Annotated in this window: 59 protein-coding genes and 4 pseudogenes (1 of these 63 running past the window's edge); 32 read left to right on the forward strand and 31 right to left on the reverse strand. The window is 47.0% G+C overall.

The window, feature by feature from the left end:
* From ATN88_RS18220 to ATN88_RS18245, 6 genes are all read left to right on the forward strand, one after another.
* A protein-coding gene (locus ATN88_RS18220; RefSeq protein WP_067419034.1) for a thiamine pyrophosphate-dependent enzyme crosses the window boundary here: on the forward strand, nt 1–1,228 show its 3' portion. 287 nt of this gene lie to the left of the window's left edge; the window shows 1,228 of its 1,515 coding nt (coding positions 288–1,515); its start codon lies beyond the left edge, outside the window; the stop codon is at nt 1,226–1,228.
* Nucleotides 1,225–1,728, forward strand: coding sequence for a 2-oxoacid:acceptor oxidoreductase family protein (locus ATN88_RS18225; protein WP_067419036.1), 504 nt, complete (start codon nt 1,225–1,227; stop codon nt 1,726–1,728). Before ATN88_RS18220 ends, ATN88_RS18225 begins: the two co-directional genes overlap by 4 nt.
* Nucleotides 1,729–1,799: 71 nt before the next feature.
* Entirely contained in the window at nt 1,800–2,567 is a 768-nt protein-coding gene (locus tag ATN88_RS25620) for an alpha/beta fold hydrolase (RefSeq protein WP_269748204.1), read from the forward strand.
* Nucleotides 2,546–3,718 carry an aminotransferase class III-fold pyridoxal phosphate-dependent enzyme gene (locus tag ATN88_RS18235; protein ID WP_067419042.1) on the forward strand — a complete coding sequence of 391 codons (1,173 nt, stop codon included), beginning with the start codon at nt 2,546–2,548 and terminating at the stop codon, nt 3,716–3,718. Before ATN88_RS25620 ends, ATN88_RS18235 begins: the two co-directional genes overlap by 22 nt.
* A gap of 91 nt (nt 3,719–3,809) precedes the next feature.
* Nucleotides 3,810–4,289, forward strand: coding sequence for a GNAT family N-acetyltransferase (locus ATN88_RS18240; protein ID WP_067419044.1), 480 nt, complete (start codon nt 3,810–3,812; stop codon nt 4,287–4,289).
* A gap of 276 nt (nt 4,290–4,565) precedes the next feature.
* Nucleotides 4,566–4,970, forward strand: a complete 405-nt coding sequence (locus ATN88_RS18245) for a GNAT family N-acetyltransferase (RefSeq protein WP_067419046.1) — start codon at nt 4,566–4,568, stop codon at nt 4,968–4,970.
* Nucleotides 4,971–5,180: 210 nt separating this feature from the next.
* On the opposite strand, the gene ATN88_RS18250 is transcribed toward ATN88_RS18245, so the two are convergent.
* The 6 genes from ATN88_RS18250 to ATN88_RS18275 form a co-directional block, all read right to left on the reverse strand.
* The gene (locus ATN88_RS18250) at nt 5,181–6,206 is read right to left on the reverse strand and encodes a LacI family DNA-binding transcriptional regulator (protein ID WP_067419047.1); all 1,026 of its coding nucleotides are present in this window, start codon (nt 6,204–6,206) and stop codon (nt 5,181–5,183) included.
* 45 nt (nt 6,207–6,251) lie between these two features.
* A complete protein-coding gene (locus ATN88_RS18255; protein ID WP_067419050.1) occupies nt 6,252–7,445 on the reverse strand; it encodes a Gfo/Idh/MocA family protein in 1,194 nt (397 codons plus the stop codon).
* Between the two features lie 23 nt (nt 7,446–7,468).
* Complete coding sequence (locus ATN88_RS18260; protein ID WP_067419052.1) at nt 7,469–8,131, reverse strand: hypothetical protein; 663 nt, start codon at nt 8,129–8,131, stop codon at nt 7,469–7,471.
* 5 nt (nt 8,132–8,136) lie between these two features.
* Nucleotides 8,137–9,264 (reverse strand): Gfo/Idh/MocA family protein, encoded by a 1,128-nt coding sequence (locus tag ATN88_RS18265; protein ID WP_083539526.1) that lies wholly within the window; start codon nt 9,262–9,264, stop codon nt 8,137–8,139.
* Nucleotides 9,265–9,523: 259 nt separating this feature from the next.
* On the reverse strand, nt 9,524–10,468 hold the full coding sequence (gene dctP, locus ATN88_RS18270) for a TRAP transporter substrate-binding protein DctP (RefSeq protein ID WP_232313384.1): 945 nt from the start codon (nt 10,466–10,468) through the stop codon (nt 9,524–9,526).
* Nucleotides 10,469–10,776: 308 nt separating this feature from the next.
* Nucleotides 10,777–11,664: a helix-turn-helix domain-containing protein gene (locus ATN88_RS18275; protein WP_067419059.1), complete on the reverse strand. Its 888-nt coding sequence runs from the start codon at nt 11,662–11,664 to the stop codon at nt 10,777–10,779.
* A gap of 120 nt (nt 11,665–11,784) precedes the next feature.
* Here ATN88_RS18275 and ATN88_RS18280 point away from each other — a divergent pair, with 120 nt between their 5' ends.
* From ATN88_RS18280 to ATN88_RS18315, 9 genes are all read left to right on the forward strand, one after another.
* Entirely contained in the window at nt 11,785–12,846 is a 1,062-nt protein-coding gene (locus ATN88_RS18280) for a 4-oxalomesaconate tautomerase (protein WP_067419062.1), read from the forward strand.
* Between the two features lie 26 nt (nt 12,847–12,872).
* On the forward strand, nt 12,873–13,745 hold the full coding sequence (locus ATN88_RS18285; protein ID WP_067419064.1) for an amidohydrolase family protein: 873 nt from the start codon (nt 12,873–12,875) through the stop codon (nt 13,743–13,745).
* 39 nt (nt 13,746–13,784) lie between these two features.
* Complete coding sequence (locus tag ATN88_RS18290) at nt 13,785–14,420, forward strand: 4-carboxy-4-hydroxy-2-oxoadipate aldolase/oxaloacetate decarboxylase (RefSeq protein ID WP_269748193.1); 636 nt, start codon at nt 13,785–13,787, stop codon at nt 14,418–14,420.
* Between the two features lie 70 nt (nt 14,421–14,490).
* Nucleotides 14,491–14,976, forward strand: coding sequence for an amidohydrolase family protein (locus ATN88_RS29105; protein ID WP_269748194.1), 486 nt, complete (start codon nt 14,491–14,493; stop codon nt 14,974–14,976).
* Nucleotides 14,977–15,008: 32 nt separating this feature from the next.
* A complete protein-coding gene (locus ATN88_RS29110; RefSeq protein WP_269748195.1) occupies nt 15,009–15,539 on the forward strand; it encodes an amidohydrolase family protein in 531 nt (176 codons plus the stop codon).
* Between the two features lie 13 nt (nt 15,540–15,552).
* A complete protein-coding gene (gene ligA / locus ATN88_RS18300) occupies nt 15,553–15,990 on the forward strand; it encodes a protocatechuate 4,5-dioxygenase subunit alpha (protein ID WP_067419065.1) in 438 nt (145 codons plus the stop codon).
* Nucleotides 15,983–16,867, forward strand: a complete 885-nt coding sequence (locus tag ATN88_RS18305; RefSeq protein ID WP_067419066.1) for a class III extradiol dioxygenase subunit beta — start codon at nt 15,983–15,985, stop codon at nt 16,865–16,867. The genes ligA and ATN88_RS18305 overlap by 8 nt, the downstream gene beginning before the upstream one ends.
* Before the next feature lie 10 nt (nt 16,868–16,877).
* Entirely contained in the window at nt 16,878–17,822 is a 945-nt protein-coding gene (locus ATN88_RS18310) for a Gfo/Idh/MocA family oxidoreductase (RefSeq protein WP_067419067.1), read from the forward strand.
* A gap of 40 nt (nt 17,823–17,862) precedes the next feature.
* Complete coding sequence (locus ATN88_RS18315; protein WP_067419068.1) at nt 17,863–18,873, forward strand: aldo/keto reductase; 1,011 nt, start codon at nt 17,863–17,865, stop codon at nt 18,871–18,873.
* Here the strand turns inward: ATN88_RS18315 and ATN88_RS18320 are convergent, their stop codons facing one another.
* Nucleotides 18,874–19,443: a hypothetical protein gene (locus ATN88_RS18320; RefSeq protein WP_067419071.1), complete on the reverse strand. Its 570-nt coding sequence runs from the start codon at nt 19,441–19,443 to the stop codon at nt 18,874–18,876.
* Nucleotides 19,444–19,582: 139 nt separating this feature from the next.
* On the opposite strand from ATN88_RS18320, the gene ATN88_RS18325 reads away from it, so the two are divergent.
* Entirely contained in the window at nt 19,583–19,921 is a 339-nt protein-coding gene (locus tag ATN88_RS18325; protein ID WP_067419077.1) for a hypothetical protein, read from the forward strand.
* Between the two features lie 73 nt (nt 19,922–19,994).
* On the opposite strand, the gene ATN88_RS18330 is transcribed toward ATN88_RS18325, so the two are convergent.
* Complete coding sequence (locus ATN88_RS18330; protein ID WP_067419078.1) at nt 19,995–20,390, reverse strand: hypothetical protein; 396 nt, start codon at nt 20,388–20,390, stop codon at nt 19,995–19,997.
* Nucleotides 20,391–20,613: 223 nt separating this feature from the next.
* Complete coding sequence (gene modF / locus ATN88_RS18335; RefSeq protein WP_067419080.1) at nt 20,614–22,065, reverse strand: molybdate ABC transporter ATP-binding protein ModF; 1,452 nt, start codon at nt 22,063–22,065, stop codon at nt 20,614–20,616.
* Nucleotides 22,066–22,318: 253 nt separating this feature from the next.
* Here modF and ATN88_RS18340 point away from each other — a divergent pair, with 253 nt between their 5' ends.
* Nucleotides 22,319–22,627, forward strand: coding sequence for an NIPSNAP family protein (locus tag ATN88_RS18340; protein WP_067419082.1), 309 nt, complete (start codon nt 22,319–22,321; stop codon nt 22,625–22,627).
* A 273-nt stretch (nt 22,628–22,900) separates the two neighbouring features.
* Nucleotides 22,901–23,203: a hypothetical protein gene (locus ATN88_RS18345; protein WP_067419083.1), complete on the forward strand. Its 303-nt coding sequence runs from the start codon at nt 22,901–22,903 to the stop codon at nt 23,201–23,203.
* Nucleotides 23,204–23,285: 82 nt separating this feature from the next.
* On the opposite strand, the gene ATN88_RS28995 is transcribed toward ATN88_RS18345, so the two are convergent.
* A complete protein-coding gene (locus tag ATN88_RS28995; protein WP_408607720.1) occupies nt 23,286–23,489 on the reverse strand; it encodes a VOC family protein in 204 nt (67 codons plus the stop codon).
* Nucleotides 23,490–23,840: 351 nt separating this feature from the next.
* Here ATN88_RS28995 and ATN88_RS18355 point away from each other — a divergent pair, with 351 nt between their 5' ends.
* From ATN88_RS18355 to ATN88_RS18375, 5 genes are all read left to right on the forward strand, one after another.
* Nucleotides 23,841–24,398, forward strand: coding sequence for a hypothetical protein (locus ATN88_RS18355; protein ID WP_067419084.1), 558 nt, complete (start codon nt 23,841–23,843; stop codon nt 24,396–24,398).
* Between the two features lie 163 nt (nt 24,399–24,561).
* Nucleotides 24,562–25,020 (forward strand): RidA family protein, encoded by a 459-nt coding sequence (locus tag ATN88_RS18360; RefSeq protein ID WP_067419085.1) that lies wholly within the window; start codon nt 24,562–24,564, stop codon nt 25,018–25,020.
* A gap of 143 nt (nt 25,021–25,163) precedes the next feature.
* Nucleotides 25,164–25,616, forward strand: a complete 453-nt coding sequence (locus ATN88_RS18365; RefSeq protein ID WP_067419086.1) for a Fur family transcriptional regulator — start codon at nt 25,164–25,166, stop codon at nt 25,614–25,616.
* Nucleotides 25,617–25,685: 69 nt separating this feature from the next.
* Nucleotides 25,686–26,246: an LbetaH domain-containing protein gene (locus tag ATN88_RS18370; protein WP_067419088.1), complete on the forward strand. Its 561-nt coding sequence runs from the start codon at nt 25,686–25,688 to the stop codon at nt 26,244–26,246.
* On the forward strand, nt 26,236–27,237 hold the full coding sequence (locus ATN88_RS18375; protein ID WP_067419091.1) for a CobW family GTP-binding protein: 1,002 nt from the start codon (nt 26,236–26,238) through the stop codon (nt 27,235–27,237). The genes ATN88_RS18370 and ATN88_RS18375 overlap by 11 nt, the downstream gene beginning before the upstream one ends.
* A gap of 34 nt (nt 27,238–27,271) precedes the next feature.
* Here ATN88_RS18375 and ATN88_RS18380 read toward each other — a convergent pair whose 3' ends face one another.
* The 5 genes and pseudogenes from ATN88_RS18380 to ATN88_RS18395 form a co-directional block, all read right to left on the reverse strand.
* Nucleotides 27,272–28,264: a 4-hydroxyphenylpyruvate dioxygenase family protein gene (locus ATN88_RS18380; RefSeq protein ID WP_408607721.1), complete on the reverse strand. Its 993-nt coding sequence runs from the start codon at nt 28,262–28,264 to the stop codon at nt 27,272–27,274.
* Between the two features lie 144 nt (nt 28,265–28,408).
* A pseudogene (locus ATN88_RS27650) lies at nt 28,409–29,124 on the reverse strand (sugar phosphate isomerase/epimerase family protein); the annotation flags it as partial.
* A 3-nt stretch (nt 29,125–29,127) separates the two neighbouring features.
* Nucleotides 29,128–29,579 (reverse strand): annotated as a pseudogene (gene aroQ / locus ATN88_RS18385) (type II 3-dehydroquinate dehydratase).
* An 11-nt stretch (nt 29,580–29,590) separates the two neighbouring features.
* Entirely contained in the window at nt 29,591–30,655 is a 1,065-nt protein-coding gene (locus tag ATN88_RS18390; RefSeq protein ID WP_067419093.1) for a Gfo/Idh/MocA family protein, read from the reverse strand.
* A gap of 36 nt (nt 30,656–30,691) precedes the next feature.
* Complete coding sequence (locus ATN88_RS18395) at nt 30,692–31,342, reverse strand: GntR family transcriptional regulator (RefSeq protein WP_083539527.1); 651 nt, start codon at nt 31,340–31,342, stop codon at nt 30,692–30,694.
* 381 nt (nt 31,343–31,723) lie between these two features.
* On the opposite strand from ATN88_RS18395, the gene ATN88_RS18400 reads away from it, so the two are divergent.
* The 4 genes from ATN88_RS18400 (at nt 31,724) to cyaB (ending at nt 34,941) form a co-directional block, all read left to right on the forward strand.
* Nucleotides 31,724–32,227: a TRAP transporter small permease gene (locus ATN88_RS18400; protein ID WP_067419097.1), complete on the forward strand. Its 504-nt coding sequence runs from the start codon at nt 31,724–31,726 to the stop codon at nt 32,225–32,227.
* The gene (locus ATN88_RS18405) at nt 32,224–33,516 is read left to right on the forward strand and encodes a TRAP transporter large permease (RefSeq protein WP_067419098.1); all 1,293 of its coding nucleotides are present in this window, start codon (nt 32,224–32,226) and stop codon (nt 33,514–33,516) included. The genes ATN88_RS18400 and ATN88_RS18405 overlap by 4 nt, the downstream gene beginning before the upstream one ends.
* A gap of 99 nt (nt 33,517–33,615) precedes the next feature.
* Nucleotides 33,616–34,326, forward strand: coding sequence for a glutathione S-transferase (locus ATN88_RS18410; RefSeq protein WP_067419099.1), 711 nt, complete (start codon nt 33,616–33,618; stop codon nt 34,324–34,326).
* 75 nt (nt 34,327–34,401) lie between these two features.
* On the forward strand, nt 34,402–34,941 hold the full coding sequence (cyaB, locus tag ATN88_RS18415; RefSeq protein WP_067419100.1) for a class IV adenylate cyclase: 540 nt from the start codon (nt 34,402–34,404) through the stop codon (nt 34,939–34,941).
* Nucleotides 34,942–34,991: 50 nt separating this feature from the next.
* On the opposite strand, the gene ATN88_RS27655 is transcribed toward cyaB, so the two are convergent.
* The 6 genes and pseudogenes from ATN88_RS27655 to ATN88_RS18440 form a co-directional block, all read right to left on the reverse strand.
* Nucleotides 34,992–35,297: a DUF5666 domain-containing protein gene (locus ATN88_RS27655; protein ID WP_232313386.1), complete on the reverse strand. Its 306-nt coding sequence runs from the start codon at nt 35,295–35,297 to the stop codon at nt 34,992–34,994.
* A complete protein-coding gene (locus ATN88_RS18420) occupies nt 35,294–36,130 on the reverse strand; it encodes a DUF5666 domain-containing protein (RefSeq protein WP_232313387.1) in 837 nt (278 codons plus the stop codon). The genes ATN88_RS27655 and ATN88_RS18420 overlap by 4 nt, the downstream gene beginning before the upstream one ends.
* A 225-nt stretch (nt 36,131–36,355) precedes the next feature.
* Nucleotides 36,356–39,201 (reverse strand): annotated as a pseudogene (locus ATN88_RS18425) (FAD-binding and (Fe-S)-binding domain-containing protein).
* Nucleotides 39,202–39,240: 39 nt separating this feature from the next.
* Nucleotides 39,241–39,927 carry a LutC/YkgG family protein gene (locus ATN88_RS18430; RefSeq protein WP_067419101.1) on the reverse strand — a complete coding sequence of 229 codons (687 nt, stop codon included), beginning with the start codon at nt 39,925–39,927 and terminating at the stop codon, nt 39,241–39,243.
* The gene (locus tag ATN88_RS18435; protein WP_067419106.1) at nt 39,924–41,351 is read right to left on the reverse strand and encodes a LutB/LldF family L-lactate oxidation iron-sulfur protein; all 1,428 of its coding nucleotides are present in this window, start codon (nt 41,349–41,351) and stop codon (nt 39,924–39,926) included. Before ATN88_RS18435 ends, ATN88_RS18430 begins: the two co-directional genes overlap by 4 nt.
* Nucleotides 41,348–42,120, reverse strand: a pseudogene (locus tag ATN88_RS18440) ((Fe-S)-binding protein). The gene ATN88_RS18435 and the pseudogene ATN88_RS18440 overlap by 4 nt, the downstream one beginning before the upstream one ends.
* Nucleotides 42,121–42,273: 153 nt before the next feature.
* Between ATN88_RS18440 and ATN88_RS18445 the strand changes: the two are divergent.
* Nucleotides 42,274–43,179, forward strand: a complete 906-nt coding sequence (locus ATN88_RS18445) for a LysR family transcriptional regulator (RefSeq protein WP_067419107.1) — start codon at nt 42,274–42,276, stop codon at nt 43,177–43,179.
* Nucleotides 43,180–43,255: 76 nt separating this feature from the next.
* On the opposite strand, the gene ATN88_RS18450 is transcribed toward ATN88_RS18445, so the two are convergent.
* The 6 genes from ATN88_RS18450 to ATN88_RS18475 form a co-directional block, all read right to left on the reverse strand.
* Nucleotides 43,256–44,080, reverse strand: coding sequence for an HDOD domain-containing protein (locus tag ATN88_RS18450; protein WP_067419108.1), 825 nt, complete (start codon nt 44,078–44,080; stop codon nt 43,256–43,258).
* Nucleotides 44,081–44,210: 130 nt separating this feature from the next.
* Nucleotides 44,211–44,930, reverse strand: a complete 720-nt coding sequence (locus tag ATN88_RS18455) for a DUF3581 family protein (protein ID WP_067419299.1) — start codon at nt 44,928–44,930, stop codon at nt 44,211–44,213.
* A gap of 151 nt (nt 44,931–45,081) precedes the next feature.
* On the reverse strand, nt 45,082–45,531 hold the full coding sequence (locus tag ATN88_RS18460) for an NUDIX domain-containing protein (protein WP_067419109.1): 450 nt from the start codon (nt 45,529–45,531) through the stop codon (nt 45,082–45,084).
* 77 nt (nt 45,532–45,608) lie between these two features.
* Entirely contained in the window at nt 45,609–47,255 is a 1,647-nt protein-coding gene (locus ATN88_RS18465; protein ID WP_067419110.1) for a sensor domain-containing diguanylate cyclase, read from the reverse strand.
* Nucleotides 47,239–47,673 (reverse strand): type 2 periplasmic-binding domain-containing protein, encoded by a 435-nt coding sequence (locus ATN88_RS18470; RefSeq protein ID WP_232313388.1) that lies wholly within the window; start codon nt 47,671–47,673, stop codon nt 47,239–47,241. The genes ATN88_RS18465 and ATN88_RS18470 overlap by 17 nt, the downstream gene beginning before the upstream one ends.
* A 1-nt stretch (nt 47,674) precedes the next feature.
* A complete protein-coding gene (locus ATN88_RS18475; RefSeq protein ID WP_232313389.1) occupies nt 47,675–48,850 on the reverse strand; it encodes a hypothetical protein in 1,176 nt (391 codons plus the stop codon).
* Nucleotides 48,851–49,095: 245 nt separating this feature from the next.
* Between ATN88_RS18475 and cobB the strand changes: the two genes are divergently transcribed.
* Complete coding sequence (gene cobB / locus ATN88_RS18480; protein WP_332308930.1) at nt 49,096–49,821, forward strand: Sir2 family NAD+-dependent deacetylase; 726 nt, start codon at nt 49,096–49,098, stop codon at nt 49,819–49,821.
* Between the two features lie 72 nt (nt 49,822–49,893).
* Here cobB and ATN88_RS18485 read toward each other — a convergent pair whose 3' ends face one another.
* The 4 genes from ATN88_RS18485 to potA form a co-directional block, all read right to left on the reverse strand.
* On the reverse strand, nt 49,894–50,937 hold the full coding sequence (locus ATN88_RS18485) for an extracellular solute-binding protein (protein ID WP_067419111.1): 1,044 nt from the start codon (nt 50,935–50,937) through the stop codon (nt 49,894–49,896).
* Between the two features lie 117 nt (nt 50,938–51,054).
* Nucleotides 51,055–51,825: a spermidine/putrescine ABC transporter permease PotC gene (gene potC, locus ATN88_RS18490; protein WP_067419112.1), complete on the reverse strand. Its 771-nt coding sequence runs from the start codon at nt 51,823–51,825 to the stop codon at nt 51,055–51,057.
* Entirely contained in the window at nt 51,822–52,679 is an 858-nt protein-coding gene (gene potB / locus ATN88_RS18495) for a spermidine/putrescine ABC transporter permease PotB (protein ID WP_198158419.1), read from the reverse strand. Before potB ends, potC begins: the two co-directional genes overlap by 4 nt.
* Entirely contained in the window at nt 52,663–53,760 is a 1,098-nt protein-coding gene (gene potA, locus ATN88_RS18500) for a spermidine/putrescine ABC transporter ATP-binding protein PotA (protein WP_408607722.1), read from the reverse strand. The genes potB and potA overlap by 17 nt, the downstream gene beginning before the upstream one ends.
* Nucleotides 53,761–54,247: 487 nt before the next feature.
* Between potA and ATN88_RS18505 the strand changes: the two genes are divergently transcribed.
* The 3 genes from ATN88_RS18505 to ATN88_RS18515 are packed head-to-tail and all read left to right on the forward strand — an operon-like array spanning nt 54,248 to nt 56,346.
* A complete protein-coding gene (locus tag ATN88_RS18505) occupies nt 54,248–54,928 on the forward strand; it encodes a DUF2189 domain-containing protein (RefSeq protein WP_232313390.1) in 681 nt (226 codons plus the stop codon).
* The gene (locus ATN88_RS18510; protein WP_067419117.1) at nt 54,929–55,705 is read left to right on the forward strand and encodes a glucosaminidase domain-containing protein; all 777 of its coding nucleotides are present in this window, start codon (nt 54,929–54,931) and stop codon (nt 55,703–55,705) included.
* Entirely contained in the window at nt 55,702–56,346 is a 645-nt protein-coding gene (locus ATN88_RS18515) for a DUF2987 domain-containing protein (RefSeq protein WP_067419119.1), read from the forward strand. Before ATN88_RS18510 ends, ATN88_RS18515 begins: the two co-directional genes overlap by 4 nt.
* Nucleotides 56,347–56,455: the final 109 nt, after the last annotated feature.

Consider the following 56,455-nt stretch of genomic DNA (forward strand, 5'->3'; position numbering starts at 1 on the left):
TATGGACACATACCTCCGGTTGAACATCTCAGAGTATCGCGAAGGCAGTAAGCGACTCGTTATCTCGAGTGGTCGGGCAACGGCGATGGTAGACGAGTGGATGATGCGTTCCAAAGGTGACGTCATTGACCATATTAGGCTGCTGACAATATTCCCATTTCCTGATGAGTATCTGGCTCAACACCTAACGAGGTATGAGTCCATCATCGTGATTGAAGAGGGCGATGATATTGTTGAAACCTCAGTTAAACGGCTACTGTTTAATTGCGGAGTAACGTCAGTAAGTGTCGTCAGTCGTCAAAGTCGTCTTCCGTCTAAGCATAACGCAAGACCACTCTACTTAAAGTCCACCGTGGGTGAACTGACGTCGACTTTGGTAGCAGAGCTGTTGGAAGGCTACGTGCAACCTGAACTCACCATTCAAGAGACGAGCAAGAATCAACAAAAAATTAAAGGGCACCTTTGTGCTGGCTGTCCACACTCATCTTCTTTATATGCTCTTAACATGGCGAAAAAACTGTCTTCAGAAGCTCTAACAGTGATTGGAGATGTAGGTTGCTACACGATGGGAATCGGCGATGCTGGCTATAACACCTTTGATACAGCTATGTGTATGGGAGCAAGTATTTCACTAGGAGTTGGCATACAGTCACAATATCAACGCTGTAAAGAGCCTAGACGGGTGATATCAGTGATAGGGGATTCAACGTTTTTCCACGCTGGGATCCCTGCATTAATCCAAGCAAAAAAACGTTCGGTGCCATTAGTTGTGATGGTCTTGGATAATCATGTAACTGCCATGACCGGTGGGCAACAAACTGTCAACTCCACTGACGTTTCAATTAGCCAAGCGATTGAGGGCCTAGGCATTGAAGTGAATGTAGTCCAACCGTATGACATGCATAAGCTTACTCATTCCATTCTGGATGCACTTTCACAACATCAGCTAACTGTGTTGCTGGTAAGCGCACCGTGTCAACTCTATGAAGGCATAACCCACAGCCCAACGTATGCCGTTGATACCAGTTTGTGTGTTGCGAATTCTTGTCGTTGTCAATTTCGCTGCCAGCACGACTTCCAATGTGTTGCGCTTTCCTTAGATACGCCTGACATGAAGTACCCTTATACCATCAAGGCCAATATTGATGAACAGATGTGTAACGGGTGTGGAGCCTGTGCGTCTTTGTGTGCACACGGGGCAATCAAAACAAAGAAGGAAATGCTTTGAATATACGGGTTATGGGCTTTGGTGGCCAAGGTGTCGTTACTCTAGGAAGAGCATTATGTAATGTTGCCCTTTTTACTGGCTATTTTCCTAGCATGGTACTGTCAAAGGGGTCGACCCAAACCGGTGGGCCAGTAAGGTGCGATATCCGTCTTTTCGACGCTCCTCATCGCTTTGACGGGGTGGTGAGTGACGCTGCCTCTTTTGATAGCCTGACAATCAGTAAACAAGGCCACCTAGAATGGAAACTGGCCGACATGGTTCGCTCAAACATGGTCACACCTGAGGAAATCAGAGCGCTCTCAATTCCTCCCAAAGGGGCAAACTTTTTCCTACTGGGATGCTATTTAGCAGTGTGCGATAACTTAACCATCGATCATATGTCACCAGCGGTTTCGCAAACTATGCCACCGGAGAGAGCGGGGCCAAACATTGAGTTATGTAATGCTGGATATGCGTTTGCTCAGCAGCGCCATCGCCCATCATCAAAGGGGGAATTGTGAGCGATAGTCACTCTCATTTTGCATTGAATAAGCGACGTATCGATTTCGGTTTGGTCGAATCGATAGATTTTGTGAGTAAAACCAAACCCTGGCTCGTACTAGTGCATGGCCTATTTGACTCGCCTGAAAGCTTCTCGAGAATAAGCCCATACCTCCAGGGGCACTTTAATGTCTTATCGCTAAACCTGCCATGCCATGGTCGAGACAGCAATAGATCTATCGTTTCCATAGATGAATCCGTCGAATTGCTAGTTGAAACGGTCTCTCGATATTGTCACAGGTTTCATTTGCTTGGGTTTTCTATGGGAGGTCGACTCTCCGTGCTGATGGCAAATCGATTAGGTCGACGCGTGCTGTCCTTGACTCTCGTCGATATGACCATGGATACATCCAACTATTCAGCTGACTACTTGAAGTCCCAATTGGGCGGTATTTTGGACCAAACCGAATTCAACCAGCAAGAAGTCACACTCCTGACGAGCAAATTCAAATATTTGTCTGAACGATCTTTTCGCTGGTTGGGTGAGAAACACACTTGGAACCTTAACCCACATATTGGGTTACGTTGGTTGCGCGATGTCGGCAATCGCAATATGTGGCGTCGCTGGAATGCAATCAAAGTTCCCAAGTTAGTGCTGCATAGTGCGAATAGCGGATACATCAAGCGCAGTGCATTGCTGCGGTACCGTTTATCTGCGCACGTGGTTACCTTGAAAGGCGGCCATGCGCTTCACCAAATTTCGCCTGCTAAAGTCGCTAAATTATATAAACATTTTATTTCAACATCTCAAAAACAGTTTCACCAAGGAAAGCCATCATGGAAAGTACAACGAATGTAATGCCTATCGTCGATAGACCGGAGATCGAGTTTGTCGCCGGCAAAGGGGACTATCTTTATGACAGCAACGATAAGGCGTATATAGATTGGGTTCAGGGTTGGGCGGTTAATGGGCTTGGTCATTGTCACCCAGCAATGACCAGTGCCATTGCTAACCAAGCTGATCGGCTGATCAACTGCAGCCCCGCTTTTCATAGCCGAAAAATGTCTTCACTGGCAAGTAAATTGGCTTCTTTAAGTGGTATGGATTATGTGTTCTTTGCTAATTCTGGTGCAGAAGCCAATGAAGGAGCGATAAAATTGGCCCGTAAGTGGGGTCAGCAGAATAAAGAGGGTGCTTTTGAGATCATCACTTTTGTAAATGGGTTTCATGGGAGAACCTTGACCACAATGGCAGCGTCTGGGAAATCAGGCTGGGGTGATAAATTTGAGCCTAAAACACCGGGGTTTCATCATGCTACATACAACGACATTAATAGCGTTGAACGTCTGATCTCTTCTCGTACTGTAGGAGTGATGCTGGAGTTGATTCAAGGTGAGGCCGGGGTTGTAGAGGCTCAGTACGAGTTTGTGAACGAACTAGTGGCACTATGTCGCCAGCATGGCATTCTTTTAATCGTTGATGAAATACAGACAGGTGTTTATCGGACCGGTACGGCCTTATGCTGTGAACACTATGGTATTGCACCCGACATCATTACATTAGGTAAAGGATTAGGAGGCGGGGTTCCAGTATCAGCTCTGCTCACCAACAAGGCTATCATGTGCTTTGAGCCGGGCGATCAGGGAGGAACGTTTAACGGAAACCCGTTGGCGATGGCGGCGGCAGAGTTAGTCATCGATGTCATGAATACAGACGATTTCAAACATCAATTGAGTGAGCGTAGTCAACAGTTTGAATCGGAGTTATCAAGGTTACAGAAGCTGTTCACATTGGGCAACATCTCAGGGAAAGGGATGTTATGGGCGATTGAGTTGAACCGTCCAATTGGTGCAAAGGTGGTACAAACGGCATTTGATTTAGGTTTGCTGATCAACAATCCCAGAGCCGATAAGCTACGGTTTATGCCTGCTTTAAATCTTTCTGAGAGCGCCATGAAGAAAGGCTTTGATTTGCTGGAGCAGGCATTGCGTTCCGCTATTGAAGTATAGGGAGTTGTGGGGTGAGTACATGGGCATGTGTAGCCTCACTCCAAATGAATGAGGCGTTTTTTTTCTTAAACCAAGAAAATGAGGAGTGACGATGCTTGAGTTTATAACCGCTAGGCCAGAGCACTACTCGCAAATTGTCAATTTAATTACGTCACCGGAAGAGGCGTTTCTAGTAGATCCCAAGGGACGATTCCCTTGGGATGAGTCGCGCATTACACAACTTTCATGTGAACGAGCAGAATTGACGGTTGGTGTTAAAGGGACTGAAGTTGTAGCGTTTGCCAATATATTCAATCGAGAAGGCAGAGTATTTATCGGAAATGTGGTTGTCTCTCCGTTCCATCGTCGACAAGGAGTTGGCCGAGCATTGTTAAAGCACATGCTTAGCCAACTTTCAAACAAGCTTCAAACCAACGCTTCAATATCCGTATTTGAGAGTAATACCCCCGCGCTACGCTTATACAAACAGCTTGGTTTCGAGATCTATGCGAAGGAGATACGCTCTAACCATGAGGGTAATGACGTGTTGCTAATGCACATGAAGCATCACAATTATGAGATTCCTACCTAACCTTTCAAAAAAAACAGAAGTAAATAATGTTGTTAAGAATAGTAACGGTGCATTCTGCCTATACCTTGCAACGACAACTTATTAGTAGAAGCTAACAAAAGAGGGGGGCCTTGAGGTTATATACAACACTTGTTTTTTTGTTAGTTCAATAGAAAGCATTTTATTTCATTGAGTTAAAGCCTAACATCCCATACTCTAAATGGACAAAAAGCGGTTACGTTTTGCTGGTTCGAGGAACTCACAAAAGTTTAATCGCATTAGACATTAAGGTTGAGTATGAAGCTTATTTATGATTTTACACCAGCGCAATTAACGCAAGTTCATCAACTTTATGCTCATACATGGTGGGGCAAAAGTAGAACACTCGAAGATACCATGAGTTGTATAGAGGGTTCTCAAATATGTATTGGAGTGATAGACCAAAATCAAGAGGTAGTAGGTTTTGCACGAGCCATCAGTGACTTTATATTCAAAGCAATAATTTTTGATGTCATTGTCTGCCCTTCGCAAAGAGGTTGTGGATTGGGATCTATGATAATCCGAGCACTTCAATCGCATGAAAAGCTGAAAAAGGTTAAACATTTTGAGCTTTACTGTTTACCTGAAATGGAAAAGTACTATGAACAGTTTGGATTCAGCAGGCAGGTCGGCGGAATCCGATTAATGCGACGGGTCAATTAATGTGTAGGAATGTGACATCAATGCTTTGCGTGTTCAAGTGGAAGTGCACGGGTGATGAATGAAAAAAGTGTGGTTTTAGGACGTTTGTTCAGCCCTAAATTGCGCTAGACACTGATTTGCATTGAAGCAGAAATGGCAACACCCATCTGCCAACTCTGAGCTGAACGTGCGTTAGATGGAAAGCCGAATGTTCACTCCGACCCATTCAACTTATACATTCTCGCTGGTATAGAGGTGGAAAGGCAGGACTTTGCTCTTTTTCTCTGTGTTCCCATCTCGTTTTATTTCCGTCATCATCGCGACCGTTTCTTGAGCAATTTGATCAAAATCGCCAGAGAGGATCACATCAATGCCGCCTTGAAGTAAGTCAATACGAGATTGAGGCGCAAACTCTAACGAGACATAAAAGGGAGGGTGGTCGCGCCCAAACTCTTTAATTGCTTTTCTGGCACCGCAACTACCGCCACCAGCACTAAATAAACCAACAAGATCAGGGTTCTCTCTGAGGAGGATCTTTGTTGCTTCGTAGGCCTGTTTTTCGTCATCTAATGTAGAAACGGACTCAAGCAACTTGAAGGCGGGCGCTTTTTCCCTGAAATAACTCCGAAAGCTTATCTCTCTGTCTTCTTGGCTGAGGTAGCGGTGGCTGCCAATCAGTACGCCAATAGTGCCTCTGTCGCGGCAAAAACGGTGTATTGCCCAAGCTGCAGTTCGGCCTCGCTTTCTGTTGTTTGTGCCGACGTAGCCAGCCAAATTGGGTGCAGTGAGATCAGAGAGTAGGGCAATAACAGGCACATCATTGCTTTTCAGCTTATCGATAGCCTCGGATATGAAAGGATGATCGATGGCTGTGACCGCAATGATATCGTGTTTCTTTCCAAGCTTAAGAAGCCTCGCTGCGATTTTTTCAGGGTCCAAGTCATCAATCAAATCAACGGACAACGAACTGTCGGGATCCAACTCGGTGTGAGACAGACGCTCAAAGGATTCTGCACAAAGGGGAGAAATGTTCTTTTGCAGCAACACGGCGGCATTCAGCGTTGTTGAAGTGTCAATGTCATGGATAGCATTTTCAAAAACGGCAGGAGGTCGCCAGCCTAATTCTTTCGCGGCTTTGATAATACGGTTGGCCGTCGCGCTTTTTACTGGCGCACGCTGGTTGATGACACGATCAACTGTGGCAACACTGACTTTCGCATATTCGGCGATTTGCTTTATCGTGACTCGCTTTGGCAATCGCGCCCCCTTATGTTTGGCGGGATTATCCCGCCACAGTTTTCATTATTGGCAATTAACCCAAGCACCGCCTGAAGTATTTGATTCAACAGACGCTTCAATGAATCTTACACCCTTTGCACCGTCTTCCACTGTCGGATAACTGAGCCAACCTTCAGGAGCGGACACACCATCTTTTCTAGCGGCAACGGCCATTGCAAATTCGGTATAAAGGTTTGCCCAAGCTTCTATCAATCCCTCAGGGAAACCACGGCCAGTGCGGACGAACCGTTCAACAGCAGGATAAATGCCATGGCCTTGTCCTCGGCTTAGTACACGGTCTGGCTCACCATACTTGTTGTATTTGAGCTGCTCTGCATTCTCCATATCCCACTCGATGCCGCCTTCACTACCAAAGACGCGAAGACGTAACCCGCCGCGGTTACCGGAAGCGATACGCGTTGCCATCAAGGTTCCTGGCACATTGCCTTCGTACCGAGTCATCATAAAAACAGTGTCTTCCAAAGGCTTTGGTGCGCCGCAGATATGCATTTCAGCGCGGAGGTCCGTCATGTTGAGGCCGGACACAAATGTCGCTAGCTGGGCTGCATGTGTGCCAATGTCCCCCGTACAGCTGGTGGAGCCAGATTTTTTCGGGTCTAACCGCCACTTCACATGCGCGGCTTCGCCAATATCATCCGGGATCATCCAGTCCTGCATAAACTCAACGTGGATTTGTACCACCTTGCCAATCGCGCCGTCTTTCACCATTTCTCTTGCCTGGCGAATCATGGGAAAGCAGGACATGGCATAACAGACACCAAACACTTGTCCGGTAGATTCGGTAAGTTTGACTAAGTCAGCGGCCTCCGAGTAAACATTAGTCAGGGGTTTATCGCAGAGCACATCGATACCCACATTCAGAAAAGCTTCGGCTACTTCAAAGTGAACATGGTTTGGCGTCGTGATCATCACCGCATCAATGCCATCCCCACGTTGGGATTCCTTTTCTGCCATCTCCTGATAGGAGGAGTAACACCTGTCTTCCGACAAAAACCACTGTGCGCCTCTGGCTTTGGCTTGTTCTGGGTTGGAAGAAAGCGCGCCCGCTGTGATTTCCCATCGATCGCTTAATCTGGCCGCCATAGCTTGCGTCACTGCAATACGCCCACCACCGACTATGCCAATTCTCAGACGACGGGAAAGCGCAGGGAATGCACCCTCAAAATCTATGTTTTCTGGAAGTAATCGTGTTGCCATTTCTTATCCTTTTCTTTCTTGGCTTAACGCTGGCTTGGAATGGGATTGCCGGACGTAAGAATTTCAATCGCCATAAAAATGCCCGGTGTAATGGTTTCATACTGATGCCAGGGGTAATTCAGCTCTGCATCAAACATGGGTTTGTGCGTACAACCCGGAGCCATGGTTTCTTCGAGAAACAGGGTTGATATGTCTTTCTCGCGGCATTGTTGCATCTTGCCGAACCCAACGATTTGGGTATGCACCTCTTGAGGCTCTTCACCGCCCAAGTGCACGTGGTTTTTGTGAAGACCCACATTCAAAGGCACTGTAGATGCGTGATACATACTGAATTGAATATTCCCAACGGTATTTTTGGGCGACATATAGTGTCCAACGCCTTTCAATCGCTCTTCACGACGAATTTCATAGGCCAGCGGCCAGGTACCGCGCACTTTCTCCAGCAGCACGTTTTCGTCTTCAAAATCATCAAAACGCTCAACGAGAACACACTTCTCGACGTTATATAACGTGATATCTTTGGCGATGATCGACTGAAAAGGTGCCAGCCACATGCCTGCAATATAAAGAGGGGATTCAGCGATATTCAAGACGATGGATCGTTCGGTAATGATGATCTCTGGCTCATCAATGATGTACTTCACGGTGAAAAACGGATCCGCAAAATCCAATGTTTCTAGGCTCATGACTATCAGGCTCCGTTTTCACTGCTGGGGAAATCTTCAGGTAAAGCGCTTGGTGATTCACAGCGGCTTTTTATCTCGACAAACTGTCCGCTTTTAGCCGACTCAAGAATGCCAAACATCACTTCACAGACATGTTGGGCAAGCTCACCGCTCGCGCGAGCGGGACGCCTGTTTTTCACTGCGTAGGCAAGATCAAGCAACCCGAGTCCACGCGCTTCCTGATTGAAACCATGGGTGTTCTCGACCACTGACCAAAACTCAAGGTTTGGTGTTCGAGGGCGGTAAACCCATCGGGCTGTTTCTCGGGTTTTATAAAGCACTTGACCGCCAAAGATGTTGAAGCCGTCTGTTGGGTCGGGGTCGTTGATGCAAAGTGTCCCATTTTCGCCGTAAATTTCCATGCGTGGTGTTTGTGAATCCCACACATCGAAACTTGCCATCAATGAGCCCTGAACGCCGGATTCAAACTCCAGAAGGGCGTTGATATGTGTATCCACATTCACAGGGATTTTCTCACCAGCGCGGGGCTTGGATTCAATCAAACGCTCATCCAGCGTCTTTTTGGCCAAACCACAAACGCGGGTGATTGGACCAAGAAGAGCAACCATGGCTGTCAGGTAATAAGGTCCCAGATCCAGTAGAGGGCCACCGCCATTTTGATAGTAAAAGTCCGGGTTAGGGTGGTGACGCTCGACGCCTCGGGTTGGTACAAACGCCATCACGCCGGTGGGCGTACCAATCACACCTTGGTCCACTAGCTTTTTACAAGTCTGGAGTCTTCCGCCAAGGAAGGTGTCTGGTGCATTGCCCACGTAAAGGCCCTTTGCCTTAGCAAGGGCGAGAATCTCTTCTCCATCGGCTAAATCCGTCACGAACGGTTTTTCAGAATAAACGTGTTTTCCAGCGTTCAATGCTGCGATGGAAATCTGCGCATGGGCAGCAGGAATCGTAAGGTTCAGTACACAATCAATAGAAGTATCATCAATGATTTCATCAGGGGGCACACTCGTGGGATGTTGTAAGTTTCGGCTTTTTGTTTTGATTCTTCGATATTCAGGCTGGCACAAGCGACAATATCGATGAAGTCGAACTCTTTGCAAGTTTTCAGGTATTTGTCGCTGATGACACCACATCCGATTAAGCCGATTCGAAACTTTTCCATGTTTGTTCTCGTTGCTTGGGATTTGCTCTATGCGTTATTCACCAACCTCAGGGCGTACAAAACCACAGCGCACAAATAGCACTTGTTTCATCGTTCATAGAGGGAGATGAGAAAGGCACCGCAGCGATACTGCTGCCACGATGCCTGGTTTACTCGGTCAGCCTGTAAGAATTACAGCGCGTTGATTTTCTCCAGAAGACCATCAGGCCATTGCTCAGAGTAATCTGAATTCAGGTATGCACCTTGAACCGTTTCTCTGAAGGCGTCCAAGTTTGGTTCGTAAACGGCCAAGCTTGATCTTTGAAGAACTGCACTAGCTCATCTTCCAGAGCCAACTGTTTCTGACGCGCAGATTCTGCGGCGTCATCAGACGCTTTTTGCAAAATGGCTTGTTGCTCTGGTGTGAAGCTATCCCAAACCTTTTTAGAGATTGCGATGTAGTTAAGGTCGACCAAGTGACCCGTCAACACGATTTGTTTGGTCACTTCGTAGAACTTGGCGTCTTTGTCAGTCGGCAATGGGTTGTCCTGTCCGTCAACGGCACCAGTTTGCAGGGCGGTGTATACTTCAGCAAATGCCATTGGCGTCGGGTTTGCGCCAAGCGCTTTACCTAAGAACTGCCATGCATCACTGCCTGGCATACGGAGCTTCACGCCTTTCAAGTCAGCGGGTGTTTCTACTTTCATGTCATCTCGAAGGTTTACATGACGACGACCGAGGTACATGACGCTAAGCAGTTTAACGCCAAGCAGATCTTCTGCTTCCTCTTTTAACGGCTCCATAAATTCTGCTGAGAAAACGCGTTGTTGGTGTGCGGCATCGCGATGTACATAACCTGCCGAGAAAATGGAAAACGCAGGAATAAATTCGGCAAGTTCCTGAGCAGAAGTGATGGTCATATCCAGATTGCCACGCGCAATCGCTTCAAGGTCAGTGCCTTGCTTGAAAAGAGAGCTGTTCCAGTGTCCTTCGAATTCAGCAAAGTCGGAAACGGCTGGACCAAAAACTTCGGTCATCGCAACTGCGCGTTGGTCTGTCGCAGACGCAGAAGCGGACATGCGAAGTTTTGTGTCCGCCGCGTGAACGAGAGAAGTTGCGCCCATTGCAACGACCATAGCTGCCGCTGTAACCACTTGCTTCAGTTTTGGTCGTGCCAATAGTGCTGTCGGTTTCATGCTTATTACCCCTGCATTGTGTTTGTTGGTTTGCATTCCATTCCGTTTCATTATTGGTCGCGAAAAAAAGTGTTAGCAAGATGTTAACGGTATTTAAAATGAGACAAATAGAGCATTAAAAATGATAGAAAAATATCATTTAAGCTTGAGGGAATGTCAGAGAATCTAGAGAGGTTGATGAACTAAATATATGAATATTAGAGTTTTAAAACGCTGCATTTACCTGTCAAAAATGCACGGAAACTTTAGATAGGCTGAGAGGAATTTAGGGATGTTTCATGTTGGGGCAGCAGATGCTGGAAGTGCTTTTATAACTGTTTCTGCTTTTGAAGAACGGAATTTTTGTATTGTTTTGGGGATTGGCCAGTGTGTCTTTGAAAGAAACGAGAGAAATAGCCAGGGTCTTTGAATCCGAGTTGATAGCCTATTTCCTTTGCCGAAAGCTGCGTAAATATCAATAACCTTTTTGCTTCATCCAACAGGTGTTCATGTGCAATCGCCAAGGCTTTTTGTCCTGCCACGCGCTGGCATACTCGATTTAACTGTCCCTGACTCAACCCTAATGCCTCCGCATATTGGTTTATTTGCCAGTGCTCTGTGACGTGTTCGCCAACCAAATCTACAAACCGCTCAAACAAGACGGCTTTCCCTTCAGAGACTTCTTGATGTTCGTTGTGTTGCTGGTTTCGAGCTAGCAGCACGAAGATGATCTTCAAAAACGCACCGATGATCGATGCCTGACCATGTTGTGGATGGTGGAATTCATTGAGAAGGTTCTCGCCCATACGGCTGATTTCGCCATTATCTCGCGCTTCACTGAGAGGGATGACCATGGGTTCGCGAAATAGCGAGGCTAAGCTTTGACGTTCAGCATCATTGAACAGGCTCATCATAAAGGGTTGTGAGACGGAAAGGATGAAACCAGTCACACCGGGTTGATGTGCAAAGCCATGCACTTCCTTCGCAGGAATAGAAAGAACGCAGCGACCAGCGTATTCCGCACTTTTTTCTCTGATTTGCGCATGCATTGACCCAGACTCAAGGATCATTAACTGGTGTAGGTTGTCGTGACGATGCGGGTGAATTTCCCAGTTGTGCTTGGGCAAAGACTGCTCCAAGCGTGCAATGTGCATGTAATCAGGTGCTGTGTCAGGCAGTTCTTCACCGTAGAGAAAGTAATGAGGTATTTCGGACATCAAGGCCAATCCTTCGAAATGTTGATGTTAAAAATGTACAACAAAATGTAAATAAGTTGAATTTATTGAGAGCGATATCATCTCTAAGCTGTTCCTTATTGAACATAAGGAAGGTGAGAGATGCTGGCAGTTCCCTACATGCAAATGCGAGGAGGAAGCTCAAAAGGGCTTTATTTTCTCGCTTCTGATTTGCCAAGAAACGAAGCTCTGCGCGATCAGGTCATTCTCGATGCGGTTGGCCGTGATGCCCGTCAGATAGACGGTCTAGGTGGCGGTCATCCGTTGACAAGCAAGGTCGCTGTCGTTTCCAAGTCTTCTCTGCCCGAATGCGATATCGACTATCTCTTTGTACAGGTAGTGGTGGGAGAGAATCGCGTCGATACCTCACCGAACTGCGGCAATATTCTTGCCGGTGTTGGCGCGTTTGCTATCGAAAGAGGCTTGGTCGATGCCGAAGATGGCATCACGACTGTTCGAGTGAACATGCTTAACAGCGGAAACCGCTGTGACCTTGACGTTCAAACGCCTCATCAGAAAGTCCAATACGAAGGTGATGCCGGGATAGATGGCGTGCCAGGCACTGCAGCGCCTGTTATCTGTAACTACAAAGATATCGCAGGCTCGATTACTGGGAGCTTGTTTCCTACCGGAAATATCAAAGATACCTTCGACGGCGTAGAAGTCACCTGTATCGACAACGGTATGCCCGTAGTCCTAATGCGTGCATCAGACCTTGGCGTGTCAGGTTATGAATCGGCTGACGAACTCAATACCAACGAAACCTTAAAAGCCAAAATCGAATCAATTCGCTTGCAGGCGGGCGAGGCAATGAATCTGGGTAATGTGACTGAAAAAGTTGTTCCCAAGATGAGCCTAATTGCACCACCTGCAGACGGTGGGCATATCTGCTCACGCACCTTTATCCCAAGAGTCTGCCACACAGCGATAGGAGTACTTGGTGCTGTTTCTGTGGCAACCGCAGCTGCGATTTCAGGAAATGTCGCCGAAGGCATAGCCGAGATCCCCGACGGGGACGTGAAGACCATCTCTGTCGAGCACCCGTCTGGCGAGTTCTCAATGACGCTGACATTTGACAGCCAAGGAAATGTTACCAAAGCGGGCTTACTCAGATCAGCAAGATTACTCGCCAGAGGTGAGCTCTTTGTCCCTATCAAAATATAAAAAAGAAAAGAATGAGGAGTCATGGAATGACCAAACCAAGCTGTATGCCGCCAGATAACAACACGCGAATACCGCGCTTCGTGGCACCACCGAAGTCGTGTGATGCTCACTGCCATGTGTTCGGTCCGCATGCACAGTTTCCTTATGCGGAAACAGCGACCTACTGGCCGCCTGATGCAGGAAAAGATGCGCTGAAACGTGTTCACGACAAGCTGGGAATTGAGCGTGCAGTGTTGGTACAGGCGAGCTGCCATGGCCGCGACAACCACGCCATGATGGATGCCATTGCTTCAAGCAACGGAGCTTACCGAGGTGTTTGCATGGCCGATGACAACTTTACGGATAACGATTTTCAAGAACTACATGAAGGCGGTGTTCGTGGTATTCGCTTTAACTTTGTGACCCATTTGGGCGGTGCGCCAAACCTGGAAATGATGGCGAGAGTGCTCGAGCGTGTGAAGCAATACGGCTGGCACTTGGTCATTCACGTGAATGCGGAAGACATCATCAAGTACGAAGACTTCTTCAACCGTATCGATATGACCATTGTGGTTGACCATATGGGACGCGTGCCTACCTCAGAGGGTGTGGGGCAGCAGGCATATCAGATCCTGCTTGAATTTATGCGCCGTGAAAGCTGGTGGGTAAAAGTGTGTGGTTCTGAGCGAATTGCAATGGCTCCGCCGTTCTATGACGCAGTGCCATATGCGCAAGGCTTGGTGGAAGTGGCGCCAGACCGCGTGCTGTGGGGTACTGACTATCCGCACCCTAATATCAAAAAATACATGCCCAACGATGCGGATTTGCTGGATCTCGTGCCTTTGATTGCGCGCGATGAAACCACCCAGAAAAAGATTCTGGTGGATAACCCAGCAAGACTTTACGGATTTGACGACTGATTGGCTTTACCCGTCAAGAATGCAAGGAAGGACAGAAGTATGTCTATGAGAACGATTCAAGGCGTAGCGGTTAAACATATAGAACGTGCCGATGCCAACGTCATTGAAGGCTTGGCGGCTTGTGGCAGTGCGACCGTACATGAAGCGCAACAACGTACAGGCAACCTAAACCATGAGCTGCGTCCGATTTACAAAGGCGCACAAATTGCGGGAAGCGCAGTGACTGTTCTAGCGCAGCCGGGTGATAACTGGATGGTGCATGTTGCTATCGAGCTTTGTCAGCCAGATGATGTACTGGTGATCGCGACCACATCGCCATGTGCCGACGGTTACTTCGGGGATTTGCTGGCGACCTCGGCTCAGGCGAGAGGCGTGCAGGGACTGATCATTGATGCGGGTGTCCGTGATACCAAAGACCTGACGGAAATGAACTTCCCTGTGTGGTCAAAAGCGGTGTCCATCAAAGGGACCGTAAAAGCAACGTTGGGCTCGGTCAATGTGCCTGTGATTTGTGGTGACCAGCCGATCTATGCTGGCGACGTAATTGTTGCAGATGATGATGGTGTGTGTGTTGTGCCACGTGCAACAGCGGAAACTGTGCTGGCATCTGCGCAAATGCGGATGGAAAACGAAGAAACAAAACGCGGCATGCTGGCTCAAGGCATTCTTGGCTAGACATGTACAACATGCGCCCAAAGTTAGAACAAGCAGGATTTCGCTACGTGGATAAGCTGGAGGATTTGGAATGAGCAAGGAACCGTTAATCATTGACTGTCACGGTCACTACACCACCGCACCGGATGAATTGGGCGAGTACCGTGAACAGCAAAAGAAAGAGTTGGCGATTGATCCTCTGTTTGACCACGTTAAAGGGATTGTGAACATCTCTGATGACCAGATCCGTGACAGTCTCGAAGGCGCTCAGCTGAAGTTGCAAAACGATCGCGGCACGGATGTCACCATCTTCTCTCCGCGTGCAAGCTGGATGGGGCACCACATTGGTAACCAAACCACTAGTAAGTATTGGACGGAACACTGTAACGAGCTTATCTACCGTATTACGGAGCTTTATCCGCAAAACTTCATCGGCGCAGCGCAATTACCGCAATCACCAAATGCGGATATGACAGCCAGTGCCGCGGAGCTGGAACGCACCGTCAAAGAGTTTGGTTTTGTGGGTTGTAACCTGAGCCTGATCCATCAGGTGGCTACTGGACAGCACCGCCGCTAGACGACAAGTTTTATTACCCAATCTACGAAAAAATGTGTGAGTTGGAAGTGCCAGCAATGATCCATGTAAGTGGCTGTTGTCACCGCTGTTTCCACACTACAGGTTCACATTATCTGGGTGCAGACACCACGGCGTTCCAGCAGCTGATGATGTCGAAAACCCTATTTAAAGACTTTCCTGATCTGAAGTTCATCATTCCACATGGTGGTGGTGCAGTGCCTTACCACTGGGGTCGATTCCGTGGTCTGTGTGACATGATGAATCTGCCGTCGCTGACAGAAATCATCGAAAACAACATCTACTTTGATACCTGTGTTTACCATCAGGAAGGTATCGATTTGTTGTTGGAAGTCGTGCCAATCGAAAACATTTTGTTTGCATCAGAAATGATTGGTGCAGTGCGTGGTATTGACCCGATGACTGGGCATTACTTCGACGATACCAAACGTTACATCGACGGTTCTAAGCTTAACGATGAAGACAAAGCGAAAGTCTTCAACGGCAACACCCGTGATGTGTTTGCCCGCATGGATGCCAGATTAAAAGAAGTGGGATTGATCTGAGAAGGAAGCAGTAATGCGTGAACACAGAGATTATGACGATATTCCGGGCACCTATGTCTTTGACGGGGAAATGTCGCGTGCAGGATATCATCTGAACATGTTTTGCATGTCGCTGAATAAAGCAGAAAATCGCGACCAATTCCGCGAGAGCGAGACCACATACATCAGTAAATTCCCCATGACGGCTGAACAGCGCGATGCTGTATTAAAACGCGATTGGCTAGGCATGCTGCGTCTGGGTGGCAACATTTACTACACCTTTAAAATCGCGATCTTTGATGGCATGACAATGCAACATGCCGGCGCCGCGATGTCAGGCAATGACATGACGTTTGAAGACTTCAAGCAGATGATGCTGAATGGCGGTCGTCCCATTGAAGGCAACCGCAGTAAAGCGGAATGGGCTGAGTATTACGAAAAGCCTGAAAACAAGGAGCAGTACGATGGGTAAGATTGTTGGCGGAATAGGGACGTCGCATATTCCATCGATAGGCGCAGCCATGGATAACGGCACCATGGTAGGGGAATACTGGCAACGTTTTGTAAACGGGATTCAGCCTGTTCGTGATTGGATGGAAGAGGTGAAGCCAGATGTTTGCCTGATTGTTTACAACGATCATGCGTCGGCATTTTCGCTGGAATCTATTGCGACCTTCTCCATCGGCGTTGCACCGCAGTTTAACCCTGCGGATGAAGGCTATGGTCCGCGTCAGGTGCCAGTTTGTGAAGGTAACAGCGAGCTGGCTTGGCACATTGCCGAATCACTGATATTGGATGAGTTCGACATGACCATTGTGAACGAGATGGATGTCGACCATGGCCTGACAGTCCCACTGTCTGTGGCTTATGGGCAACCCAAAGCTTGGCCTTGTCAGGTGATTCCGCTGGCGGTCAACGTGGTTCAGTACCCGCAGCCAACCGGAAACCGTTGCTACAACTTGGGCAAAGCCATTCGCAAAGCGGTCGATAGTTTCCCCGATGACACCAAAGTGGCCATCTTCGGCACGGGTGGCCTTTCTCACCAATTACAGGGTGAGCGTGCAGGTTTGATCAACGTCGAGTATGACTGCAACTGGCTCGATCTTATGGTTAATGATCCTGATGCCGCGAAGAAAGTTTCCCACACTGAATACCTGCGTGAAACGGGTTCAGAAGGCATCGAGGCGATTATGTGGTTGGTAATGCGCGGTGCGCTTGATGAAAAGGTGGACGAAGTTTACCGATTCACCCATGCCCCGGTTTCAAACTCGCATTATGGCTTGACGATTTTAGAGAATGCGAGTGACAGGGTCACGGAAGGCACTATGTCAAAAGAGCCAAACATTTAAGGAATAGACAATGAAAATCATAATGGTGGGTGAAGGCGCTTTCGGTCACAAGCATCTGGATGCGCTAAAGAACATTGACGATGTGGAGATCGTATCGATTGCCGGCGGTGTAGAAGAAAGCACCAAGGCAACGGCCGAAAAATATGGGATCGCGCACTGGACATTGGACTTACAGGAAGCGTTGGCTCAACCGGGCGTTGAGGCGGCAATTATTACGTCGCCGACACCTATTCACGCCAAACAAGCCATCGAAGTGATGAAAGCGGGCAGGCACGTCATGGTAGAAATCCCAATGGCGGATTCTCTGGCTGACGCCCAAGCCGTGTGTGATGTTCAGAAAGAAACTGGATTGGTTGCTATGGCAGGTCACACCCGCCGTTTCAACCCAAGCCACCAATATCTGAACAAGAAGTTCCGCGCGGGTGAACTGAACATTCAACAAATGGATGTGCAGACCTATTTCTTCCGTCGTAAAAACCTGAATGCTTTGGGTCAGCCGCGCAGCTGGACCGATCATCTGCTTTGGCACCACGCTTGCCACACGGTTGACCTGTTTGCTTATCAAACGGGCGAAGAGATTGTGGATGTGATGGCCATGCAAGGACCAAAACACCCAGAACTGGGTATCGCCATGGATATGAGCATCGGCATGAAAACCACCTCTGGCGCGCTGTGTACCTTGTCGTTGTCGTTCAATAATGATGGCCCGCTAGGTACGTTCTTCCGATATATCTGCGACAATGGCACTTACATCGCGAGATACGACGACTTGGTTGACGGTAAAGAAAACCCCATTGATGTCAGCAAGGTCGATGTGTCTATGAACGGTATCGAACTTCAAGATCGCGAGTTTATTGCTGCGATCCGCGAAGGACGCGAGCCAAACGCCAGTGTGAATCAGGCATTGATTGCTATGAAGGTGCTGGATCGCATCGACAAAGTACTGGGTCAGTAACTCAACCAAAGAATTAGAAAAACAAGAAGGAATGACACCTATGGAAAAGCGGCACATTGGCTCACTGGCAGTATCGCCGATTGGACTTGGCTGTATGAGCATGTCTCACGGCTATGGCCCAAGCGACGAGTCGACCTCCATCCAGTTACTCAATGAAGCGCTCGACGCCGGTTATGATTTCCTCGATACCGCCACAATGTACGGCGGGGGCAGAAACGAAGAACTGATTGCCAAGGCAGTGAAACATCGTCGTAGCGAATATGTTCTTGCTAGTAAATGCGCGCTTTTTAAGAAAGACGGAAAGCCCACGATAGATGGCAGGCCGGAAACCATTCGTTCTCAGTGTGAGGCCAGCCTAAAGCGATTGGAAACCGACGTTATCGATTTGTACTACTTGCACCGACTCGATCCGAAAGTCCCGATAGAAGAGAGTATCGGTGCGCTGTCAGAGCTGGTCAGGGAAGGGAAGATCCGCGAAATCGGGCTGTCTGAAGTATCCAGCGATACATTGCGACGCGCACATTCTATTCATCCCATTGCGGCTGTACAGTCGGAATATTCGCTTTGGACGAGATTGCCTGAACTCAAAATGCTCGATGTTTGCGAAAAGCTGGGCACTACTTTTGTGCCATTCGCGCCGCTCGGTCGTCAATTTCTGACGGGGAAAGCCCAAGACGCCTCGTTTCTGACCGAAGGAGACATTCGTACCAATAACGCAAGACCAAGATTTGATGCTGACGCCTTTGCAAAAAACAGCGAACTGCTAAAGCCGATGGCAGAAATGGCCAAAGAACTGAACTGCTCCTTGGCGCAACTCGCGTTAGCGTGGTTGATTCATCAGCCCAATCGTCAGGGCAACACAACGCTAGTGCCAATCCCTGGCACCAAACACATCGAATACATGCAAGAGAACATTGGCGCACTTAAGGTCAATATCTCGCCTGAAGTTGTGTCGCATCTCTCCGCCTTGATTCACGATGACCTCGTCATCGGTTCGCGTTACAGCGAAGCTCAGATAAAAGTGATGGACTCGGAAAGAGATCGCGACTAACTATTTCGGCTGCATCATGTTTGATTGCGCGTGATGTAGCCATTTTTCAATCTCACTTTCCATTGCTGCAATATTGCTTTCCCTGGTCTCCATCTCTGTACGGTAAGCCTCGGCTGATAGGGCGTTTAAGTCTGCTTCCGCCTCTTTACTCAACGCGGTAAGACGATAAGTGATGGTCACGCGAGAGCCTTGTCCCTCTTGTTTTAGCTGAAGATCTATCGTGCCCACTGTTTTTTGAGGCGCAAGTCGAACGTAAGATATATGACCGCCTTCGACATCAAAGTTTGTGACGACGAAAAGCGTGTCTCCACTCGCTTTATTCAAAAAGATGTCGTTTCGAGAGAAACCGTCTCCACGGATTAAGTCTGGCTTCCAGTTCTCTGTCCATATCACTTCACCCAAGCCGGTAAACAAGTAGGCTGCTTCAGTCGGCGAAAAGTTCACAGAAATCGTATGCGAGTGCTCCACCGACCGCGTGTCCGTGATATTCACGTCATTTGCAGAAAAAGCATTGTCGTCAGGTAAGTCGGAAAGCAGGGACTTTGTATAAGCGATGAAATCTTGGTTCATTGATGATCTCCTTACATTGCACTCTCAAGTAGGAATAGACGATAAAGCTGCACCAATAGACAGGTCAATAGACATCAATGAAGAGTTTTGACATTTGAACTAGGATAATTGTTAAACATATAAATAAAGGTGCATATTTATGGGAAGCGCGGCGGTGGTGCCAGAAGAAATGAAACTAAACGTCATTTGTCGACTGGAACCTGGTTGCTTGGGCCCACAAGGGGCCTCGAAAATTGACGATTTTTGTCAGTACATCTTGGAAGAAATGAATGCACTGAACACAGCATTTATTTCGTTAGCCGTTGTGCCAAGAAACGATAAGTCTTTGCCAGAAATGCAATTCAACGTGCTTGGGAAGAAAATGAACCGCGAGCAAGCGGGGAAATATTTGCAAAAATTTGAAAAGAGTTTGGATGATTTTGAAGCTGAACTTGAAGGTAAACTTGAGACACTGATCGACAAGTTCATGGGTTACTAGGTGGAAAATTAATTACTGCTGTATGCGTCTTTACGCAAATTAGCGTGGTGCTTTAGTTCGTTATGGGTGTTTCCTAAGATATCGCGCTCTTAACTGCCAAAACTTGCTTATCGAGTATGGCTAAATCTCCGACATTGCTTGTTTTTACAACAGTCACCCATTGCAATCCTGTCTCGTCGCTATGCTCAACTTCTAGCTGTAGCGCATACTTCGCGGTTTTGAAGATTGAAAAGCCGCCAATTGCAGTCAACGCAAGTGCCAGTGAAATTACCCACCCTTCTCTGACGTCAAATTGCACAATAGCAAGCCAAATCCCACCAGACCAAAGAAGCAGACAGAAAACAATGTAGATTAGGTTATCCATAAGCTTGAGTTTTTTGACTCGAGCATTGCGGATTTTCGATAGCGCGTATTCATCATGCTTAAATTGAAACACTTTGCTGTCAGTATTGAAGTCGTTTACTCTCATCTTTTTCCCTTACCCCGAATTGGCTAAGTTGAGCACACGCAAGATGTCATTAGGATTTATGCTATTGAATATATGTTATTTTTAGCATGACAAGGTGCAGGTGAATCGTCAATTTAAGGCGTAGTGATTGCGGGTGATTTCAAAACAGTAGAAGTGAAACATCAGTATGGTTTTAACCACCGAGCGCTAAAACCAATACCGTTTTCAATTGAGAGATATCTGACTAGTTAAGAGAGGTTTCTGCGCGATAGCATTTGCGAGTTTCATCAAACTCAAATATGAGCATATTGCGAATACTTTCCAATTCATCATCTTGATAGTGTGAAACATACAGAAGTTGACTGAGATTTTCTCTCGCGATTAACTCCAAGGTATTTTTCATCAACCGTCGCCCCAAATAATCCAACCCTTGATAAGGTTCATCCAGAATCAGCAGGGTAGGTTGCTTCACAATTGCACGTGCGATTAGCAGCAGTCGTTGCTGACCGTACTCGAGTTTACGAAAAGGCGTTTTGGCATATTGACCCATGTGAAGAATATCCAGCCATTCACGTGCAATCGCTTTCTCCTGAATGCTTGGCTGGGAATACAAGCCAATAGAGTCATAGAAACCGGAGAGAATTACATCAAGCGCAGTACAACTCACTCGGTATTGGAGATGAAGCGCAGAGGAGACCATACCGATGTGTTTTTTGATTTCCCACACCGTTTCGCCTGAGCCACGTTTTTTGCCAAAGATGTGAATGTCATTGCTGTAGCATTGTGGATGATCGCCGAAGATCATGCCTAAAATTGTGCTTTTCCCGCAGCCATTCGGGCCTTTAACTTGCCAATGCTCACCTTTGTTGATGCGCCAATTTACATCGGTAAAAATCGTTTTATCCGTATATTCAACTTTGCCGTTTTTTAATTCGAAGATTGGGTTGTCGAAGGATGTGTCGTATTGATACTTTCGGATCAGCGTCATCATCTCTTCACTTTGTTTCTCAGACTGCGCAGCGATTTGCTGGATGATCGGATGGTTGTCCCAACTCGTTTTATCAATCGCTTCCACCAGCTTTCCACGTTCAAACATGGCGACATGGTCAATCCAATCTGGCAAATCCTCATCACGGGCGAAAACGATGAGCATCTGCACGGTTTGAGACAGACTCTTAAGGTAGTCGGCCAGTGATTGTCTGTGCGCGATATCCAGACCGGTAAATGGGTTATCCAGCACCATAAAATCGGGTTTCTCCGCCAACGCCCGAGCGAGCATGACACGACGAGTTTCTCCCGTGGAAAGAACGCGAAAGCCACTGTCCTTTAAGTGCGTTAAGTCAAGGTCCTGAACTAGCTTTAAAGTCAGTGCTGCATCGTCGCACTGCTCGAAAATGAGGTCATAAACGGAGGTGCCTGTATCTATCCTATCAAGGAAGTCGGTGTCATCTTTCGCTCGTTCTTCTTCCAATAACTTCTGTTGCTCAACTAAAGACACTTGAGAAATATGGCCTTCACTTTGAGACAAACTACCTTCGAATTCGACAGTGCCACAAAGCACACCACCAAGCACAGAGCCAATGTCGCCTTCGGTACTGAATACCGCCCAAGATTCATTGTTTTCAATCGTCCAGCTTTCAACATTCAATGTTGAAATTTCACTACCCACGATGAGGCATTCGAAGTTGATATCCATATCTTTTTGTTTGTTTTGTCAGCAAGTAGAGAGGTTATAACAAGTTTGGATGTTCGAGTCAGTACTTGGTTGGAATGAAGTGCGGATGATAAGGCTCTTTCAGTGAAGTGGATGCTGTCTAGATATCCAGTTTTGAACTAGCACTAAATTTGTTAGTTTTTAGAGAATTAAACCTCATCCCCGCCATGCTTGAGCCTTAACAAGCAACGCGGTATGGATGCATCAAGGAACAAACTAAAAGGAATTGCTTACCATGATCACCTGTTATGTTCGATATGTCATTGACCCAAAGAAGACAAAAGAATTTGAGGACTATGCGCGTATGTGGATCCCATTAGTGGAAAAGTTTGGTGGGAAGCATAACGGCTACTTCCTTCCGTCTGAAGGGGCGAACAATGTTGCGTTGGCCTTGTTTACCTTTGAAAGTTTAACGGCCTACGAGACCTACCGAATTGACTCGTTGAAAGACCCTGAGTGTCAGGAAGCGTTCAAATTCGCAGAACAAACGGATTGCATCCTTAGCTATGAGCGAAGCTTTTTCAGACCAGTATTTGGCGAGTGAAGGAAAAGCCATGGCGACAGTTCACAACTCTGTGAAGAACATTGTTGAGTTGGTAGACGCTGATCCTGCCAGTATCAAAGCTCTGGCACTGGTATTTTAACTTGAACTACCAGATTGCTATATTGCCGCCGAATTCGTGAGAAATCTTGTCTGAAACACCGTTGATAAACGTGTTCAAACCACAGGTTGGTTGGAACATTGGCCTATTTTGCGCGTTGTTAGGTAGCAGAGAGGTAGACATCAAGACAGATACTATTAGGCAAAGGAATGCTGATGAAAAACGACGATGATTTCTATGCATGGAAAGCAATTCGTGAAAAAGGTAAGTTCGACTATTTTCTAGGGGAAGTGACGAAAGGCTCCATGCTTCTATCATTCTTTATCGCAGGCTTGGCGATATTTAATGGCGTTGATGCGGTGGTGGATTTCTTTTCTGAATCCTTCTACTGGATTTTGTTTATGGTTCTCGCATTTCCAATCGTTCTGTTCGTATGGCAATACAAGGAACATCAATACCGTAAAGAGTGCGAACGAAGGGGATTTGAGTTTGTAAAACCGTCACTGTTTGGATCCTGAGTGCCAAATGTTCTATCCAGTAACGAACGCCCATACAGAACACTTTGCCGATGCCACGCTGTGCAGCGTGGCAACTAAGGATTTACTCTGAAACAAACACCCGGATGCGGTGGTTATCTAAGTCGGCAACAACAAAGTTCATACCGTAAATCGCTTCCTTGGGCTCTTGTAGAAAGTGCACACCTTTTGATTTCCAATCTTCATACAAGCGGTTAAATGCGCCTCGCTGAGGCAGCGATAAAGAAAGCTCCGCACCGCCACCTCTCACAGAACTTGTTGGCTCCAAAGTGTCTGCTTGTTTAAGTGTAACTTTAACGTTATCAGCAATATCCAAAGTTACAAAAGACGCGATAAGGCCAAAGGTTCAATTTCAAATAGCTCGGCGTAAAAATGTTTACTTGCCTGAATGTCAGACACGTACAAAACAAACGAATCAATCTTAAACATGGGTAACTCTCAAATAGTCGGTGAGAAATAAGTTTAGTGATACTGGCTGTCAGGATGTGTCAGTAGGCTTTTCGAGAAATTTACAGTCTGTTCTTATCTTTGAAGCTTTGGTTCCTCATAGGGGCAATTACGCTTTGAATTGAAAAAAAGAAATCTCAGACTTTCTTAAAAAAGCATAGGGAAAATGCAAATGCAGTTGGCCAAATCATTAAGTCTTGTGGCAATAAGTTCAAGCCTCTTTATCGCGGGTTGCCAATCCACCAGTATCAGTGTTGAAGAAGGAAAAGGGGCGGTCGTTTTCCCAGTGACGATCGATATGGGAGGGGCTGCCACGAACTTTGCTTGTCGCACGATAGTTATAGATATCAAAGAGAAGTTTCGCTCAGGTCGTGATTTAGACAAGGCGTTGACACGTTCTCTTCCGGTGGGGAGTAAACCACCTTATGTGATTGCGGACAATCTGCCGCCCGGTGAGTACACAGTGACTGAATATCGCTGTCTACCCAACGTAAATTGGACGTTGGGCGGTAAATCTTACCTTCGAAAGAATACTTACATCTCTTTTGAAATCTATCCGAACAAGATAACCATTTCTGATTTCGCTTATCGTGGTAAGGAAAAATTCAAATCAGGTGGAGGCTCTACATTCAGTACGAGCTTTCAGTACTCCACGAAAGAGGAAGAAGATCGCGCGATAGAAGCTCTTATCGCGAATGGCATTCCAAAAGGGTTGGAGATAGACGAGTAATACTGCTTTGATATTGTTTTAAGTGACTGCTTTTCTAGTTGTTCCGTTCGTAGTTTGAATGATATCGAGTATTGAAATATAGACACGGCTTGGTGGCGAATAACTTTTATGCTTTACGCGAATGTTACCTTCTTGGTTGGTAACGAAAGCGTAAGGCATAACAATGAAAAGTACCGTTAAAATGTCACTAGGCAGTCTCTTGCTCGTCTCCTCCTTTTCTGTCCTCTCCCACCAGTCTGACGATATTGAGTATCTCAACTCAGGCAAAGTCATTCCAACAACATTGCCATTCTCTGAGGCCGTTAGGGTAGATGATACCGTTTATCTGTCCGGTCAAATAGGCATCTTGCCAGGGACTCTCAAACTTGTTGCTGGTGGACTTGAAGCGGAATCGCGCCAGACCATGGACAACATAAAAATGTCTCTGAATGCACACGGCTTTACCATGAGTGACATTGTTAAATGCACCGTCATGATGACGGATATTTCTCAATGGGAAACATTCAACAACGTTTACAAAACCTACTTTACGGGAAAATATCCTGCCAGAAGCGCGTTTGGCTCAACGGGGCTCGCACTGGGTGCGAATATTGAAGTTGAGTGTATTGCGGCCGTTGATTAAAAACAGCTAGACGCATACCCACAAAGTCGAAAATCACTCTTCTGCGCATTTACTGTCCAGACTATTGCACTCATGAAATGTTATGTTATAACATTTCATGAGTGCTTTGAGTTGTAACCAAACAGGTTGCGAGAAGGTGGACCATGACTGACGTTGACAGTGTGATCAAAAATGTAGAGCAGAAGTGTAAGAAGCGTGGAAAACCTCTGACTGAGAAAAGGAAGTTGGTACTGTCAGCACTTATTCATTCTGGTAAAGCACTGTCTGCCTATGAACTGGTGGATTACTGTAAGACTGAATTTGATAAGCAAATTCAAGCCATGACGGTCTACCGAACACTCGACTTTCTCGAAGAACAGCATTTAGCGCACAAGCTAAAAGTGTCTAACAAGTTTATCGCTTGCTCTCACATGCAGTGCTCTCATGAGCATGGCGTCCCTCAGTTTTTGATTTGTTCAAAGTGCAACAAAATCAAAGAGCAGATCATCGAACCTTCGGTTATCGATGGCCTTCAATCTAATGCGCGGAAAGATGGCTTCACTGTTACGAGTCCACAACTCGAAATAACCGGTGTCTGTGATGATTGCAAAGAGTAAGCACTCTGAGAGTACCCAATCCTACCCAATAGTTCGACACCCAATGAAATCAAACAATGAGAACTCACTATGTTAAGAAGGAATCCAACCGGTGACATGCCTGTTGTTTCGGAAAATGCGTTTGTCGATCCCACTGCGATTATTTGTGGGAAAGTGATTATCGAAGACAACGTATTTATCGGCCCTTATGCGGTCATTCGTGCAGATGAAGTCAATGAATTCGGGGAAATGGAGCCAATCCTGATTAAAAGGGACACCAATATTCAAGATGGTGTTGTGATTCACTCAAAAGCGGGAGCTGAAGTGACAATCGGTGAACGAACGTCGATTGCACATCGCTCAATCATCCACGGACCCTGTGTCGTTAGTGATGATGTCTTTATCGGATTCAATTCAGTGGTGTTTAACGCTCAAATCGGAAAAGGCTGCGTGATAAGGCATAACTGTGTCATCGACGGGCTCGACCTTCCTGAACACTTCCATGTACCGCCAATGACAAATATAGGTTCTGGTTTTGATTTAAATAGCATCTCCAAAGTGCCACCAGAATACTCGGCGTTCTCTGAATCTGTTGTTTCCGCCAATCACACCTTGGTGCAGGGTTACAGGAGAATTGCCAATGAGCTTTGAAGCAAAGCCCATTCGTGGCGTTCCCACCAATATCTTTACCGGTTTTCTTGGTGTCGGAAAAACCACAGCCATTCTGAACTTGATGAAAAATAAACCAGAGGATGAACGTTGGGCTGTGCTCGTCAATGAATTCGGGGAAATTGGCGTTGATGGCAGTTTGTTTGAAGGGCAACGTGGCGAGAAAGGGCAGGTATTTATCCGCGAAGTGCCAGGTGGTTGCATGTGCTGTGCTGCGGGTTTGCCAATGCAAATTGCATTAAACCAATTATTGACTGAGGCGAGGCCAGATCGATTGCTTATCGAACCCACAGGTCTTGGTCACCCTAAGGAAGTACTACAAACGCTCTCGACGGAATACTACCAAGACATACTTTCTCTCCAGAAAACCATCACACTTGTGGATGCGAGAAAGCTCAACGATCCGCGCTATACCGACCATGACACCTTCAATCAACAAATCGCAATTGCAGACACCGTGGTAGGAAATAAACACGATCTTTATAAAGAGGGTGAGCGAGACCTGCTTTGTGACTATGTGAGTGAAAAGGGTTCCGCAAACACGCGCGTAATATTTGCAGAGCACGGAGACATTCCATTTTCAGAATTTGAAGGGGAAACGAAACATCATGCCTCGTCAGCGCATCATCACCATCATGGGCACCTAAAGCCTCTGGTTGCAGATCTCTTGATGCCAGAAAAAGGCTTTCTAAAGGCAACAAACTCAGGGGAAGGTTTCAATAGTGTTGGCTGGCGCTTTTCTCCCCGAAAGGTATTTGAACGTAAAAAGCTTACCTCTTTAATGAGCACATTAAATGTTGAACGTATGAAAGCTGTGTTTATCACGAGCGAAGGGGTGTTTGGCTATAACCTAACTCCAGATGGCTTAACAGAGGTCGAACTCGACGATTGTAGTGAGAGCCGCATTGAGCTGATTGCGGAAAATGTGGATGAATCGCTTGAGTCCGCATTGCTGGCTTGTGTTCACGTTTAATCAAGAAGATAGCCGTCAGATGACGGCTATCTTCTTATCCCGCTAATTCTCTCGCCTGCATGGTTAATCGCATCTGGCTGTTCGCTGCTCCGAAGCCTTGATAGCCATTTCTCTGCACAATTTCGAAGCAGAATCGTCCTGCAAACATCGTGGTGTAAAGCTGATAGAAGCTTCCATGCTCGTCTTCGTCATAAAGAATATTGAAGCGTTTTAGCTTATCGATGGTTTCATCAGACAAGGAAAAACGTGCCGCCAAATCGTCATAGTAATTTGCAGTAACTGGCATGGTGGTTGTTTGCTGTTTTTCCATAAACTCAGCAGTGGCGAAGATATCATTTGTCGATAACGCGATATGGTTGACGCCAGTCCCTGCGTATTGGTCAAGAATACGGCTGGATACAGTACGCGAAGCTTGGCTGGAATTCAGTGTAAAGCTGACGCCTTTGTCTGGCGTTTGAAGAGCCTGACTTTTGATTAGTCCGCCGGGGTCAGAGACATCGACAGTCGGCATGGTTTTCATTTTGAACATTGAGCGGTAAAGCAGCACAGAGTGGAGCATTTCTTCATAGCTCATGGTGATAGCGACATGATCCACACCGTTTAGAAAAGCGAAGGTGACGGCATCATGATTCCAGACAAACTCTCGCTCCCAGTGAGGAGGTTGCTCTGCATCATCAACAAGATAAAGCAGGCTTTCACCGGGACCGTAAATCGCTGGAATACCATGTGTGTCGGTTTCTGGATTGCCATACACCGGCCTAAACTCTAGTTTTTTGGCACGCTCAAGCATGTCTTCGACCTTGTTGCATGTCAGCCCAACAGCACAGACGGAAACTCCATGCTGTTGATGAAACTTTTGCGCAAAGCTGTCCGGCTCCATATTCATCACAAGATTGATATTGCCTTGCCGCCACAGTTCTACTTCTTTGCGCTTGTGGGTCGCCGCGTGACTGAAGCCTAGCTGCGAAAGCAGTTTGGTCAGGCCAAGCTTTTCGTTCCCACTCACCGCAAACTCGATAAACTGCACTTCGCTGGGAGAGGATACATCTGGTATCTTCGCCGTTTCTGTTGTGGTGTTTTTCTCTGCTGCTTGGTTGGCGTAAACCAAGGAGCGATAGCCATCTCGTGCCGTTTTTTCGGTAGAACCTGCTCGAAATTGATCGTTAAAGATCTCCAATGAGAAAGGACCATCGTAACCAGTGGCATGAAGGTTTTTTACGAAATGATTAAGTGGTAAGTCGCCTTGTCCTGGGAAGCAACGATAGTGGCGGCTCCAACTTAAATGATCCATCGAAAGGCTTGGTGCATCGGCAACTTGCACGAGGAAGATTCGGTCACCGGGAATGTTGAGCATGGTGTCGAGTTCGGTTTGGCGAGAGAAGATATGAAATGTATCGAGCACAAGCCCACATTCTCGTGATTTGCCCGTCGCACTATTTCCCAGGAATCGCGATAGTCGTAAACGTACTTACCCCATCCTAATGCCTCGTATGCAACACGCATATTGCGCGTCGATGCGCGTTCACCCAGTTCATGAAAATCATCTGCTGCACGCTGAATACCGCCTAAAGCATGAGGAGAGACGCTGCTGCACACCATCAACAAATCTGTACCCAACTGTTCCATCAAATCAAACTTTCGCTCTGCGCGGTCAAACGCCTTTTGACGGTAAGGCGCAGGAAGTCCCTCAAAGTCTCTAAACGGCTGATAGGTGACGACTTCTAGCCCGTGATCGTCGAGCATGCTTCGAATTTCATGCACTGACCCATTGTGGGTGATTAAGTCGTTTTCGAAGATTTCGATACCTCTAAAACCTGCCTTGGCAATGGCTTCGATTTTCTGTCTTAACGTGCCTGAGAGGCAAACCGTGGCGATGGAGTAAATCATGACTTACTTCCCTAACTTTGCGATAAGACCGTCAATGGCTAGGGCGTATCCCTCTATGCCAAAACCAACAATCACGCCCTCTGCTACGGGAGAAAGATAAGAGTGGTGCCGGAATGATTCACGAGCATGGACGTTTGAAATATGTACTTCAATAACAGGAACTTCGGCTGCTTTTATCGCGTCGTATATCGCTATTGATGTGTGGGTGTATGCACCGGCATTAAACACAACGCCAATCATTTTGCCTTCTTTCACAGCACGACCTGCGCTGTGAAGGCTTCAATGAGTTCGCCTTCATGATTACTTTGAAAGCACTCTATCAGCACACTGTGCTTGTTTCCCGTGTTGCGGCAGAGTGTTTCGACGTCCGCTAAGGTGCTGTGGCCATAAAGACCTGGCTCTCGCTGACCGAGCATGTTGAGGTTTGGCCCGTTCATTACCAATATGGATTTCATCGTTTGTCTCTCTATGCAATGTCGTCGATGTAAACAGTGCGACCAGTTTTCACGGCTTCAACCACAGCTTCAGTTACTCTTAAATTCTGAAGGCCGTCACGGACAGTTACCAACGGTTTTTCTTCCTTGCGGATCACGCGACAGAAGTGGTTTAGTTGCTCGACAAGCGGGTCTTTGCGCTCCAGAGAGACGTTTTCACACACAAAGGGCTTCCACCACGAGCGATCCTCATCATTTTGGTAATACTTGAGGCGCATCGTGGGCACAGAAATCGAACCTTTGGTGCCAGCGATGTGATAGCAATCTTCGTCGGGATAGCTGGAATAGGCTTTGTTCTCTTGCGAAGTTTGTTCCCAGCTTTGGCCTGATCCCGCGGTGTCCGACAGCAAAAATGTTCCTAGTGCACCATTGGCAAAACTCAGATTGATGGAAACCGTGTCTTCCACTTCAAAACGGCGGCGTCGGTGCGAAGCTATTGATTGGACAGCGACGATTTCGCCACAGAGATAACGAAGGTTCCCAATATCGTGAATGAGGTTGATCAGAATCGGGCCGCCGCCTTCCTTCGTTCGCCAAGGTGCTGCTGCAAAATAGTCATCAGGTTTGTAGAACATCGCACTGCCATGAGTGGCAACTAACTGCCCGATAGCGCCAGAATCTATGATCTCTCGCGTTCGTTTGATGATCGGGCTGTGCATGCGGTGATGCCCGACAAGCAAAGTGTCCCAAATTCCCGGCTCTTTCGTGGCGATATCTAACAGCGAATTCGCTTCTGCTACTGTGTGAGAAACGGGTTTTTCTATGAGTGCAGGCATGCGATATTCAATGCACAGCTTGGCTTGTGGGACATGCAAATTATTGGGTGTGGCGAGGATAACGCCATCGGCTAGTCCAGCTTCTAATAACTCAACAAGCGTGTCGAAATGTGGGACATCGTATTTTTCCGCTAACCCTTTACTGGCTTCAAATGGGTCAACGATAGCGGCTAACTGGCAGTGCTCGCTCTCCGATACCAAGCGAATATGGTTCTTTCCGATCAACCCTGCGCCAACGACCGCAATTCTTGGTTTCTCCATGTCTGACTAACGTCCTTATTGTCTTTTGATTATTTGTTACTGCTTCTTGTGGGTGTTGTTTTCTCTCATTCGTCGTAAAAAGCCACCAAGATGCGCTTCCAGTGCATCAACACAGGCTTGTAGATCGCGATTCAATGCGGCTTCAAGTACTGCATGGTGTTCATCAACGACGTATTTCCCTCGAAATCCCTCAGTACGAAGCTCCATCACAACAAACTGACGAAACTGGTCGTAAATCTGGCGGTGGTAATGCATGTGGAGCTCTGATTGGCAGGCACCGATCAAGGCAGCATGGAATTCGTAATCACAGCGATGCCACATCATGAAATATTCATCGATGTTCTCGCGCATCTTGCTCTCTACGTGTTCGAGTTTGTGGTGCGCTGCAACGAGGTTGCTTTCCCATTCCATATCACCATTTTCAAACGACGCTCTTGCCCCGTCCGTTTCAAGAAGAATGCGAAGGCGCGTGAGCTCCTCCATTTTTTGAATAGAGAAGCTCGCGACATGAAAGCCTTTTTGACCTTCAGCGATAACGAGCCCGTCGCTAGAGAGGCGGGTTAGGCACTCGCGCAATAGATTCACGCCACTTCCATAGCGTTCTTTGAGCGATTCCATCCTTAACCGACTTCCGGGTTCGAATTCCCCTTTGAGCAAGTCAGTGCGAAGTGTCTCGTACAGCGTCATGTGCTCAATCCCTTTGAGAGTGCAACGTCAGATGTCCAAGTCACGTCAGTGAGGCGTGTGCTTGGTACATTTCCATTCTCGCTTCCGCATCTGCAATTTTTTGTCTCGTTTTTATGAATTCACTATAAATCACAAAATATCCCTCAAAATGAAAAATTGGGGATGATTTAACAATTGAGACACATTTGGCCGTTAAGTGGCAGAAAGGATCGGCTAGGCTAGTTACAAGTTACACAAAGCGCGAAATCAATTGCGCACAGAAAAGCGGCACTAAGCCACTGATAGCAAGGGAGTGAAGTATGGAAGTACTCAAAGGCGGAGGTGTCGACTGCCTCCAAAATGGATTTGGAAACAAACGCGTAACAACTGAGAGGTGATGGCGTGAAAACTATTCTGCTTTGGTTACAGCGGATAGCGGATGGCGTTGCGGTTGTTATGTTAGCAGCAATGTTCCTAATTTTTTGTGCGCAGATTTTTGCTCGCTATGTCTTGAATGAACCGATTGGCTGGTCAGCAGAGATCCTGCTGACGCTTTGGCTATGGGTGATTTTCTGGGCTGGCGCATTTTGTCTGCGTCACAAAGATCATATTCGCTTTGATCTGCTGTTTTTAAGTGTGCCTGGGAAGGTGCAACGTATTTTTCTTATCTTGTCGGCGTTAGGCATCATCATCGGATTTGGGATGAGCTTTCTGCCTACATGGGACTACATCACGTTCTACAAGATCAAGAAAAGTGCCATTTTGAAATGGCGTCTCGACTATGTATTCAGCATATACGGCGTATTCCTCGGCGCGATTATTCTCCGCTATGGCCTTGCACTGATTCAGTACTTGGATCCGAACTACAAAGTGCAAGATGACAAGGATGAGCAGGTGGAAGAATGAGTTTAGCTTTAACACTTTGTCTGGTAACGGTACTGTTACTGGCGGCGTTTGGGACGCCGGTCTCTTTCTCAATGATCATTGGTGCCATCGTCTATTTGGCCGTCAGTGGTCAGGATTTAGCACTGGCTGGCGAGCAGATTATTCAGGGCTTTTATAACAGCTTTATCTTGCTGGCAGTTCCGCTTTTCATTGCAGCTGCGAATATCATGAATGCAGGCAGCATCACAGATCGACTACTCCAATTTTGTGTCGCCATGGTTGGCCATTTTCGTGGCGGTCTTGGGCACGTTAACATCGTTTCTAGTTTGATCTTTTCAGGCATGTCAGGTTCTGCGGTAGCAGATGCTGCTGGGGTGGGGCGCGTTATCATTAATATGATGACCAAAGACGGCCGCTATCCGCCTTCTTATGCAGCAGCCATTACGGCAGCATCAGCAACCATTGGCCCGATCATTCCGCCTTCGATTCCTATGGTAATTTACGCCTTAGTATCAGATACCTCAGTCGGCTATCTGTTTATCGCTGGTTTGGTGCCAGGTCTGTTGATGGGCGTGGTATTGATGGGACTAAACGCCTACATGGCGACGAAAATGGATATCCCGAAAGAGCCAAAAACACCGGCGAAGGATATTCCAAGGATCACCATTCGTGCCTTGCCTACCTTGATGATGCCAGCGATTCTTCTGTTTGGTATTTATGGAGGCGTAACCACGCCAACTGAAGCGGCGGCAGTGGCTGCAGCTTATGCGTTAATTCTCGCGGTGGCATATCGCTCTATTAGCTTTAAGCAGCTTTACATGGCGTTGAAAGAAAGTGCCTATTCCTCCGCTTCTGTCGGTTTGGTTATTGGTTCTGCACTGATCTTCAACTACATCGTAGCGACTGAAAACGTACCCACGTCGATTGCAAATCTGATTGCAGCAGCAGACCTTTCGCCATTGCAGTTCTTGCTCATCGTAAACCTGATTTACTTAGGGCTGGGCTTCTTGCTTGATGCGACGACGGTTATTTTGGTTATCGTGCCGCTATTTGTGCCAGCTTGTCGTGAACTCGGGATCGACTTGGTTCACTTTGGAGTGGTGACCATTGTTAACCTAATGATTGGTCTTATAACACCACCTTATGGCGTGCTGCTTTTCGTGATAAATGGCACCACCAAGATTCCGTTAGCAGGGATTATAAAACAGGTGATTCCGTTTATCTTCGTACTGCTTGGTGCCTTGTTGGTGATGATCTTATTCCCAGACCTTGTGCTAACCATGCCAAGGCTGATGGGATATCAAGGTTAGCCAGATTACTCCAAAAAAGAAAAGGCCGATGAGGCCTTTTCTTTTTCCTGTGTGTAGGCCTATGGTTACTCTCTATCCCAATTGAGAAAGCAGGCATTTATGTCTCAGTCTAAATTTCAGCTCTACTATTGGCCATTGCCTTTTCGTGGTTGTTTCGTCAGTTACCTATTTGCCTATAAAGGCGAACCGCTAGAGATGTTCACTGACCATGATGTGATACGCGGCTTGATATCAAAACCACCTTCGGAGCAAGAAAACACGCCATTTACTGGTCCGCCTTTGCTGATTGAAAAAGAAACGGGTCTATCGATTAGCCAAACACCTGCAATTGTTTTGTATGTTTCTGGCCTTTTAGGCTTGAAGCCGAAAGACGAATTTGATGCTGCCATGTGCATGAAAATACTCATGGATTGCAATGATGTATTGATGGAAATTTGTCGCTATAACGGCGAAATGATGTGGGATCGTGAAAGCTGGCGAAACTTTCGAACCAAACGCCTTCCTAGATGGATGACGGTGTTTGAAGAAATGCTTATAAGAGGCCATTTTGGAAAACCTGCAGTGAGTTACGCTGATATTGGCGTGTTCGCGCTGTTTGGCAATATGACACGCTGTTTACCAGAGCTAGATGCAGACTTGAAAGCGCATGCGCCAGGCGTTTACGCCCACTGCAAGAAAATTGGTGCACACCCATCGCTTGCAGCATTTGTCAAAGGACAAGAGGAGGCTTACGGCAAGCTCTACTGTGGCGGACAGATTGAGGCTTCTATCCGAGAGATGCTTGAACAAGATAAAAGAGATTTGGGGTAGCTGCTTGTACAAAAATGGATAACGTATTGGATTTCATGCTCATGATATACTTATCCTTTTTACTGATAGCTCCTTATGATTTACGAGCATTTTAAAGGTAAGTTTGAAGTTGAATTAAAGTTCAGACTCACATCAAAAGACGCCTTCTTAGCGCATCTAAAAAGCATTCCTCATGAGGTGATGCTTGAAGATAACACAGAGTGTGATTGGTATTTCGACACGTCAGACAGGGTATTGAAATCCCAAGGAAAGAGCGTGTGTATTCGCACCATGGAACCTTCGGGGATCAAGCTTTGGATTGTGAAAGGCCCTGAAACTGACCGATGCGAAGCGACGAACATTACAAATGCGGATAACGCAAAGAGCATGCTTCAAACGATGGGCTATGAGGTGTCATTAAAAGCGCAGAAAACCAGAAGTATTTACTTTGTGGGTAAGTTTCATATCACGGTAGATGCCCTTGAAGGCATTGGTGATTTCGCAGAGTTCGCCATCATGACGGATGATGAAAGCTTATTGGATGCGTATAAGAGCGAATTAGAATCACTTGCTGCTGACTTTGGTTTAGCAGCAGAGCACCGTGAATTTCGCTCGTATCGAGACATGTATGCGTAATAGGTAAATCATAAAGAAAAGCCCCTGAATTCAGGGGCTTTTTATTTCGGTTAGTCTTCAGATGAAATCTTACGTGCGACGTGATCATTACCAATGATCATGCCTTCAACTTCTACCTTGTTGCCAATGAGTGAGTCGAAGCTTAAACCGTCTTCATACTCAGTGTTGGCGTCTGTGAAGATGGTTTTACCTTTCATTTTGAAGGATTTTGCATCGCTGTCGATATCGCTGATGTATCCTTCGAAATCGAATTCGTAATCGTCCCAATCAAAGTCGAAATCAAAATCGTCTTCAAATTCGATTTCTTTTGCCACGGTGCGTTGGTTCTTGGTGACATATTCAACTTCAACGTTCACACCTGGCGCAACTGGGATTTGCTGCCATCATCAAATTCAGTCGATGGTAGGATGTCAAATTGGCCACGGTAGTTCACTTCAAAGCGACTGTAATCGTTCGCTACCCAAGTCACGACGCCCTCAATTTCACCTTTGCCGTTGATGCTATTAAATGCTTTCAGTTTGATAGATTCAGCAATCAACTGGCCCGTAGACTCGTTATAGCTTCCCAGTACTTCCGCCCACGCACCATTGCGCAGTTTTTTGATGTTGTTCACCAGTCTGTCATCGAATAAGACGGTGAGTGAACTGCCCAATTTGAAGGTGTTATTTTCAAAGTTAACTGCAGAAACACGACCTTCTGCTTCAGCCATTCCATTTGAGTCATATTCGAACTTAACAACAGAGAGTACTTTGTAACCCATGTTTGCGGACGGCAGGGTCGAAACCATTACCCAATCGCCATTCTGGATTTTTGGAGACAGGGAAATAAATTTAAGTTCAACACCGCTGACCTTAAATGTGCCTTGAAGACGGTCTATGTGCGTGATCTTACCGGTGAACGTTGGGTCTAACTCGACGTTTGCACTCGTGATTGATCGACCGTTGGTGTTCAGAGCTACCATCATGTTTGGCGTCAACATGTCGTTTTGTAGCGATTGACCTTGATAAGCCACGGTGCCAACGTCGTAAGTTTGGTTATTAACCGTGATTCTTGAACCAGAGACTTGTTCAATTTTGCCTTCAACCGACATGGCAGAAGCAGGAGACGTGGTGGTATTGCCACTATCGCTGCCACCGCCACACGCTGTCAATGCGAGAGTAAAGAGAGGGAAAAGCGCGTAACGTTTCATATTGAAAGCCTTATAAAGAATGGGGTGTTGAAAACGCGCGCGGAATGTAGCTTTGGATTGTCTGGGGATTTCTAGGGAAATGTCGGGGTTTTGCTAACTCAAGCTCTGAAAATCAGAGACTTGAAGCAATGTCACACATAAGGAGTGTGCCATTGCTCAATCTATAAACAAAGGGTGAAAATTCAGCCTTTGTCAGTATAAAACGTTCTGAAGGGTTGGCGAGGGCTACTCACTCATCACTTCTGTTTTGGCTTCCGGGACTTCTCTGTGCGGTTTTCTCGAAACAGGACAAGAAACCTCGTCGAGTAAATACAAAATAGAGCTATATGGAATGCCCGCGTGATGTGTTAACCCAATCTCGCAGGTTCGACTGTTGCTAAAGCCGCGTGTGCAATTTTCGGGTATCTGATCTTTCAAAGGGGCTGTGGCTGCCGCATTGAGTTCGGGCGTAAAAAAGCCCTTGTCGCCGGCAAAACCGCAGCATTCAATGTGCTCGGGTACGACAACACGTTTAGCGCAGGCTTTTGCGAGGTTTAATAATGAATCCGCTAAGCCCATGCGTCGTGTGCTGCAGGTAATGTGAAGCATCACGGTTTCATCTACGGGCGTAATCGCTAAGTCTTCCAGTAAAAACTTAATCACGAACTCAGAAGGTTCATAAATCTCAAGCGGGAAAGAGAACTGCTCTTTACTGATTTTCACGCAAGGCTGGTATCTATGAGAACGGGGAGCTTACCCAACTCACTGGCTTGCCAAAGAGCGGCTTCTAGGCGGTAGCTTTTCTCTTTGAAAATGTCCTTCATGCCTTTACTGTCGTAAGGCATGCCGCAGCACTGTTCATCTAGCCGTTTGGGAATAATGACTTGATATCCTGCGCGCTCTAGGAGTGACATTGTCACTTCTGTTAGGGTTCTGTCTTCATCACTTTTAATGTCATTGCCCATATTACGACTGGCACAAGAAGGGTAATAAACAACGCGCTTAGCTTTCCATGACTCGCTGGTTTTCGGTGTATGAGTGTTCGCGGTTGGATAATCTGGGTGCCATTCTGGTGTGCTGCCGTTGGATAGTTTTCGTAATCCGTTGACGGTTTTATCAAGGGCCTTTTCGCCAAGTATTTTTTGCATGCTTGCATTGGCTTTGAGTCCAAAGCGCGCGATTGCGGTTGTTGCACCGAAGTGATTGGCAGTCCAAGACGCGATAGGCGTGAAACGCTTGTATTTCTCGGTTCTCACTTGCTTGATTAAATCGCCAGTGTTTATTCCAACGGGACAGCGATCGGCACACAAGCCCGTTGCTGCGCAGGTATCAACGCCAAGGTAGTTGAACGTTTTCTCCAATGCTTTGTATTTTTCACTTTGGTCATCATGTTTGAGTCGCTGCATTTCTCTATAAAGCACGATGCGCTGGCGTGGAGATAAAGAGAGAGTGCGGGAAGGACATACTGCTTCACAGAAGCCGCATTCGATACAGCGATCGATCAACGCATCAGCTTTTGGCATCGGCTTCAAGTGAGTAATGTGCGCATTCGGATTGTCGTTGATGATCACTCCTGGATTAAGCAGGCCTTTGGGGTCAAACAGGGCTTTAATTTGACACATCAATCTGTAGGCGTGGGCTCCCCATTCTAGTTCTACATACGGAGCCATGTTACGCCCCGTGCCGTGCTCTGCTTTGAGTGAACCTTGGTATTTCACTGCCACAAGCTGTGCCACGGCATCCATGAAGGCTCCGTAGCGTTCCACTTCCACCTCGGAGTCAAAACCTTGAGTGAAAACGAAGTGCAGGTTTCCTTCAAGGGCATGGCCAAAAATGATCGCTTCGTTGTAGGCGTACTCATCAAACAAGGCTTGAAGCTCTCGCACACCCGCAGCCAAACGTTCAACAGGAAACGCAACATCTTCAATGATGACAGTTGTGCCTGCCTCTCTAACGGCGCCAACTGCAGGGAACATACCTTTGCGAATGCCCCAGAGTGTATTTACGGTGTCGGCATCGGATGTGAACATGACTTGATGTGGAATATCGAATGCGGATATCGCCGCCATTATGGTTCGGCATTGTTGGTAGAGTTCATCCTCACTTGCGGCTCGACTTTCGACCAGCAGGGCACTGTGTTCAAGCGTAAGGGTTGGCATGAAATCGGGCATGCCAGGCTTATCGGCGACGGATTGAAGAGCGCGTCCGTCCATCATTTCTACCGCTGACACTGGCGTGCTCGCCAGAATGGACACGGCATTGGATGCACTTTCAATGTCATTAAAAACAAGGAGTGCAGACGCTTTGTTTGGGTGCTCAATGACGGTGTTATAGGTAATTTCCGCAATGAATCCGAGTGTACCTTCAGAGCCCACCATCAAATGGGTGAGCACATCAATGGGATCGCTGAAATCAACCAAGGCATTCAATGCATATCCGGTGGTGTTTTTGAGTCGATATTTATGTTGGATACGTTCGGATAGTGCCGAATCTGCTTTCACTTCATCGCAAAGTGTCGCAATGCCATCCAGCAGGTCTTTATGGCTGTTTCTAAATTGGCGTACTGATTCATCATCGCCGGTATTTAATACGGTGCCGTCATGAAGCACTAAGGTCATGGCATCGACGGTTTTATAGGTGTTCTGCGCTGTGCCGCAGCACATACCACTGGCGTTGTTTGCCGCGATACCGCCAATTTTACAACTGTTGATTGAAGCGGGGTCTGGGCCAATCTTTCTCTGGAAAGGAATGAGGTATTTATTGGCATCTGCGCCAATCACCCCGGGTTGGAGCTTGATCCTTTTTCCGTCTTCCAATGTTTCATGGTCACGCCAATTGTCAGTAAGGGTGATTAAAACGGAATCGGAAACGGCTTGACCGGAAAGGCTGGTGCCTGCGGCTCGGAACGTGAATGGAATATTGGCATTACCACAAGTTTGAATAATAAAAACGATGTCTTCGAGATTATCTGCCTGAACAATCAGTTCTGGGATCATCCTGTAGAAACTGGCATCGGTGCCATAAGCCAGACGCTTAGCATCGTCGTTGATGATGCGTGATTCAGGTATCCGTTCGCGTAAACGTGATGTCAGCGCGTCGTAATCTTCTTTTCTCGCTTCCCTGCCATTTGCTTATTCCTTCACGATAAATACGATGAGGCGTTTCGGCCCGTGTGCGCCATACGCCAACGTTTGTTGGATGTCGGCGGTCTTTGAAGGGCCAGAAATCAGAAGCAGGTTTGTGGGCGGTGTAGTTTCCCATCCTGCCTGTTTCCAAAACGGTGTAGTCATTAGCTCGCTAAAATGCGAAACAATGGCACTTTCCCGTATGATAGCAATGTGAGTGGGCGGGACGAGTGACAAGGCTCGAGGTTCTTGTTCACCAGTTACCGTAGCCAGCGTGCCTGTATCGGCAATGCCCGCACCGACAAACGTAATTCCTGCCTCGATGTCGTTAAACAGGGCATGCTTAAACGTGTCTATGGTTTGGTCATAAACATGGATCTGCGTATGTTCGCATGCCGAGGCTAACGCATCGGCGAGAGGATTGCTTTTTCCTGCTAGAACCTGCCTGAATCCTTCTGCATTGATAAAGGTCGCCACGTCTTTTGCCAAATCAGTTTCCGTGGTTTCTATTATCTCTGCATGACTCGCGGACAGCTTTTGGATAAACCGCTGCGTGCGTTCTGATTGGTCGTCAGATTGCCACGCTTGCCAATCAGGCAAGGGAACATCGATGTGTTGTCGTGGTGCCGATTTGAGACGAGCGAAGATGGCCTCACGTGCGGCATTGGTGCGTGTTTGACGTTCTGTAGTCATGATTTCTCTCCACGCTGAGCGAGCTTTTTCTTTAGCGATGTTTTGGCGAGCTTGGGCTTGGTTCGACATTGCGTCCAACTTCCGAGGTTATTCGGAATAACACCGTTCATCTTACGCGCGGTATCAAGTGCCGTGTGATAAACCGTTGGATGGGTTGCCGCGAATGCAAAGCCTTTCATCGCCACTTTTTCGAGTGTGTTATTGGCGGCATCCTGGCCGTTCAGCGGTTCATGGTCACTGTCGGCTTTATTTTTTGATTCTTGGCGCAAGCGTTGGAGCAGGGAAGGAATAGGAATCCTTACCGGACAAACTTCCTCACAGGCTCCACACAGACTCGATGCAGTGATGAGGTCTTTGGTCTTATCAAGCCCCATCAAATGGGGAGAGATAATTTTTCCAATTGGTCCCGGATAGACGGTGCCATAAGCATGCCCGCCGATGCGTGTATAAACCGGACAGTGGTTCATGCAAGCACCGCAACGAATACATTGCAGCGTCTTTCTCATCTCGGTGTCGTGATATGCCTGAGAACGTCCGTTGTCGAGCAAGATAAGATGCACTTCTTTGGGACCATCTAATTCGTTTTCCTTGCGCGGTCCTGAAATCATGTTGAAGTAGGTGGTGATGACCTGGCCCGTCGCAGAGCGCGTTAATGCGCTGTATAGCGGAGGCACATCCGTTAAGAACTCGACCACCTTTTCAATGCCGGTGATGGCGATATGGGTTTCTGGAATCGTGGTACACATGCGCCCATTGCCTTCATTCTCAACAAGGCACAGCGTGCCAGTTTCGGCAACCGCAAAGTTCACACCGGATACGCCAATTTCAGCATCTTGATATGCTTGGCGTAGCATTCGTCTTCCTGTCTGAATTAAAGAATCGACGTCTGTGGTTGGTTTGAAGTCGGCAATGTTGTGTTCGAAGGTGTCGGACACCTGCTGCTTGTTTTTGTGAATCGAGGGCATGATGATGTGCGACGGTGTATCGCCATCTAATTGGACGATATATTCACCCATGTCACTTTCTAGGCAGTGAACCCCGCGCTTTTCCATGTGGTGGTTAAGCTCAATTTCTTCGCTTACCATGGACTTGCCTTTTACCATCAACGTGGCGTGTTTTCGCGTCGCTATCTCCGCGAAGATGGCATTCGCGTCTTCTGCATTTTGCGCCCAGTGAACCTGAATTCCGTTACGAAGGCATTGCGCTTCTAGCTTTTCTAAAAGCTCGGGGAGTTTGCTTAAACACCGTTGACGGATAGCTTCGGCGCGATCTCTTACCGCTTTCTCTTCTGTTTTGTCTGGAAACGCTTCAACGCGTTTGTTGCGCAGGTAATCCATAGCACCGCGAAAATTCTGTCTCAACGCGTGATCTGCGAGGGCTTCTTTCGCTTGCTCATGAATACGTTCAGGCGAGTTATGGCTCATGACTTACCTCCAACAACACCCGTGCGCTCTGCGAGAAAACGAGCAATGTGTCGGCCTTTAAACGTTTGGCTTGGTACTCTAGCGCGCCGTTTATATTGAGCATACAGCCCCAATCCGCACTGATGAACTCTATGGCTCCAGTCTCACGTAAGTGTCGAGATTTATCCTCCACCATCGCTTCACTAATGTTGGGATGGCGAACCGAGAAAGTGCCACCAAATCCGCAGCATTCTTGCTCGTAATTTACTTGCTTAACATCAACCTTGTTCAGTTGATTGAGAAGGTGCGCGCTGTGAGTATGGACATTCATTTCTCTACGAGCGGCACAGGAGGTATGCACGACAATCTGGGTCGGGTCGCCAACATCTTCAAGACGAATATGGCAAACACAACTGAGAAATTCAGTGAACTCAAAGACGCGATCTGCAAATGCCAAAGCTTCTGCTTCTTTCGGTTGATCTTTAAACAACCTTGGATAGTGATGCACCATCATTCCGCCGCAAGATCCAGACAGGATGACGATAGGATAGGGCTCTGGAAACAATGCCATTTGGGATTGGGCAACCTGAATGGCTTCTTGGGTATAGCCGGAAGAATAAGCAGGCTGCCCACAACAGGTTTGCTTTGGAATATAAATGACCTCAATGCCTATCGTCTCCAACATGGCAATGGCATCGATTCCTGTATCAGGATCAAACGCATCAACCAGACAAGTGGCATAGAGATAAACCTTCTCAGGTTTTGCTGGGTACATTCGAGGGGATGACATTAGGCGTCCTCGCTAACATTGCTCGTTATTGGTCGCGCTTTTTTATTTTTGGGTTCTATCAAGGATATAGCGCGTTCAGAAAAGCATAGGAGGTTGAGATTTGAGAATAAATAGCATTAAATGAAATGATTATTTCCAAAATAGGAATAATGAATGAAAACCGATGACGCAATACTCTTTGCTGACGTTGCAGAGCTAGGTTCATTCAAGCTTGCTGCGGATAAGCTTGGTTTGGCGAACTCCGTTGTGAGTAAGCGAATTCAGCGGCTTGAGAAGGATCTCGGCGTACAACTTCTGCATCGAACTACGCGAAAGTTGTCACTGACTGAAGCGGGGCTATCTCTTTTACCGACAGCAAAGCGTCTTGCTCAGCTCAGTATTGATGCTGTCGAATCTGTGAATCAGCTCTCGTCGGAAATGAAGGGTAGGCTAAATGTGTCGGTCCCTACCATTTCCGGTGATCTCCTGCTTGCAGAGGCTATAGCTGAATTCACCAGTTTGCATGAGGGGCTGAGGATTGATGTCACGTTGAGCAATCGCTTTGTAGACCTCATCGACGAAGGGTATGACTTGGCGATTAGGACGGGTTATCTTGAAGATTCCAGCCTTGTTGCGCGACATATCCTGGATTCACAATGGATAGTGTGTGCCTCGCCAGAATATGTAGCAAAGCATGGGCGACCAGATTCACCGGATGCTTTACGAAACCATAATTGTCTTCACTACACCTACCAATCGACTGGAGCCGGAGATTGGGAGTTTTTTGCGTCAGGTACTGACGACAAGCGCATCGTTAAAGTCTCGGGCAACTTTTCTACAAACAATGCAGCGGCACTACGGAAAGCAGCACTTGCTGGTCATGGCATTGTGTATGTACCGAGATGTTTGGTGTATCACGACATACAAGAGGGGACGTTGATGGATTTGTTACCTAAGCAGGTCGCGAAGAAGTTGGGAATCTATGCGGTTTATCCTTATACCAAACACCCTTCTCAAAAGGTTAAAGCACTGATCGAGCATGTTCGGCAGCGTTACCTCGATATTGCTTACTACTTTTAAGCGACGCATAGTTTTCTGCAACAAAAGAAAAAGCCGCCTCACAAGAAGCGGCTCTCAAATATGCAGTCTTACCTGATTAAACCAGTGAGCGCGCCATCTCGCGACCAATGCCTCGGTTATTGTCCATCACATCGAGTAAGTCTTCGTCGAGCCCTAACATGCTGTACTCAAGCTGATGGTTGAGCCACGTCTGTCTTGCTTCATCATTCGAGAGCTTGTCCCAATTTTCATCGATCTTACGTGACAGATTAATGATCGCTGCAAGTTGTGAAAATTCATCACCTTGCACCGCAGCATACTGATGAGCGATTGCATTGATCAGTTTGTCTGCAAACTTCCAATTCTTAGCAAGTGCACCGCCAAGTTGCGCGCAGTCAGTGTCTAATACAACACGTTGTGCTTCATCCTTAGTTTTACCTGCTTCAACATGCAGTTCGATCTTCGCAGCTTTGTCTGGATAAACCGTGTAGATAAGCAAATCACCGATGTTATGAAGCATGCCGGCAGTAAACGCTTCATTCGGGTCAGCTTTCACTTCTTTGGCAATGACTTTACAAAGCGTTGCAACTTCAAAAGTAGTTCCCCAAAACTCATTCAGGTCAAAGCCTTCGATTTTAGGGAAAGTACTCATTAAAGCTGATGCTGTCACCAATGTTCTGATTGGGCCTAAACCCAACCGAATAACGGCTTCATCCACTGAAGCCACGGCTCTACCGCGGCCAAAGTGTGCAGAATTTGATAGTCGAAGCACCCTAGCGCTGATGACCTGATCCAAAGCAATCTTGTCAGAAATTTGGGTCATGTCTGAATTGTCGCTGTTCACCAAGTCCATGAGTTCTTGAACGACTTTGGGAATTTTTGGAAGCTTGTCTACGTGAGAAAGTAATGCGTCCGTGGCCATATTAGACTCCGCTGTGTAACCATGAGTTAAATATAGAACAGAGTATCAATAATGCGCCGGAATTTTATATGTAAGACATTGACGGGTATAAAAAACCCCGAAGAAATCGGGGCAGTTGTTACATTCGTTTTTAAACTGCCTGAGCAGACAAAAATTCTGATTTGCGGCAATTGAACTTGTCTACCAGCGCTTCTACAGCGGTTTGTTCGTATTCACGAAGACCACTACACACCATGGTCTTTTTACCTTCACCGATGATTTCGCCATTCTCTTTAAAGCAAAACGCCAGCGTCACAGTGCCGCGTTTACCCGAAACATCCATGATGGAATCTGTTAGCTCAACGGTAGGGCATTTGAAGTCAAGGTGATGGAAGTTTAATTCCATGCTTTCGTAGATCACCAGTGGGCGTTCTGGGTTAATCATCATGCCGCTGTCTTCCATCAAAGGCACCATGATGTGTGGGAAGTTCATGCCTGAAAACTTCACGTAGTTTTCTGCCACACAGGCCGCCAAAGATTCATCGACAAGGTTATCGCCTTCACGCGACATCGTGAGATAAAGCTTGCCGTTGGTGTCAGTCACTTCAAGACCGCCACATTCAGAATCGCGAAATTCTAAGCCAACGTTGTCAGAGATCATGCCAGCAAAAGAGACACGCATTTTTTGGCTGATGCCAGCTTTAGCAAGCAATACAGAGAAAAGCAGATCACCCGGTACACAGAATCGCTTTGAATCTTCATCGTGGATAGGGTTGAAATCGCCAGCGACGAGTTTTGCAAAGTGGCTTGCTTGTTTACGCGTAAATACGAACTGACCGTTGCTCTGACTGAAGTAATTGTTTAGCTGCATGTTCTTGTTCTGGTGGTTGTACACAGTTTAAGTTGGGACGCATTGTAACTGACTAAACTGAATTTAATGGTCTAGCCAGTTGGACGACCTGGAATTGGTTGAAAAATGACACTTTTCCCCGTCATTCTGTGGCTTTTGCTGGTGGAGCTACTTACAAAATATGCCCCTGATAAATGCGCTCAAATGTCTTGTTTTGAAGACTAGGCACCATTGTTTTGGGGAAGAAGATAAGTTCAGGTAGTTTTTCCAAAGGCATCCAAACCATGCCTATCTGGTCTTTGTCGAGTTCTTGTGGTGTCGTCACCGGTTCAAAGTGTTTGGCTTCAACGAATAACTCTATCTGGTGCAAGTGTTCTGGTAAGTAGGTTGTGTCGAGAAGATCAGCGATAACTTCTCGGACAAAAAGCACGTCGCCCATTTCCGCTTTTCCGCCCGTTTCTTCAAGCAATTCTCGGTCGAATGCTTCTGAGAGCGTTTCATTATGTTGAATGCCGCCACCGGGAAGGATATACCACAAACCACGATCATCACGGTGTTCTGCGAGAAGAATCGAATCCTCGCGATAGCAAACGGCGCGCACCGACACTCTTAAAGGATGCATCTATTCTCCAACGTCCATATTGATAGCTTATGGTACAAACCTTACTAGCCAGAGAAGCCCCGTCAAGGGCGCATGGCTTATTTGTGGGTTGAGAGCGTTTTGCTGTCGGCAGTTTTGGTTTCGTCGGGCTCGTAGAATTTGTAGAAGTTTTTGCCGTGGTTTTTCACGTAGTACATGGCTTCGTCGGCTTTCTCGATTAGCGAACTGATGGTGCTGTCGTTATCAGGGTAGAGGCTGATGCCAATACTGGAGCCGACAGTCGCCGTTTGTTCGTGCCCAATTTCAATCGGCAAAGAGACTTGATGCTGAAGGTCAGCGGCAATGTCTGATACTGCTGTTTCGTAGCTTGGGTTGTAAGAGAAGCCAATTAAGAACTCGTCGCCACCCCAGCGAGCCACGACATCAGACCCTCTGAAGAACTGTTTTATCCGCCTCGCTACCTCGATAATGACTTTGTCACCCGCATCGTGGCCGTAAGTGTCGTTTACGTGTTTGAAGCCATCTAAGTCGATCATCAGCACCGCGAAATTACGCTGTTTCTTTTCCGCTTCAACGACAGAGTTTTCAAGCTTATTCATGCCTGCTCGGCGGTTAAGCAGCAGGGTAATGGCATCGTGCTCTGCTTCGTAAATGATGTTCTGCTCACGCTCAGCCCGTTCAGTGATGTCGTATACAACGACCTCCAATAAGCTGTCATCAGGGTTGTTGATGTCTTCAACTTTGGAGAAAAGGCAGTGTACCCATCGGTCTGCGGCTCTAACTTTGTGGCGAAGTTGAACGTCAATCGCACTGAACTGGTTACCCGGTTTCGCCCAAAAATCTTCAATAAACTCTTTAATTTCCTGCGGGTCAAAGAAATAACCCGTGAAATCAGATTTGGTAAACCGCTCGGTATCGACGATAAAGGTTTGGCCCAATAAACGAAGTAGTGCAGGGTTAGCCACGATCAATTGATTGTTCGCATCAAGAAGGCCTATGCCAGCACTGGCGCGCTCAAAAATAAGCCGGAATTTTTTCGAGAGGTTTTCGGTTTCGGCACGTAGATCTCGTTCATTGTCGATCTGATTGTTCACCGCATCTAACAAGCCGTTGATGTCTTTAACCAAAGCACCAATTTCGTTGTTTTGGTGGGCGAGAGGTACGTCGATACGCGTTGAATCACCAGGGGTAATCAAGTGGAATCGATTTGCGATGTTCTTCATCGGTTCCGTCAGGATTTTGTTGACGATAAACAAGGTAAGAAGCGCAATGATGATCGAATAGGTGACGAGCACGATAACCTGAATCTTTGCTAACGAAATCGCATTGTTTTCGATGTACTGCTGATTGGGGTACACCAAAAGGTCACCGACGTATTCGGTGTTATCAAAAGGAGAGACGATAGGGAAGACGACGGCAGTTTCTGACTGGCTGATAACGTCACGATTTTCGAATGACGCGGTTAAACCATCTTGGCTCGTTAAACGCGCGGCAGAAATGATGTCATTGGCTTCCAAGCCACTTAACACCTCGTCGGCGAGTTCTTTGTTACCGAGGTACAAGGCGATTGATGCAGTTTGCTCTACCGTAGTGATAATTTGCTTAATTTGGCTTCGAGAGCGGTCAACTTCCTGATGGTACGAGATATAGAACCATATCAACGACGCGATGATTGAGAAGATAACAGCACCGCCGGCCACGCCTCCGGCAACGCGTATATGAATCTTTTTATTTAGGATCTTCAAATCTAAACACCACTTTTAAGCCGTCGGCCACGTCCGATTCCATGATGTACGCAATTGCGTTTCGATTTTCGCGTACGTAGTCAACAACGTCTTTTTCTGAAGGTTTTGCTTGGGGCGGCTCAGCCTTACCTGTAAAGAGAAGCCGTGCCCAGTAAGCATTAATTTGAGCAACAGATTTACCAACGAGGCGATTATAAAAGTCCTCACGTAAGGGACTGTTGTCGGGGAGGTCTGTTGTTTTCACTGATGAACCGTCTGGATAAGCGGTATAGCGTCCCATGTAGAGATCCATGATTTGTCGTGATGATAACTCTTCTACGGGATTGGCTTGGTTGACGACCACGACTAGCCCCGCCTGAGCGGCGTTTGCCCAGGTTAAGGTGGCGTATGTGAGCAGTGCTAATACTGTTTTCTTCATATCAGAACACAAAGCTCAGGCTAATCGAGTAGGTATCAATGTAATCAGGCGCAGCTGCACTTAGGCCTTGTATGGTCTGCAGCCAGCCCCCAATTTGATCGTTCTTCAACCATGTACGTTCTACTTGTCCTTTTAATGCCATTTGCGGCGTTATATCAATGCGTAAACCGAATCCAAGCGTTTCTTGGTCGATAAACCGCGCGTTAACGTTGCTGTTAATCAGTTGATAGGCTTCGGCGACCTGTGAAATAGAAAGCCCAAACGTAGAAGGGGCAGCTACCTCGTATAGGTCATCGACAGTTTTCGCTTTGGATGCGAACCCATAATAGGTGGTGTTGTTTACGGTGCGTCCCAAACTAAAATACCCAGCGGCCAAGTCTGGGAAGAAAGGCCAATCAGCGTCGGTATAGCTCAGTTCAGCTTGGGCGTTCCATAGACCCGATTCGTAGTGTCCACCCACGGTGTAATAGGAAACGCGTGTATCTTGGAACATGAAATCGGAAGAAAATGAGGTTGATTCCGGCCACACAGCGGCAATGGTCGGATTGCTATCGATGTTTGCGGTCAGGGTTTGAGCGGGTTCACCATCTTTTACTTTTGTCGTTGCCGCAACGGCGGAAAATAACCAATCTTCAAGAGAGTACGTGAACTTTGCGCCAATCATAGGTGACAGTGTCACCTCATAAGATTCAAATATCGTTTCAATCGTAACGTCTGAGGTGCCGCCAAATAATGTCGCTTCGAAAATACCCTCGCCAAGTTGGGTGTTGTAAGTGATGTCTCCGCCATCCACATAAGTAATTGGGATGGAGGAATAGAAATCCGTGATGGGTTTGGTCCAAAGATAGGCAAAGCCGACATCACGATATTCAGAGAGCATGTAGATAGGGGTGGCTATTCGTCCAACTCGGAATGTCAGGTTGGGGTTCGCTTTGTATCTAACAAATGCCCAAGTGATGGTTTTATTGAGGTCGTTATCGAGCCTGTCTTGTAAAACACCTTGAACGACCGCATCAAATTGATCAGAGATGTCCGCATTTAGCTGCAAACCCAGTGATGAGCCGGGTTTTAAACTCCATTCGTCGTACAGAGCTTCTTTAGTGAGGTCGTATTTGAAACCGAGGTTTTCTGTGCCGGATTTAATGAGGCTGACGTTACCGAAACCGCTGACGCGCAAGTTATCGCTCGCGATCGCACTATTGCACGCGAGGAGGGCAACACAAACTGGTCCAAGCAAGCGAGTTTGTCGTGGCAGTGGCATCATTCGGTATCAAAATCGGTACGTTTATTAAATATAAGACATTTTTCGAATTTCACTGGGTAAATCGCATTACTTAATCGAATTCGACTATGGTCTAGCCCGCTTGGCCTGTCATGGACTATCCATCAATGTTATAAAGGTTATTAAATTAACGAGATAGGATGCTCTACATGCAATTTCCCCACAAAAATATCGTGATTCTGACCGGTGCTGGTATTTCTGCGGAATCTGGGATTCGGACATTTCGCGCACAAGATGGATTGTGGGAGGAGCACCATATCGAAGATGTCGCGACACCAGAGGGCTTCGCGAGAAACCCAGCGTTGGTTCAAACCTTCTATAACGCGCGTCGCAGACAACTACAGTCAGGCGTTGCACCAAATGCTGCTCATGAAGCGTTAGCGAGGCTTGAAAAAGAGCTAGACGGTACGGTGACCATCGTTACTCAGAACATTGATGACCTGCATGAGCGTGCGGGCAGCGAGAACATCATCCACATGCATGGTGAATTGCTTAAAGCGCGATGCAGTGGCTCTAATCAAGTGTTGGATTGGAAAGACGACATCATGGTCGATGACATGTGTCACTGCTGCCAAATACCTTCGGCTATGCGTCCTCATGTCGTATGGTTTGGCGAGATGCCTATTGCGATGGATAAGATCCACGACGCGCTAATGGAAGCAGATTTGTTCATTTCAATCGGCACGTCAGGTGCGGTCTATCCTGCTGCTGGCTTCGTTCATGAAGCATCGATTGGCGGCGCAAGAACGATAGAAGTGAACCTAGAGCCTAGCGCGGTGGAAAGCGAGTTTGATGAAAAACGCTACGGCAAAGCGACAGTACTCGTGCCGGAGTTAGTTGAAGAGTTATTGAACATGGGCAAATAACCCTAAACCAAGAGACAAAAAAAGCGGCTTATCAGCCGCTTTTTCTTTTCGCATTGAATAACCGAAATTCGATTATTGACCTGCTTTCAATTTCTGGAAGTATTCTTCGTAAAGCACGTTTGCTTTGCCAACAGAACCTTGCCACTCGCCACTTTCCATCACGTCTTGTGGTGGGTATACGCTTGGATCGTCTTTAAACGATTTAGGTAGCAGTGGGTAAGCCGCTTTAACTGGAGTCGGGTAGCCAATTTCGATAGCCAACTTCGCAGCGTTTTCTGGACGCAGCAGGAAGTCGATCATCTTGTGCGCAGCATCGACATTTTTCGCTGTTGCAGGAATTGCCAAGCTATCCATCCAGAAGATCGCGCCTTCTTTCGGCCAAACGATGTCTACTGGCGCACCTTCGCTACGTGCGATGTACGCAGAGCCGTTCCACAGCATACCTAGCGCAACTTCGCCAGCCATGTATGGGTTAGCAGGGAAGTCTGAGTTGAATACCAGCACGTTCGGCATGATTTTCTTCAGTTCTTCGTAAGCAGCTTTGATTTCTTCTGGGTTTTGCGTGTTTGCAGAGTAGCCCAGCTTGCGCAGTGCGATATGGAAGAATTCGCGTGCGTCATCCATCATCAGCAGTTGGCCTTCGTACTCAGGGTTCCACAGGTCAGCCCATGAATGTACGCTGGATTTCTCGATGATGTCAGTGTTAACACCGATACCCGTTGCACCCCAAATGTACGGTACAGAGTATTCGTTGTTTGGATCGAAAGGCTTGTTCAGCTGGTTTGGATCAAGACCGTCGAAGTTAGACAGTTTGCTCTTGTCGATTTTTTGCAGCATGCCTTCGTCACGCATCTTCTGAACGTAGTACGTTGAAGGTACAACCAGATCATAACCTTCTGGATGAGTCTTCAGTTTTGCGTACATGCTTTCGTTAGATTCGTACGTAGAGTAGATAACTTTGATGCCAGTTTCTTCAGTAAACTCTTCAAGTACTTCGGTAGGGATGTACTCAGACCAGTTATAGAAGTAAAGCTCGTTATCAGCAGCCAGTGCTGTGTTTGAGAGAAGAGAGACGGCCAGAGAACTGCCCAGCACAAACTTAGACCAGGGTTTCATCGACAACTCCTGCAGTTTTATATTGGTATTGATAGGTTAGGATAACGGCTGCACAACGCCAGCCGTGACTGAAAAATGCGAAATTGCAAAAGGGCAGGCTAAGCCTGCCCTTTGTGCTTATCGCACCTTATCGCGTGCTAGTAGTTGAGAGCAAATGACTAGTACGAGAGAAACGATCAGCATTAACGTTGCCAGCGCGTTGACTTCTGGAGATACGCCAACCTTAACCATTGAGTAAATCTTCAGTGGTAAGATTTCGTAGCTCGGGCCTGTTACGAATGAACTCACGATAACGTCGTCCAGTGACAGGGTGAAGCTCAACAACCAGCCAGCAGCTACTGCTGGTGCCGCAAGAGGCAGAATGATTTTGGTTAGGATAACCCACTCACTTGCTGCCAAATCTTTCGCTGCTTCAAGCATACGCAGATCGAAGCCATTCAAGCGGCTGTAAACAGTTACAACCACAAATGGAAGACAGAAAGTGATGTGAGATAGCAGCAGGGTCAAGAAACCAAGCTGAGCACCCAACAGTACAAACAGTGCCAGAAGCGAAATCGCCATGACGATGTCTGGAGACATCATTACAACAAACAGCATACCGTTAACAAAGTTTTTGCCACGGAAGCGGTAACGATACAGCGCAACCGCTGTCAGGCTACCAATGATTGCTGCAGCAGTTGCAGAAAACACTGCAATGGTCAGCGAGTTTCCAGCTGCTTGTACCAAGCTGTCATTATTCAGCAGTTGGGTATACCACTTGGTGGTAAAACCCTTCCAATCCATACCGAACTTACTTTCGTTAAACGAGTTAACGATAAGAATGATGATAGGGATGTATAAGAACGCATAAACCAGCGACATAAAGCCGGTTTTGAAGAAACGACTCATTCCAGCTCTACCTTCTTGTTCATTAGCTTGCCAACACGCCAGTAGGCGAGCAGCATCAGACCCATCAAGACAGTCAACGAAATACTTGCAGCTGAACCAAACGGCCAGTCACGAACGTTGAGGATCTGACTCTTGATGACGTTACCAATCAACAGGTTCTTCGCGCCACCCAGCAGGTCAGACACGTAGAACATGCCCAGAGCTGGAAGCAGAACCAGAAGACAGCCCGCAATAATGCCTGGCATTGTCAAAGGCAGAATAACCTTGATGAATGCCTGCAATTTGCTTGCGCCCAAATCTTTTGCTGCTTCAAGGTAGCTGTTATCCAGCTTCTCAATGCTTGAGTACAGCGGCAGAATCATAAACGGCAGCAGGATGTAAACCAGACCAATCATTACGGCATATTCGGTGTACATAATACGCAGTGGCTTGTCGATCAAACCCAGCGTTAGCAGACCTTCGTTAAGCAGGCCGCGTGTACCCAAAAAGATTTTTAGGCCGTAAGTACGGATCAGGGAGTTGGTCCAAAACGGAACAATCACCATGAACAGCATGATTGGACGCCATTTCTGCGGCATACGCGCGATGAAATAGGCGAACGGGTAACCGATCATTAAACACAAAAGTGTCGCGATGGCAGCCATATAGAAGGAGTGCCAAACAACTTTTGCGTAAAGAGGATCCATCAACTTGGCATAGTTGCTCAAGGTGAAGGTCATCTCGATCAGGTTTGCATCGTCGCGGGTCAGGAAGCTGGTGATGATAATCATCGAGTTCGGAATGAACACGAACAGTAGCAACCAACCTACGATAACACCGATAATGGCGTTCTGGAGATTAATCTTCTTCATCAGGCAGTACCACTTCCCAGCTTTCAACCCAGGTAATTGCAACTTTCTGATCCAGTGAGTGGTCAACATCAGGATCGTCTTCGTTGAAGAACTCGCTAACCATCACTGACATACCTGATTCCAGTTCAAGAACTGAATCCAGCGTCATGCCTTTGTAGTTACGTTCACGAACGTAGCCAACGATACCGTTGCCTGATTCCGTTGCGCCGATTTCTTCGATACGCAAATCTTCAGGACGCAGCAGCACTTTCACTTTGTCGCCAGCAGAAACGTCCAGTTTACAGTAAACCTGACATTCACGGCCTTCAACAGTCGCAGTGATACGTTCTTCGTCGATACGTGCAATTACATGTGCGTCAAACACGTTGATCTCACCGATAAAGCGAGCAACAAACAGGTTTGCTGGCTCTTCGTAGATCTCACGTGGCGTACCATCTTGAACAACCTTACCGGCTTTCATAACGATGATACGGTCTGACATTGAAAGGGCTTCTTCTTGATCGTGAGTAACGAAAATGAAGGTGATACCCAGCTTACGTTGAAGCTGCTTAAGCTCGATTTGCATCTGCTTACGCAGTTTGTAGTCCAACGCAGAAAGCGATTCATCAAGCAGCAGTACTTTTGGCTTGTTAACAACTGCACGTGCGATAGCAACACGCTGTTGTTGGCCGCCTGAAAGCTGATGAGGTTTGCGAGGTGCAAATTTCTCGAGTTGAACCATGCGCAGTGCTTCCATTACACGCGGTTCGATTTCACTTTCGGCTACTTTCTGCATACGCAGACCGAAAGCTACGTTTTCGAACACAGTCATGTGCGGGAAAAGTGCATAGCTCTGAAAGACGGTATTGACGTGGCGTTGTTCCGCGGGGATAGCGGTTACGTCTTGCTCGTCAAGGATAATTTGGCCATCGTCTGCATCTTCAAGACCGGCAATCAAACGAAGAACTGTGGTCTTGCCACAACCTGACGGACCGAGGATTGTCAAAAACTCGCCATTGTTAATCTCGAGATCAAAAGAAGAAATGATCTCCTTGCCATCAAAACTCTTACAAAGCCCTTTAAGCTGAACAATGGGTTTTTTCATTGGTTGTGTTGCGTTCAATTCTACTCTCTCTCCTTACACCACGGGCGATTAGCTAGTAAAAATTCCCCTAAAAAGTAGACGGCGCATGATAGACGTGCGAACCATGAAGTTAAAGCGTTTTTTTTGATTTAACAGTAAAACTTTGCCCAAAAAATCCATCGCCACAGAGATGTGTAGAAACATCGACCAAATCGGCGTGTTGTGAACCACATCTCGAAATGCAGCAAGTAAGCGTCGCTTAGTATAGCTCCAATCGTGTCTGGCTAAAAATACATCAGCGTGAGACGCGTTTAAAAAAAATCACCTATAACTTTATAAGTGGGGAACTTTCTTAGGCTAAAGACAAAAGTTACTTTGCTATGAATAAACAACAATTGAGCAACGCACTTCATGTTGGTGGCACCTTAGAAAATGCACTTTCAGGTAAGTACAATCTCAGTGCTTCCAGTGTGGTTCAGGAAGCCGTTAAGCTGACACAGAAACACTTTTGGCGTTTTTTGCCCGCTACGATTGTTTTGGCTGGAGCAAATCTCGCGATATTCCTTGTCGTTTTGTCGTTCATGATCGAATCACCAGGCAGGTGGTGTCGGGTTTCATCGGGCAAACACAGATGACGCCGGACATGTTAGCCGCGGGGAGAATCGCCCTGTTCGCCGCAACTGTCTTGAGTGCACCTCTTTACGCAGGTGCGAGTTTGATGGGGTTAAGCCATGCCATTGGCTTTAGAACCAAACCTCGTCACATCATCAAAGGGCTGGCTTATGCGATGGCGGTCACTCTGGCAATGGGCTTTATCTCTGCGTTACAGAGTTTTGGTAACCAGATACTGCCGTTGTTAGGTATTTTCCTTGGTATTGCCTTCTCTATGACAATCCTTCTTATCTGTGAGAAAAGGCTTCGACCTGTTGAGGCGATGATCGTTTCTTTTAGGGCGATCACAAAAAAAATGATACCATTGACGCTTGTTTACATCGTCATCGCTGTGCTTTTTCTCTTTTCTTATGCCACAGCCGGTATAGCCCTCGTCTGGGCGTTGCCCTTCATGTTCAATGTCAAAGGCGTGTTATATCGCGAGATGTTCGGTGTTGGTATAGAAGTGACCGTGTCACAAGAAGGGGATGATGATTCTTCTTCTGGAGACGGTAATAAAGAGGTTTTCAACGCTTAAATGAAGCTTTCCTTTGCTGTTTTGGCTTCGGCTCTATTACTTTCTGCCTGTAGCGAGGCACCACACACCCCAGTTACCACAGTAAACCAACTCCAACCGGCTTCACCGCCACCAGAAATGGTGCAGAAGCCGGATTTCGCGTCATATAAAATCGTGACCGAAAAGAAGCAAGCGTTTGCTGATTATCTAAAACCGGGCGTTAATTACATTAATGGCCTGATTGAAAATGCGCGTACTCGACTCATTTCTCTGTCGTCAACTACCACGTTGACAGAGAGTGACAATGAGTTCTTAGCGAAAGTGGCTGAGCTGTTTAATTTGCCGATCCCAGAAGCTGGCGTCGACAAAGCGTGGTATGCAGAAGCTCTCAAACGTGTAGACGTAATCCCAATGGATTTGGTCCTCAGCCAAGCGGCGATTGAATCTGGGTGGGGTACATCACGCTTTGCTCGCGAAGGTAATAACTACTTCGGGCAGTGGTGTTACACTGAGGGCTGCGGCATGGTGCCAAGTGCACGTAGCCCAGGCAAATTTCACGAAGTCGCCGTTTATAAAGACCCACTCCAATCGATTCGCGCCTATTTCTTGAATGTGAACCGCAACAGAGCCTACTCAGAGTTGAGAGACATTCGTGCTGATCTTAGAAAAGAGCACGAGCCTGTCACCGGCACAGCATTGGCGAATGGATTGTTGAGTTATTCCGAACGTGGTCAGGCTTATGTGAACGAAGTTCAAGGCATGATAAGCCACAACCAGCAGTATTGGAGCCAAGGATGATCAAAGGACTTACGGCTGCCATCATGGCAGCTGTAATTTCAGTACCTGTCGCCGCCGCGCAGGTCGAACTCAGATATAGCAGTCTATTTAGCCAACTCAAACATAACCATGGTGAAAACCATCCTGATGTGAAAATTGGCTATTTTCTCGTTTCCCCGGAAACAGGCAAGGTGTGCGAAATTACAAAAGCGTGGATGGTGAAAAAAGAACACTACGAAGCGTTTTCGATTCCACCATCGCAAGAGTTGCCACTTCCCATTGATAAGCATCTTCGCCAAGTCAATCCTGACGTCTTCATTGAAACAGCAGGGGACGAAACCTGTAACGTTTCATACCAAGTGATGGCGAAAGAGTCATTCAATGACGAAATCAGTGCTAACGATATTCAAAAACTCGTCCCACAAATGACTGAGATGATGCAAGACCTTGGTGGCATGTTTGCTTCATGGTTTATGCCGGAAGTAGAAGGTGTGATGGTGCATTTCGCTGAGCCAGTGTCAGCTCTCTCAACGTCTTCCGGTCGCGAGATTGCAGTAAAAGGTAATGTCGCGGTGATTAAGCTCGATGAGCTTAAAGACGGAGAGAAAGTCGCTTTCGCTCAGTCTCCGCTAAAAGTGACGCCTTGGATCCCGCAAAGCTAACGCCGCTATACCCAGCCTCAGCGTGAGATTTTCTGCTGGGGCTACACTTCTCCTACAGTTCTAAATTGCAAAGTACGTGGATTTTTCATCTAGGCATTTCAACGCTTGT

Source organism: Enterovibrio coralii (genome assembly GCF_001559595.1).
Taxonomy (GTDB): Bacteria; Pseudomonadota; Gammaproteobacteria; order Enterobacterales; family Vibrionaceae; genus Enterovibrio; species Enterovibrio coralii.

Bases quoted from the DNA above. Each gene is read 5' to 3' on its own strand.
- ATN88_RS18365 (WP_067419086.1), top strand. From the start codon at position 25,164: ATGACTGACGTTGACAGTGTGATCAAAAATGTAGAGCAGAAGTGTAAG.
- ATN88_RS18360 (WP_067419085.1), top strand. From the start codon at position 24,562: ATGAAAAGTACCGTTAAAATGTCACTAGGCAGTCTCTTGCTCGTCTCC.
- ATN88_RS18390 (WP_067419093.1), bottom strand. From the start codon at position 30,655: ATGGAGAAACCAAGAATTGCGGTCGTTGGCGCAGGGTTGATCGGAAAG.
- ATN88_RS18265 (WP_083539526.1), bottom strand. From the start codon at position 9,264: ATGTGGTGTCATCAGCGACAAATACCTGAAAACTTGCAAAGAGTTCGA.
- ATN88_RS18510 (WP_067419117.1), top strand. From the start codon at position 54,929: ATGAAGCTTTCCTTTGCTGTTTTGGCTTCGGCTCTATTACTTTCTGCC.
- ATN88_RS18435 (WP_067419106.1), bottom strand. From the start codon at position 41,351: ATGAGCCATAACTCGCCTGAACGTATTCATGAGCAAGCGAAAGAAGCC.
- cobB (WP_332308930.1), top strand. From the start codon at position 49,096: ATGCTCTACATGCAATTTCCCCACAAAAATATCGTGATTCTGACCGGT.
- ATN88_RS18430 (WP_067419101.1), bottom strand. From the start codon at position 39,927: ATGACTACAGAACGTCAAACACGCACCAATGCCGCACGTGAGGCCATC.
- ATN88_RS18330 (WP_067419078.1), bottom strand. From the start codon at position 20,390: ATGAGAGTAAACGACTTCAATACTGACAGCAAAGTGTTTCAATTTAAG.
- ATN88_RS29105 (WP_269748194.1), top strand. From the start codon at position 14,491: ATGAGCAAGGAACCGTTAATCATTGACTGTCACGGTCACTACACCACC.
- dctP (WP_232313384.1), bottom strand. From the start codon at position 10,468: ATGAAACCGACAGCACTATTGGCACGACCAAAACTGAAGCAAGTGGTT.
- ATN88_RS18255 (WP_067419050.1), bottom strand. From the start codon at position 7,445: ATGGCAACACGATTACTTCCAGAAAACATAGATTTTGAGGGTGCATTC.
- ATN88_RS18515 (WP_067419119.1), top strand. From the start codon at position 55,702: ATGATCAAAGGACTTACGGCTGCCATCATGGCAGCTGTAATTTCAGTA.
- ATN88_RS18455 (WP_067419299.1), bottom strand. From the start codon at position 44,930: ATGCAGCTAAACAATTACTTCAGTCAGAGCAACGGTCAGTTCGTATTT.
- ATN88_RS18315 (WP_067419068.1), top strand. From the start codon at position 17,863: ATGGAAAAGCGGCACATTGGCTCACTGGCAGTATCGCCGATTGGACTT.
- potC (WP_067419112.1), bottom strand. From the start codon at position 51,825: ATGAGTCGTTTCTTCAAAACCGGCTTTATGTCGCTGGTTTATGCGTTC.
- ATN88_RS18305 (WP_067419066.1), top strand. From the start codon at position 15,983: ATGGGTAAGATTGTTGGCGGAATAGGGACGTCGCATATTCCATCGATA.
- ligA (WP_067419065.1), top strand. From the start codon at position 15,553: ATGCGTGAACACAGAGATTATGACGATATTCCGGGCACCTATGTCTTT.
- ATN88_RS29110 (WP_269748195.1), top strand. From the start codon at position 15,009: ATGTGTGAGTTGGAAGTGCCAGCAATGATCCATGTAAGTGGCTGTTGT.
- potA (WP_408607722.1), bottom strand. From the start codon at position 53,760: ATGAAAAAACCCATTGTTCAGCTTAAAGGGCTTTGTAAGAGTTTTGAT.
- ATN88_RS18345 (WP_067419083.1), top strand. From the start codon at position 22,901: ATGAAAAACGACGATGATTTCTATGCATGGAAAGCAATTCGTGAAAAA.
- ATN88_RS18445 (WP_067419107.1), top strand. From the start codon at position 42,274: ATGAAAACCGATGACGCAATACTCTTTGCTGACGTTGCAGAGCTAGGT.
- ATN88_RS18280 (WP_067419062.1), top strand. From the start codon at position 11,785: ATGCTGGCAGTTCCCTACATGCAAATGCGAGGAGGAAGCTCAAAAGGG.
- ATN88_RS18460 (WP_067419109.1), bottom strand. From the start codon at position 45,531: ATGCATCCTTTAAGAGTGTCGGTGCGCGCCGTTTGCTATCGCGAGGAT.
- ATN88_RS18245 (WP_067419046.1), top strand. From the start codon at position 4,566: ATGAAGCTTATTTATGATTTTACACCAGCGCAATTAACGCAAGTTCAT.
- ATN88_RS18235 (WP_067419042.1), top strand. From the start codon at position 2,546: ATGGAAAGTACAACGAATGTAATGCCTATCGTCGATAGACCGGAGATC.
- ATN88_RS18290 (WP_269748193.1), top strand. From the start codon at position 13,785: ATGTCTATGAGAACGATTCAAGGCGTAGCGGTTAAACATATAGAACGT.
- ATN88_RS18450 (WP_067419108.1), bottom strand. From the start codon at position 44,080: ATGGCCACGGACGCATTACTTTCTCACGTAGACAAGCTTCCAAAAATT.
- ATN88_RS18375 (WP_067419091.1), top strand. From the start codon at position 26,236: ATGAGCTTTGAAGCAAAGCCCATTCGTGGCGTTCCCACCAATATCTTT.
- ATN88_RS18325 (WP_067419077.1), top strand. From the start codon at position 19,583: ATGGGAAGCGCGGCGGTGGTGCCAGAAGAAATGAAACTAAACGTCATT.
- ATN88_RS18275 (WP_067419059.1), bottom strand. From the start codon at position 11,664: ATGTCCGAAATACCTCATTACTTTCTCTACGGTGAAGAACTGCCTGAC.
- ATN88_RS18405 (WP_067419098.1), top strand. From the start codon at position 32,224: ATGAGTTTAGCTTTAACACTTTGTCTGGTAACGGTACTGTTACTGGCG.
- ATN88_RS18370 (WP_067419088.1), top strand. From the start codon at position 25,686: ATGTTAAGAAGGAATCCAACCGGTGACATGCCTGTTGTTTCGGAAAAT.
- ATN88_RS18420 (WP_232313387.1), bottom strand. From the start codon at position 36,130: ATGAAACGTTACGCGCTTTTCCCTCTCTTTACTCTCGCATTGACAGCG.
- ATN88_RS18240 (WP_067419044.1), top strand. From the start codon at position 3,810: ATGCTTGAGTTTATAACCGCTAGGCCAGAGCACTACTCGCAAATTGTC.
- ATN88_RS18320 (WP_067419071.1), bottom strand. From the start codon at position 19,443: ATGAACCAAGATTTCATCGCTTATACAAAGTCCCTGCTTTCCGACTTA.
- ATN88_RS18485 (WP_067419111.1), bottom strand. From the start codon at position 50,937: ATGAAACCCTGGTCTAAGTTTGTGCTGGGCAGTTCTCTGGCCGTCTCT.
- modF (WP_067419080.1), bottom strand. From the start codon at position 22,065: ATGGATATCAACTTCGAATGCCTCATCGTGGGTAGTGAAATTTCAACA.
- ATN88_RS18310 (WP_067419067.1), top strand. From the start codon at position 16,878: ATGAAAATCATAATGGTGGGTGAAGGCGCTTTCGGTCACAAGCATCTG.
- ATN88_RS18395 (WP_083539527.1), bottom strand. From the start codon at position 31,342: ATGACGCTGTACGAGACACTTCGCACTGACTTGCTCAAAGGGGAATTC.
- ATN88_RS18260 (WP_067419052.1), bottom strand. From the start codon at position 8,131: ATGAGCCTAGAAACATTGGATTTTGCGGATCCGTTTTTCACCGTGAAG.
- ATN88_RS18410 (WP_067419099.1), top strand. From the start codon at position 33,616: ATGTCTCAGTCTAAATTTCAGCTCTACTATTGGCCATTGCCTTTTCGT.
- ATN88_RS18340 (WP_067419082.1), top strand. From the start codon at position 22,319: ATGATCACCTGTTATGTTCGATATGTCATTGACCCAAAGAAGACAAAA.
- ATN88_RS18285 (WP_067419064.1), top strand. From the start codon at position 12,873: ATGACCAAACCAAGCTGTATGCCGCCAGATAACAACACGCGAATACCG.
- ATN88_RS18355 (WP_067419084.1), top strand. From the start codon at position 23,841: ATGCAGTTGGCCAAATCATTAAGTCTTGTGGCAATAAGTTCAAGCCTC.
- ATN88_RS18470 (WP_232313388.1), bottom strand. From the start codon at position 47,673: ATGAAGAAAACAGTATTAGCACTGCTCACATACGCCACCTTAACCTGG.
- cyaB (WP_067419100.1), top strand. From the start codon at position 34,402: ATGATTTACGAGCATTTTAAAGGTAAGTTTGAAGTTGAATTAAAGTTC.